We start from the raw sequence: 57671 nt of genomic DNA, 5'->3' as shown, positions 1-57671 counted from the left end.
AATATGGCTAGATGCATTGACAAGTTAAACCAATTATACTACAATTTTTACAAAAGTAAATATATATTTACAAATGTAAAAGGAGATGGTTGGTTTGTTAGTTAATTCTAAAGAGATACTTTTAAAAGCTAGAAAAGAGAACTACGCAATCCCCGCTACGAATTTTATTGATTTAGATTCCGCTCGGACGTTTGTTATGGTAGCAGAAAAATTAAATAAGCCTTTGATATTACCGTTTGCCCAGGCGCATAAAGAAATAATTTCATTGGAAGAGGCAGCATTAATCGGTAAATATTTAGCTGAAAAAGTTTCTGTTCCTGTTGTATTACATTTAGATCACGGAGAAGATTTCAATTTTATTAAACGAGCTATTGAGTTAGGCTTCACGTCTGTAATGATAGATGCTTCAAAAGAAAGTTTAGAAAATAATATTAAAATTACAAAAGAAGTCGTTGATTATGCGCATCAAAAAAATGTCACAGTAGAAGCTGAATTAGGGCATGTTGGTGCAGGTACTAATTACGAAAATCATGAGACGACTGATTCTGTTTATACAGAAGTAAAGGATGTTCAAACGTTCTTGAAGAATACAGATGTAGATTCTTTAGCGGTCTCAATTGGAACCGCTCACGGTGCTTATAAAGGAACCCCAATATTAAATTTTGAACGACTAGCGGAAATTCGAGAGATAACAGAAGTGCCATTAGTATTACATGGAGGTTCTTCATCAGGAAATACGAATTTAAATCGATGTGCAGTAAGTGGAATTGCTAAAATCAATATTTTTACTGATTTTTTAAATGCGGCATATAAAAAAAATATAGAGGGAAATCCAAGGGACTATTTAGAAATGAAATTTCTTGCTAATGAAGCGATGTCCGAAACTTTAGAAGGTTGTTATAAAGTTTTTGCAACTAAAAGTATAAATTAAAAAGGAGTAAGAAATGACTAATAGAATTAAATACCCATTTTTTGTATTCAATCCTAAGTCTTATCTGTATGGAGAAGAGTTATTGATTTTGGCCAAAAGAGCAGATGAATTAGCTTTAAAATATCCGGAATGCTCTATATTGGTAACGGTTCCATACGCTGATATTTCTGCAGTAAAAGATGCGACAAAAAATATTATCGTAACTGCACAACACATGGATGGTATTGAACCAGGAAGAGGAATGGGACATGTGTTACCAGAATCTATCTATCATGCAGGAGCACGTGCAGTTTTTTTAAATCATGCTGAAAAACCATTAACACTGGCCGCCTTAGCACAGTCAATGAAAAAAGCGAAAGCAATGGGAATTAAGACTATTGTTTGCGCAGACTCGATAGATGAGGCCAGAGCAATAGCTGTTATGGGAGCAGATGTAATTTTATGTGAGCCAACAGAACTGATTGGTACTGGTAAAACTAGTGATGATAGTTACGTCCAGCAAACAAATCAGGCGATTAAAGCGATTGACAAAACTATTTTAGTTATGCAGGCGGCAGGAATTAGTACAGCAGCTGATGTATACCATACAATTAAATTAGGAGCCGATGGGACTGGATGCACAAGTGGGATAACTAATGCTGATTCTCCGATAGATATGCTAACTGACATGGTCGAAGCACTAATGAAAGCATTCAAGGAAAGAGGCCAGAAAAAATGAACGTAAAGCATGAACAACTCGCACTTGATACACAAGCAGGAAAAATTACTTATTTAGATATTACACATCAATTGAGGAATGCTGTCAAAAATTCTGGAATCAAAGATGGGTTCTGTGCAATAACTACACCACATACAACATGTTCAGTAATTTTTGAAGAATACGTACATGATAAAGACTGGAAAGGAGATGAATTTTTACAAGTTGATCAAAATCGGATTTTAGAAAGATTAATTCCAAAACAGCAGACTGAATCCGATTATTTGTATCCTGGACCTGCACACGTAGAGTTTTTAAAAGATTTGGCGGCAAAAGATCCAAACTATTTACCTGATCCAGTATCAATTTTAAATGCAGATGCTCATATCAAAGGTTCACTATTTGGAGCTAGTGAAACGGTAATTATTAAAGATGGGGAACCTTTAATCGGCTCAGTTGGTTATATCTATTTTATCGATTGGGATCAAAATAGAGAACGTACTCGCACTTGTAACTTGATGATTATGGGGCAATAGAGGAAACTAAGGAGCAACTACGATATGCGATATGATCGTATATTGTAGTTGCTTTTTAATCTGGATTAAAAAGTACAGTAGAAAATAGTTTGAAAGCTTATAAAGCAGTGAGGAGATACTGGAACTTCATATGAAAAAAGTGCTGATTTTCCTGTAAAACATGAGTGTTTTAAATTTAACAATGACTAAAAAAATAAAAACAGTTTTGAAATGAAATCTCAAGTAATTTAGCATTTTTTTCCTTCGTCCTCTATTATGAAAATCACACCCTTAAATTTGACTGGCTAAGTGTTTTTTAGGATTGGATATTTCACTTTAGGGTGTTTAAGCAGTATACTTCGGGTATAATTTTGGACTCTTTTATGGAGGTATTTGAGATGGAGAAGTATAAAAATATTATTATTGGTTTCGGCAAGGGCGGCAAGACATTAGCTAAAGTATTAGCAAGCAGAGGAGAATCTGTCTTAGTCATTGAAAAAGCAAAGCGTATGTATGGCGGGACTTGTATCAATGTCGGATGCATCCCCTCGAAATCGTTAATTGTAAATGGAGAAAAAGGAGTGCCGTTTACAAAAGGAATAATGAAAAAAGAAGCATTGACTGCTAAATTGCGTAATAAAAATTATCATATGATTGCGGATGAAGCTACGGGGACTGTGATGGATGGGACTGCGCATTTTATTTCAAATCATATTTTGGAAGTTGACAATGAAGGGCTCACACGTGTAGAAGGGGACCGGATTTTTATTAATACTGGGGCGACTCCGATTGTTTTGCCAATCAAAGGATTAAAAGAAAGTAAATACGTTGTCGATTCGCTTGCGGCGATGGATTTAGAAGTGTTACCGGAAACGTTAGTGATTATCGGTGCTGGTTATATTGGCTTGGAATTTGCCTCAATGTTTGCTAATTACGGTTCCAAAGTTATTGTTTTGGATGCAAAGGAAAAATTCTTGGCACGTGAAGATGATGATGTTGCGGACCTGATTTTTAAAGATTTAACAGCACAAGGAATCGAGTTTCATTTAGGCGTTTCACTAGATGAAGTGAGTGATCGGACAGATCATGCCAAGATCATTTATACTGAAAATGGTCAAACAGCTACGATTAATGCAGATAAAATTTTGGCAGCAACTGGACGCAAACCCAATATAGCAGGATTAGGTCTAGAAAACACAGATGTGAAAATAACGGATCGTGGAGAAATCGTGGTGGATGATCTGTTACGGACAGATGCACCGAACGTTTGGGCGATCGGGGATGTTAAAGGTGGACCGCAATTTACGTATGTTTCTTTGGATGATTATCGGATTATTTTGGATCAATTGGATGGGAATAATACTCGTTCATTAAAAGATCGAACGATCGTGCCATCTAGTGTTTTTATTACACCGCCTTTATCAACCGTTGGCTTAACTGAAAAAGCGGCCAAAGCAATGGGGCTTGATTACAAATTATTCAAATTTATGACTGCCGGTGTACCTAAAGCAAATATCTTAGAAGATCCTAAAGGAATGTTCAAAGTACTTGTAGATCCAAAAACAGAGAGAATCCTTGGAGCAAGTATTTATGCCGAAGAATCACATGAAGTCATCAACCTGATCACATTGGCAATGAAAGGTGATTTGCCTTATATACTGTTGAGGGATCAGATTTATACCCATCCAACAATGAGTGAAGCATTGAATGATGTGTTGAAATAAACAATATTGAAAAATAGAGGAAAAAATCAACAATTATTGATTTTTTCCTCTATTTTTTTGATGTTTTTTCTAAAAGGTATACATGAGAAAAGTTCTTCAACTTTTTTGGTAATAAGTTGGTGGCGGATAGTCAGCGTTTGAAAGTTGGTTTGATTGTTTGTCATAGACTGAATCATTTGGGGAAACCGAGGGAGTTCAGTTTAGTTAGTGTGTCCTGATATTTCATTTTTATCTAGTAGGAGCAAAGGCCAAATTCTGATAGCTGGGTGGACTGTTTCTGTTACAAGATAAAGTATAGAAGGTGAAATTAAATAACTAATGATTTTTATAGCGGAGAATTAAAATGAGAACGAAATGAAGTTAAAGGGCTTTAATTATTCATTTAAACCTAAAATATTTTAATTTTTATCTAACAATCGATGTTTTTGTTATAAACGTCAAATAATCTTTAAAATAAAAAAACGATTATTCTTATGAAAAAAGTGTTGTAAGTAAAGCGTTTGTGCGCTCTCTTTTTTTTATTTTTTTAAATACTAAAAAAGATAAAAAAGAAATAGAAAAATCTTCGTATTATACTTCTTGTCGTGAGGAAGGGAGGAGCAAAATGAAGAATACATTGCTGGCCATGTTCAGTGTTGTTTCATTATTTTTGGGACAGGCAGCAACCATTGAAGGGGTTTTCGCAGATGAGAATAGTGGAGAAACAAATATTGCTAAAAGTATGGATTCTACGATCTCTTCGGAAAATGGTCCAATTGATCCAGTCAATCCAAGCCTTGAAAATTCTCAAGAAGTTACTCAGGAAACAACAGAAAATTCAACAACAGAAACTACTGACACTAGTCAAGAGACAGAAGGAGCAAACTCAAGTACAGAAGAACCAATTGAGAAAGCTAACCAAGATGTTTCACCAAAAGCGGCAACAATCGTTACCAGTTGGGAGGAATTATCTGCTGCGCTAGGAGATACCACTGTTAGTCAGATAACGGTGTCGAAAGATCTGCAAGCAACCAAAGATATATTGGTCAACCGTGCAGTTTCAATTGATTTTGGGAAGCACGTAGTTAATTTTTCTACTTACTCGATTATCGTGGACGACAAAGCAGATCTGAAAGTATCTGACTTGACTTTTACGGGCAGCAAGACGGCATTTAGAGGAAATAAAACGTACAGTACCACCTTAGGGACAATCCAATTCAATGGAACGATCACTGCCCAGGCAACAAATACGGGGGCGTTTCTAACGATGCCGGGTGGAACGGCGCTATTTTCTGCCGCTGAATTCACTTACAGCAATTCTTCAGCGATTGGAGTAATGAAACCTGGAATCGATGTTAAAAATTTGACGATTACCAATGGAACGATCGTCAAATCAACTGCTGCAAAATTTGTTGCAACTACAGACGCTGCAGATGTAGGCGGCAACTACATAATTGATGGCGGTTCTATTGTAAGTACCAATGACACACTAGGATCCTTAAATACCTCTGGCCAAGTTTGGAAGTTAGGTTATACCGTAACTTTTAGCGTTACAGGACCAGGGACTAAGCTGTTGATTGAAACAAATTATGCAAACAGTAGAGTAGAAGGCAACGGTGCTTTTGTTATCGGCTCGAGTAGTGTCTCAGCCACAAATGCCAATTCGAAATTGATCGTGACAAATAGTGCTGAATTTACGATCAACAGCGAAACATCGACAGCGATGTATTTGAATGGGGAAGGCAGTAGCATTGAAGTTAGTCAAAAAGGCGCATTAGCGCTCACACAAAAAAACGAGATAATCAAAAGTACCAATGAGACGTTGCGCTTAGGCAGTAATACGAACAATAAAAAAATCTCCGTTAGTGACCAAGGTGTTTTCAAAGTAACCAAAGAAAAAGGTTTAAACGCTGCACTTTACATAAGTGGAGACAATAATGAAGTTTCTGTAACTAGTGGAGCAGATTTTATCGTCAAACAACTAGAACCTACACCGCAAGCCACTTCTGATGACGCAAAAGCGCAGGCGATTATTTTTAGGAGCAATTTAGCAAATCCTAAAAACACATTTACATCCAGTGGAACAAATACGAATATTGAATTGATTTCCAGCGGTGGCGGTGTCATTCAGCAGAGTACCAACAATGGTCCAAAAGGAACGTTGGGTATCACTGTGGGCCCAGGTGTTTATTTTGTCGCCAGGGGAAAAGTTTCCAATCATGTCATTAAGCGAACTGAAGGACTTTTTGAGGCGAACGTTCTTAATTTCAATCTCGATCAGCCCAAATACTATGATATTCGTAACAATAATGGGGAACTCGGAGCAATGTTCATCGGTGAGACGCAATCGACTTTCAATACGAAGAACTCCACGATTTCTTTTTGGAAAGATACTGAGAATTTAGATGGGAATGCATCACATTTTTGGAAAAATGCTACGTTTGCTTTTAGCGGGAAGGATTTGGGAACGTTGAGTAGCGCATCGATTGCTGAAATGAATACGGTATTTACAACAAGCAACACGCTGACAAATTATGCACGGATCAGTGCCAATAATCAGTTAGGCCAAATCGACGCGTTGCGAAAACCAACGGATGCGGATCGTTACATTTATGCGCATGCTAGTTTTCCAGAAGGCAAATACGACGAGCCGCGAGATGCGATGGCTGATGAAGTGAAGCTAACACTGGGAGTTTATGATTCAGAAAATAATGAAATCAAAAAAATAGCGGGGAATACGCAGGGAGAGTTTTCCATTTATGGAGAAGCAACGACTGCTGGCTGGACAAAGATTCCTTATGAAGGGCTGTTAACAGCAGGAACTCAAATTAAAGTACTGCAAGCACAACTATTAGACGAAGCGAATCAACCGACCATCACGCTGCCTGCAGAAGATTTGTTGGCAGAGCCTCAGACAGTTGTTGATGTCACACCACCAGAACCGATAAAAGCCGCGACCAGCGTGCTTGCACCGAATGCGCGAACCATTTCCGGAACTGGAGAACCAGGGGCGCTGATTTCACTAGAAGTAAATGGAGCGGCAGTTGTAAGTACAACAAGTGTCAAAGCGGATGGGACATTCGAACTGGCATTGCCTGAAACAGTAAATTTAAAAATCGGCGATGTGATTCAAGTTTTTGCCAAAGATCATGCGGGGAAAGCGGATATAACCAATCCTCCAACTACAAATGATGCGATCGGAAATATTGAACCTAAAACAGAGGTTGATTTTCATGATACAAGTTTTAAAGCCGCGACGATTTTGCCAGTCGATGGTGTGTTGTCCTTTATTTCAGCTCCGAATATTCTTTTTGGTACGCAAAGTGTGACGACGAAAGAACAAACGTATCGACCAGAACAAATTGAAGGCCAACTAGCGATCTCGGATACTCGAGGAACGGATAAAAGTGCTGTTCGTCTGTACTTAAAAGAATCGGAGCCATTAAAAAATGCTGATTTACAATTGACGGACGGATTGCGCTACACCAATCAAGCGGGAGAAACACAAATCGTATCTTCGCAAGGCATTTTGGTGGAAGAGTATTCAGCAATTAAAACGGTCATTGTTTCAGATTGTTGGAATAAAGAAAACGGAACACAAGCAAAAGGATTTTCATTGACCGTTCCGGTAGAAAAACAAAAAGCCGGTGCGTTTCATGGAGAATTAGAGTGGTCATTGCAGACAGTGCCTGCAAACAACTAGCAGATTGGAAGATGAACAATGAAGAAAATAATCTCACTCATTATCATTGCTGGTTTTGTTTTTTTAGGGACAAGTCAGGTATCTGCTGAAACGAGCGGTTATCACTCGACAGGTGAGGTCGGTTTTTTTGGAAGTTATGAAACAGGCTCGCCTGGAACAACAGATACTAGCAATGACTTCACTCAGACACAAAATAATCAGCAAAAAAATCAATCGATTCAATCAGTAGGAGCCAAATTATTACCTAAGATATCAGATGAAAAAAATTCATTTGCGATTTTGGGACTACTATTACTCATCATTTTTTTATGGCTTCTATTGATGAAAAAAAGGAGAAAAGAAGAATGAAAATAAAATCAACTTACGCAACCGCCGCTTTATTAAGTATCAGTTTATTAGGGAGTTTGCCGCTGACTAGTTTTGCGGCAGAAGGAGATGCGGCAAGCACCGTTACGTCAAAAGGCGAGATCAACTTTAAAGCAGACAGCACGCCGACTGATCCGGTCGATCCAACGAACCCAGAAGATCCTAAACCGCCAGTTGATCCTAATCCCGGCACACCTGGACCGTTAGCAATCGACTTTGCTTCAAGTTTCAAATTTGGTGAACAAATCATCAGTACAAAGAATGAAACTTATTACGCCGCTGCTCAAACTTTTGCGGATGGAGATACGGGTCCCAATTATGTTCAAGTTACTGACAAACGCGGAACCTTTGAAGGGTGGACGTTAAGTGTTGCACAGAGCGGACAATTTGCAACAGCTGACACAGACGGCAGCAAAGAATTGACTGGAGCGGCATTAACTTTAGGAAATGGGGAAGTTGATTCAGTAACAGATCTAGCTTATAAACCTGGAACAGTTGCGGCAGAAACAACGCTTGTGCCTGACCAAAAAGTTGAGTTAGTGGCAGCCAACACTGATCAAGGAATGGGGACATGGGTATATCGCTTTGGCAATATAGAAAATACAAACGCAGATGCATCGGTTGCTCTAAGTGTACCGGGTAAAACACCAAAATTGGCAAAGCAATACAGCACGACATTGAATTGGTCCTTAGAAACAATCCCTGCCAACTTAAATAGTTAAATGTGAAAGGAAGTAGCGGGGATGAAAAGAATCCTACTCGTGACTGGCTTATTGGTCACTTTGATCGCAGCGCCCGCTGTCAGTACTGCAGCGATGTATCCTTCCGATGGGCGTGTTCAATTTGTGCCGAACAATGATCAAACACCGCCAGTCGATCCAACTGATCCGCAAGAGCCGGTCAATCCGGAGACACCTGGCGGACAACCGCCAGAAGCAGGACAGGCTGGTCCATTATCCATTGATTTTGCGTCATCATTTTCATTTGGTGTTAACCGTATTTCTAATAAAGATCAGATTTATTATGCAGACGCGCAGACTTATCGCGATACGGCACACTTGACGCCTAATTATGTTCAGGTAACAGATAATCGCGGAACTGCTTCCGGCTGGGTGCTGACTGTGAAACAGCTACAACAATTTCAAGCAGATAATGCAGCGCTTGAAGGTGCCTTTGTTTCTTTCGGTAATCCTCATGTAAATAGCAATTCGACGGACAGTTTGGCACCGGCTGCATTAGCGGTGAAGGCTTTATTGCCTAATAGTTCAGAGACTCAGGTGATGACGGCTGACAAAACAGAAGGTGCGGGAACTTGGGAAGATTACTGGGGTGAGGTAACAGATTTAGCTCAAGAAAAACCAGATGGTCATTTTTATACTCGGAAAATGACCAAAGCAATCCAACTTCATGTTCCAGGAAAAACAGTGAAGTTGCCTAAAACTTATCGAACAACCTTTGTTTGGAGCTTAAAAGAAATTCCAAGCAATTGATTATTTTAATGAAAGAAGGAAAAAAATATGAAAAAAATTACGCTTTTCTCAACACTTGCTATCTTAGGAACACTCGCTTTATCAACGACCAATGTTTTCGCAGCAGACGGCGGTGTTTATAAATCAAATGGACAGATCAGTTTTGTACCTAATGAGGATCCAACTGATCCAGTTGACCCGACTGATCCAGAAAATCCAGTTGATCCGGTTGATCCAACTGATCCAGAAGGTCCAGGCGAAGGAACGGCGGGACCATTATCTATCGATTTTGCTTCAAGTTTTAATTTTGGAGAACAGAAGATTACTTCTAGCAATCAAGTCTATAAAGCCGCGGCTCAAGAATATAAAAATAGTTCAGGTGAAATCAAAAAAGGTCCAAACTATGTCCAAGTAACCGACAATCGCGGAACAGAAGCTGGTTGGAAATTGATGGTAAAACAAGATGCCCAATTTAAATCAAGTAGTGAAAAAGAATTGACTGGTGCTTCGCTTCAATTAACCAATGGGAATATTGTTACGGCATCTACATCCGCAGAACCAGCAAGTGAAGCCGCAGTTACACTCGTGCCTGGAGAAGAAAGCAAGTTAATGAATGCTGCAGCTGGCCAAGGTGCTGGAACATTTCTACTAGATTGGGGAACGGATGAAACAACTGGTGGACAAAGTGTCTCATTATCTGTTCCTGGATCGACTACAAAATATGCAGAAAAATATGCAACAACGCTAACCTGGACGTTGACGGATACACCGGACAACGCGTAGGACTAATAGAAACGGGTAGAAAGGTTCTTTTCGGGACCTTTCTCTTCCTATTTATTGAGGTGAAGAAAGTGAAGAAAATTTTTGTCTTATTGCTAGCATTGATCAGCGGGTTAGTGATCTATCCTTCTGTGAACCAAGCAGGAGAATTTAATTTTGCAGTAAATCCGGTTATTCCGGAAAATCAAGTCGATAAAAGTGTTAGTTATTTTGATTTGCTATTAGGAGAAAATCAAAAACAAGAATTGCAAGTTGCTCTGAGAAATGATACGGAGCAAGCTGTAGTTGTCGATGTCGATCTGGCAAATGCGACTACAAATACGAATGGTGTAGTTGAGTACAGTCCAAATAAAATTCCGATAGATCCTAGTTTGAAGCATCAGTTGAGTGATATTGCTGAAGCGCCAAAATCAATTACGGTACCTGCAAATGGACAAACAGAGTTGAAAATCAACTTAACGATGCCTGATGAAAGTTTTTCCGGTGTTATTGCTGGCGGAATCACTCTGAGTCAGCACAAAGAAGCGGAAAAAGAAGAGAGTCAAGCGGCTGGTGTATCCATTAAAAATGAATTTTCTTATGTCATCGGGTTGGTAGTAAGAGAAAATGAACAGACGGTTGAACCGAATCTGTTGTTAAACGATGTGAGGCCCGATCAACTCAATGCTCGAAATGTGATCGTATCTTCGCTTCAAAATGATCAGCCAACGTATATCAATCAAGTGGCAATCGATGGTATTGTAACGAAACAAGGCAATTCGAAAGCCTTGTATAAAGTCAATCAATCAGGGATGCAGATCGCGCCAAATTCAAGTTTTGCTTTTCCACTACCTTTAAACGGCGAAAAATTAGAAGCTGGGCGTTACCATATGAAATTGACAGTTTATGGAAATAAAAATGAAAAAGGCAAGTATGAACAAAAAGTAGGCGAAAAATTTGATCATCGCTGGGTTTTGGAAAAAGATTTTGTTGTCTCTGAAAAAACCGCAGATAAATTGAATAAACAAGATGTCACTATCAAAGAAGAGAATAATTGGTGGATCTATCTACTAATCGGTATTATTTTATTGCTGCTTGTTTTGATCGTCTTATTGCTGATATTTTTACGAAAGAAAAAGGAAGAGGATAATGAAAAAGAAAAAAATAGTTAGTGCACTCTTTCTTTCTAGCAGTTTTGCTTTGCTGCTCAATGTCAATGAAGTTCATGGGGAAGTCCCTATTTATAATCCGATGGATCCGACAGAGGAAGTAACACCGATTGAAGGGACTAGTACGACCACAGAACCACCGAAGACAAGTTCCTCTGCAGAAGAAACCACAGAAACTGCAGAGATGCAACCAAAGAAAGCAGAAAAAAAGCAATCAGAAAAAAAAGTTGATAAAACAGCGGCTCACAAATCGCAGAAAAAAAATGAACGGGTTTGGTTGGATGATCTTTTAGCGGATGACCAATTTGCGACGCTGCCAACAACTGGTGGAGGCGGTACTCCTGTTTTAGAAACAAATGTTTTGGCAAAAGTAGCAGCGAAACTTTCCGGTAAAGTACTCATGGGCAGCAGTTCTCAAAAAAGTATTCGTTTCATCTTGTAGTAAGAGAACATTCGTTGTAAATTGGGGGTAGAGATAGAAAATTTTAAAAGTTCATTTATTAGGTGGAAGATTATGAATTGGGAGTTTTTATTAGAAAAAGAAGATCGACAAAAATTGCAGCTGTTAAGGCTTTTAGATCGGCAGCCAAATCAAAAAGTACGTATTAAAGAGATCCAAGAGATGCTGGGTTATTCTTATTACTTGGTGAAAAATACTATCTTAGAGATCGAAAAAGATATTTTGGAACTGGATTTATCGAATTATTTTGCAATTGAGATCACGGAAACTTACGTGAACCTCTACGAAAAGATGAATGCAAATACGACCCTGTTCCTGCACCATTATTTACGAGGATCGATCCAAGTAAAAATTTTAACAGAATTATTTTTTAAGGAACATTTTTCTATTTCCCAGTTTGCGGAAGAACATTTTTCCAGTTATGCTTTTGTTTATAAACGCTTTTTGCAATTAAAACAAAGTTTAAAGGATGAGGGAATCAAAATTGATCGAAGAAATCGTATCGTGGGCGAGGAACATACGATTTGGTTATTTTTTGGTCATTTGTTCCAAACAATCTATTCTATTGAAGAGATTTGACCACCTGAACAGTTTCGACTGATAGAACAGACAGTGAACCGGATCCAGCCGCTTTTAGCAAAAACACTTACGGAAACAGTCAAAGCAAATTTTTATCAACTATTGTTAGTCTTCTTGACCCGCTACAATCAAGGACGTAATTTGAGATTTGCTAAAAAAGAAAGACAGCTGTTAGAGCGGCTCAAACCCGCAAATCAAGCACTATTTGATGGAATCAAACAAGAAATCACCAGGGCTTTTGATCTGCCGGATGAGACAATCGAAGAGGAAGGATTATTTTTATTGAATCTTCTTTATACCGAATCTTTGACAGAACCAATCGGGCAGCTGTTTCCAGAGGCGGAAACACTAGTGATTACTAACTTCATCACCGAATTTGAACAAGTTTTTCAGATGAAACTTGCTGAAGCTGAAGAGCGAAATCTGCGTTCTGCGTTGGAGTTGCTGGTGTGGGATGTTTTTTGTTTTCCCGCAAGAAGCCGCTTTTTCGTTGATACGATCGAGATTACCTATTTTAAGAATAGTTATCCCGAATATTTTGATTTTTGCCAACGGGTGATGTCGCAAACCAAGCTAGTAGACAATAAAGTTCAAGGCCGCTTTTTATTTTATTACGGGTTACTGACGTTGATCCGTTTTATTCCGATTACGCGAGTTTCAGAATCAATCGAAGTTTGTATTGATTTTTCGATTGGCGAAAGCTACAACGACTTGATCAAAAGGGACCTGCTTTATTTTTCTTCATTAAATATCGAAGTCGTTACTATCCAGTCTGAGAAAACGCGGTTGATTTTGACGGATGCAATCAATTTGGTCAATAACTATCCGAGTAAAAAAATTGTCTGGTTGACACCGCCTCGGCCAGAAGACTGGGAACAAGTAGTCGATGAATTGATCGGAATGCGCCAAGAAAACTCGGCAAAATATTTGGATCAAAGTGATTTTCAATAAAAAAATTTCGTCTGTCTTGGATCCTAGAATCAAGTCTATCAAGTCATCCGAAACATGAACAACCCTCTCAAGTTTTTCTTGAGAGGGTTGTTTTAAGTTTTTGAATAGTCATGGGTTTCTTGGAGATGCCCGTCTTGTTTATAGATTTTTAAGGAAACGGCTTTGTTTTTCGCGATCTCTTTTGCGCGAGCAACCGCTTCTTCTTTTGTAGCGCACAAGTCGCTTGCTTGGCTGGCGCCTTCAGAAATGACTTGCCAGTTGGGTTCTTCGTACTGGACTTTTACGGTAGCAGCCAGTAATTTTTCAGCATTTTTATTTTGGGTATGGAGATCGTCTTTTTGGGGAGCGGCGGCTTTTCGAAAGTCTTTCTTTTCTTCGGCAGAAGCCTCATTGAACCATTTTTCAGCTTGGCTAATTGCGATAGGGATCGCTCGTTCATCTGGATAGCCATCATGAAGCAAAGCATTTCCAATATCGATGGCTTTTTTTCGAATCAAAGGGTCTAAATTTTTCATTGAAGCCGGATAGTCATTCATATTCCATGGCATAAACAATTCCTCCCTCAAATAGGTATGACTCTACCTTACTATGGAAAAAACTGTTTTGAAATTGATTTGCTTAGCGTATAGTAGCAACTAACATTTTTTTCAGGCTTGGATTAAAAGCTGAAAGGATTCTTGCTGAGTGTGGTAAGTTGGTATTAATGATAGAGCGGAATAACCGATTAGCAAAAAAGGAGAAGAGCGATGAAAAAAACAGTTGTCTTAGCGCCGGATTCTTTTAAAGAAAGTATGAGTGCACAAAAAGCCTGTGCAGCAATGGAGCGGGGGATTCGCAAAGTTTTGCTTGATGCAGAGGTGATTCAAGTACCGATGGCTGATGGTGGAGAAGGGACCATCGATGCATTAGTCGCCAGCACTGGCGGGACGCGGATCGAAGTCGAAGTTTCAGGACCGATCCCAACAGAGAAAATCACAACTTATTACGGATTATTAGCTGATAAGAAAACAGCGGTAATAGAAATGGCTAAGGCTAATGGTCTCGAATGTTTAAAGATAGAAAAACGAAATCCATTGCTTACTTCGACGTACGGTACCGGTGAAATAATCAAGGCCGCACTGGATCAAGGAGTTGAAAAAATCATTATCGGTCTTGGCGGCAGCGCAACGAATGATGGTGGAGCCGGTATGGCACAAGCATTGGGCGTTCATTTATTAGACGCAACGGGCAAAGAACTGTCTGTAGGCGGCGGGGCATTGAAAAATTTAGCAAAAATTGATGGATCGACTATCGATCCGCGGATCAAAACGACTGAGATCCTGATCGCAAGTGATGTAGACAATCCATTGACGGGTCCAAATGGTGCTTCGGTTATTTTTGGTCCGCAAAAAGGTGCTACACCTGCAATGGTCAAAGAATTAGATCAAAATCTCGCTCATTATGCAGCGATTATTAAAAGAGATCTCGCTAACGATATCCAAATGATTCCCGGTGCTGGTGCGGCTGGCGGATTAGGTGCGGGTCTGCTCGCTTTTACCAGTGCAACGATTCGTTCCGGAGTCGAACTAGTCATCGAGTATACTCAATTAGCAGAAAAAATTGCGAAAGCTGATTATGTTTTCACTGGTGAAGGCGGGATGGATTTCCAAACAAAATTCGGTAAAACTCCTTATGGCGTAGCGCAAGTTGCAAAAAAATATAACAAACCAGTTTTTGCCTGTGCGGGTTTTATCGGGAATCAAGTCGAAACCTTGTACGCGGAAGGAATAACGGCGATTTTTGGGATCTTAGCGAAAGCCAGTTCATTAGAAGAAGCACTGCAAGAGGGGGAAGAAAATTTGGAACGGACGGTTGAAAATATTGTTCGCGTCTTAACTATTAAGTGAAGTAAAGTTAATAATTATGCTTACAGCACGTTGGAAAAAGGCATGTAAAAAAATACCCGCTAGTTGGCGGGTATTTTCATGATCGGCAGTGGCCAAATCTAAATTTTTTTCATTAAATGTATCACCGTGTTCTAAGTCACCATATTTATAGCCGCGTTTGAACCAGCTGATTCGCTGTTGACTCGTTCCGTGAGTAAAACTATCAGGTACGGCATAACCTTGTGCTTCTTTTTGCAACGTGTCATCGCCGATCGCATTCGCTGCAGTTATCGCTTCATCGATATCGCCTGCTTCTAAAATCGGCTGTCCTTGATACGTTTGTTCAGCTAAATATTTAGAGAAACAACCGGCTAAATAGTCCGCTTGCAATTCTAATCGAACACTGTATCTATTGTATTCAGTTTCAGAAACTTGATTCCGCAGTTTATTTAATTGATCTGTTATTCCCAGCTGATTTTGAACATGGTGACCAACTTCATGAGCGATTACGTAAGCCATCGCATAGTCACCGGTTGCCCCATAATTATTAGCCAGCTCACTAGCAAAACTTAAATCTAAATACACATTTTGATCGGCAGGACAATAAAAGGGTCCCACTTGTGAGCTTGCTTGTCCGCAAGCCGAATCGACACTGTCTGTAAATAAAACGAGCGTAGGATTTTGATAAGATTGACCGCGCTTTTCAAATTCTTCATTCCAATAATCTTCCAAATGCGCAAAGACTACTGATGCAAATTCTTTTTCCTCGGTGTATTCTTTTGAAGCAACATTTTCTGTTTCATAAGTTGCCGGCGTGATACCGCCGCCTAATGTATCGGTAACTGTACTCAAATCACCGCCAGATATAAAGAAAACAATGATAGCGATCAAAAAAATACCAATACCGCCGCCGGAGGCTATTTTTCCAACTGATCGCCCACGTTCTTCTACATTGGAACTTTGCCGATCTCCGCGCCACCGCATAACATCTCCTCCTTTTTTCCCTTTTCTTTTATTTTAATTGAAAAACCAGGCGGATCCAAAGAATACAGCTTGATGGATTCATCACTCCGTGCAGTAAGGAAAGGATTGTTTAAAAATAACGTTCGTTTTAAATATTATGCTGACTGTTTCGGTAATTAAGGATTATAAAAATAAAGGATTTTAAAGTTAGCAAAACTGTTTTGAAATATATTTGTAACATTTCTTTTATCTGCGTGATATATACCTATGTTAAACTTACTTCTGACGTTATGAGATCTATCATTTTAAATCAGCATAATAGCCGGAGGAATTATTTAGTGAAAAAAAGTATTATATCAGCGTTGTTGGTGTGCACATTTGCTGTATCAGCAGTACCAAGTATCGCGTTAGCAGATAATTATGATCAACAAATTCAAGAAAAAGATCAAAAAATCAGTGACCTGCAAGGGAAGCAATCTGATGTTCAAATCCAAATCGATGAATTAACAAATGAAATTGCAGCAGTTAGCGGAAAAGTTAAAGACTTAGAAGCAAAGCAAGATCAATTAAATAAAGATACAATGAAATTGCAAGATAAAATTGCCGTTTTAAAAGTACGTATCGCAAAACGTAATGAAACAATCAAAAATCAAGCACGTGATACACAAGTTAAAGGACAAGCAACGAACTATGTTTCAGCTGTGTTAGAAGCAGATTCATTATCAGATGTGATCGGTCGTGTACAAGCGATGTCAACGATTGTAAAAGCTAATAAATCTTTGATGGAACAGCAAAAAGCGGATGAAGCAGCAGTAGAAGCAAAAGTTAAAGATAATGAAACAAAAGTTGCTGAAATCCAAGCCAACCAAAAAGAATTAGAAGCACAAAAAAATACGATTGCTAACAAACAAGCTGAATTGAATGTTGTGAAAGCAAATTACGCAGCAGAACAAGCAACAGCTGAACAAGATAAAGCTAAATTGAAGAAACAACAAGAAGCGGCAAAAGCAGAACAAGCGCGTATCTTAAAACAACAACAAGCTGCTGAAAAAGCGCGTAAAGCTGAAGAAGCACGTCAAGCTAAAGAAGCGGCAAAAGCTCAAAAAGCCTTTGAAGAATCGCAAGCAAAAGCTGAGAAAGAACAAGCACAAGCAGCTGCAGAAAGTTCGACATCTGAAGAAACTTCAGCAAGTGAAGCAAGTTCAACGTCGTCTTCAACTGAAAGCAGTTCAACCGGAAGCAGTTCAACAGAAAAAATCAGCACACCTACGCCAACACCAACTCCAAGTACTGGTGGAAAAGTAGATCATACTGGTTCAGGTAACATGTATGCAGTCGGTCAATGTACTTGGTACGTTAAAACTGTTGCACCATGGGCTGGAACATATTGGGGTAACGGCTGTCAATGGGGTGCATCAGCAGCAGCTGACGGTTTCCAAGTAGACGGAACGCCTGCTGCCGGTTCGATCGTTGTCTTTGCACAAGGACAATCGGTAGGTACATGGAACGCGGATCCTTCCTATGGACACGTTGCGTATGTTCAATCATACAATGCTTCAAACAACACGATTACGATCACTCAAGGCGGTATGGGATTCCCAACGCCGAATGGTCCAAATACTGCAACATTAAGTGCATCAGGACTACAATATATTCATCCTTAAGCAAATCAGCGAAGAGTTCTCGAGAAATCGAGGACTCTTTTTTACTGCAAAAAAATTGTGTGAGTACTTATGTTTGAGTGGTTGTTGGAAAAGTGCTAGCATATAACACGTGATCAGGTCAAAGTGTTTTTATTTTTGAAAGAAGGAATCACTTATGAAACAAGTATTGGTTTTAGGAGCCCATGGAAAAATCGCTCAGCTTGTAACAAAAAATCTGTTGGCTCACGACATTCAGCAAAAACTTTTTTTACGAAACTCAGCACGATTGCAGATCGAGGATCCTGCAAAAGAATGGTTAATCGAAGGAAATGCGACCAGCTTATTTGATTTACAACAAGCGATGACCGGTAGTGAGATCGTTTATGCAAATCTGGCAGGAGAGATCGTTGAAGAAGCACGAAATGTAGTTGCTGCGATGAAGACTAAAGGGGTCAAGCGTTTGATCTGGATCTCGACTTTAGGAATTTATGACGAAGTTCCTGGCAATTATGGTAAATGGAATCATGAACAGTTAGACGGTGGTTATTTAGAAACTTATGCTGAAGCTGCTAGTGTAATTGAAGATTCGGGATTAGACTATACGATTATTCGCCCGGCGTGGCTAGATGATCAGACCGAAGTTGCCTACGAACTGACTTATAAAGGTCAGGCCTTTAAAGGAACAGAAGTTTCACGAGCAAGCATCGCTGATTTAGTTACTAAGATCATCCTCGATCCAGAGCTTTATCTCGGTGAATCTCTCGGTGTTAATAAACCAAATACGGATGGTGACAAGCCCGCTTGGTACAATTAATTCAAAAAAGACACGGTGAAAATTTCCCGTGTCTTTATTTTGGTTGAATTTGTTTTAGCTGAGCGAGACAACAAAATAAATTTGTGCTTCTAGTATCCAGGGCTATCAAAAAAGAAGGATTCCGTTATAATGAACAAGTATGATTTTTTGTGTAGAAGGGAACTTGTTTAAAGATGTTTACTAAGCAACAATCTATAGAATCTGATTTGCTTGAGACCGTGCCAAATCTAGCCGATCGTACGACGTTGCAACAATTGATCGCAAAAAATGGCGGGAATTCTTTTAGTGAAGAACAACTAGCCGCGATTCGCTTTCCAATGAATACCCATTTACGGATCATTGCTGGTGCCGGTAGTGGAAAGACACAAACGATTTGTGCAAAGGCAGCTTATCTGGTTTTAGAACGGCAAGTCGATCCGAAGACAATCATGATGTGTACTTTTTCGCGTAAGGCAAAATTAGAAATGGAAGCTCGGATCAATCAATACCTAGGTGGGCATACGAAAATCGCTGTTCAGACATTCCATGGCTGGTTCAATGCAGAATACAATGAGCTGACGAGCCAAATGCCTCACTTGAAGCAGTGGGGAATCGAAGGAGTCATTGATGAAGAACAGTATTATCAAGGAATCAATCAACTAATCAAAAAATATCGGCTATATAATTTTGATAAATTTGAAGAACGGACAATCGCTTCTAGAATCAGTTATTGGCGTAATATGGGCTATTCAGATCAAGCAATGGTCGAGTTTGTCGCTAAATATTTTGATGCCAAAGAATTGATTCCAAATCAAAAATTAAGTGACATTTTCCAGCAATTTTTGGCCGAATTGGCTATGTTGAAAAAGGCCCAACGATTTATTACCTTTGACGATATGTTATTTAATTTAAAACTGATTTTAGAAAATGATGCAACAGCACGGCAATCTTTGCAAAAAAAATATCGCTATATTTTTATCGATGAATTTCAAGACATTAATCCGCTGCAAAAACAAATCGTTGCTTTGATTTGTCCGCCTGATAAAGCGACTTCGAAAAAAATTTCAAGTAAGCTGATCATTGTCGGGGATGACGATCAAAGTATCTACTATTTTCGTGGCGCTGAGCCAAATTATATCAAAGAATTTGAACAAGAATATCAGCAGACTTCGTTACAGCTGATGACTAATTACCGTTCAGACGCACCGATTGTAGCTGCTGGCAATCGCTTGATTCAACAGAATGCACACGATCGTTTAGCTAAAAGGATGACAGCTAAAGAATCGGCAAGTCAGCATGATTGTTATGGACTGAGTTTTTCCGATGATGAACAAGAAGCAAGTTGGATCGGAGAAAAGATTCAAGAATTAGCACAACAAACACCGTTAAGTGACGGCAGTCCAGATTATCGCGATACAATGGTACTGTATCCAACGCGTATCCAATTACGGTCGTTGTTAAAGCAGCTGACAAAACAAAAGATTCCTTTTGTTACACCAACGAACGACGATTTATTAGGGATTTTTGGTCTGCCGCTATTCAAAACACTATTCCAACAATTAACCTTGTTGGATTCAGCGACATCTATGCAGCAAAAAAATGAAGCACTAAAGACGATCATTCAGCAGTATGCGTTTTATCACTATATCAAATTCGGGGAAAGTGCCCAATTCAGTGAAGCATTATTCCGTAAAAATAAATTTAAGATCAATGATTTAGTCGCTTTTTTAGTTAGCGAAAGAAAACTTTCGCAAGCCTCACAAGATCAAGCCAAAGAATTTTTTAAGCAAATCTATTTGTTCTATCAACGCAAGTACTTGAATCTAGGAGCGTTGGCAGAAGCGCTGTTAGCTACTCCGAAATTCAAAAAAGATTTGAGTGAAGAAGAAGTTGATTGGTTGCGCCACGAATTATCTTCAGCGGGTGATTGGCCGGGTCTGCTGTCAGCGTTTCAACAAGCCAGTCAGCAAAATAAAGGAATGAAAAAACGACTGAACGACTATGATCAAGAAAAATTAAATGCAGTTTATTTATTGTCAATCCATGCTAGCAAAGGTCTAGGCAAGAAAAATATTTTTATTAAAGGTGTTTACCAAGACGCCTTGCCAAATCATCATGCCGTTAAAAAAGCGGATTGTGATCTGCAAAAGGCTAAAGAAGAGGCGGCTCCGCCTACGACGATTGAAGAACAACGCAGATTGATGTATGTCGCGATCACGCGGGCAAAAGAGAATTTGTATATTACCTTTCCTAAGACGATCAATAATAAATCGATCACCCCCTCTCCTTTTTTAAAAGAAGCGGGGTTGTCCATAAAAGATTATTCGAAAGCAGCGAGTATTGTAGACAGTTGATTAAAAAAGCTTAAAAGGAGTTTGTAAAGCGTTGAGACTAGAAGTAGGAACGGCAGCTTATTTACGAGCAGCCAGCAGTTATATCCGGATGGAAGTTTTTGTTTTAGAAAAGGGCATCGCTTTGACGGATGAATTTGATCAAAATGATGCGAATGCTAGTTACAGTGTAATTTTTGAAGGAACACAGCCGCTTGCGACCGCTCGATTTTTAAAGGAGAGCGATAAAATTGCTCGTATCGGACGGGTAGCGGTTTTGAAAGAACATCGGCGAAAACAATTAGGACGCCAAGTGGTAAACGCATTGGAAGACTTGGCAATCAACGAGCACTTTGAACAACTTTTGATCCACGCAGAATTAACGGCGGCAGAATTTTATGAATCATTGGGGTATCACCGCGTTGGTAAACCGTACGATGAAGACGGCATCCCTTGCATCACTTTAAGTAAAAAAATCTAACCCGATTCCTTGAAAGATCAGGTGTTGGATGGTTGCAACAGCTAAACATTACGTTGCATTTCATCACCAGCAGGCAACTGATAGCACGCGTGTTATCAGTTTTTTGTTGTTCAAAAATCTAAAAACCAAACCGTTTTCAAATAAAGCTATTCCTAGAGAAAGATTCTTTGCCGGGCTTTTGAAAAAATAGTATTATCAAGGAAGAATACCGGTCGCAAGGTTTACTTTTGTTGTAAAGTTGGCGACTTGATCAAGTGTTTAAAAATTGAGTTTTTTAGCTGAAAAAGGAGAGGGTAGTATGAAATTTGTTGTTATTGGTGGAGTAGCGGGGGGCCCCTCATTTGCCACGCGTTTGCGTCGGTTGAATGAAGAACACGAGATCGTGATCTATGAACGAGGAGAAGATATTTCTTATGCTAGTTGTGCGTTGCCTTATTATTTGGGCGGTGTGATCGATGATTTAGACTCGCTGATTGAACGTACACCAGAAATATTAAAAGTAAAAAATAATATCGATGTGTTTCCAAAACATGAAGTCCAATCAATTGATCCAGACAAAAAACAGTTAGTTGTTAAGAATCTGCAGACAGGAGCAGAGACGACGACGAATTATGACAAATTAGTCATCTCTTCAGGTGCGCGTCCAACATTGCCACCAATTGAGGGAGCGAATGAAGCAACGAACGGATTTATTTTGCGAAGTGTCACAGACGCAGCTGAGATCAAAACATATATCGATAAACATGATCCGAAAAGTGTATTGGTTTTAGGTGCCGGTGTGATGGGGTTAGAATTAGCAGAAAACTTCAAGCATCGCGGCTTAGATGTCACTTTAGTCGATCAATTACCGCAAGTCGCTTTTCCTTATGATGAAGAAATCGCTGATTTGATTTATGATAAATTGATTGAAAATGGACTGAAGATCCATTTGAGTACTCGGGTAGAAAAAATCAATCACGCAGGAAAAGAAGTCGTCTTATCTGATGGATCGATTCTGAATCCTGACTTGATTTTATTTGCGACCGGCGTGGCCCCAAACAATGAAATGACAAAAAATGCAGGGATCAAGCTAGCTGAGGATGGACAAATCATTGTCAATGATCAGCTGGAAACAAATGTGCCGGACATTTATGCGATCGGCGATATTATCAAAACGACCAGTTTAGTAACAGGCCTCGCAACCTCCAGCATGCTGTCTAGCGCCGCAAACCGCCAAGGCCACATGCTGGCAGACATAGTCAATGGGACGCCGATGCGTTATCGCGGATACATCGGTGCCGGTGTGGCGAAAATTTTTGATTACACTGCTAGCTATGCCGGAATGACGGAACATGCACTAAAAGCCGCGGGAATCACAAATTATAAATCAATTTTTGTGACACCTTTTGATCATGCTTATTTCTATCCAGAAGCAAAACGATTGAATTTAAAAATTATTTTTGATGCAACGAGCGGAAAAATTTTAGGTGGACAAGCGGTCGGCGAAAAAGGTGTGGATAAGCGGATGGGCGAACTATCTGTAGCAATCACTGGAAATTTAACAGTATTTGATTTACCTGATTTGGAATTGCCCTATTCACCGCCTTATTCTACAACACGAGATCCACTGAATATTGCCGGTTATGTAGCAATCAACCAAATGACAAATGTAGTGGAGACAATCAAAGCTGCTGATATTCCCGCAGAAGATTTGGCAACGGCCTTTTTCTTAGATATTCGTGAAACAGATAAAGCTAAATCAGGCAGCATCGAAGCTAGCAAAAATATCCCGATGAATGAATTGCGGGAACGAATCAATGAGATCCCTAGAGATCGCAAAGTCTATATCACGTTTAGAAAGGGATTAAATACGTATACTTCAGCACGAATCTTAGCTGGTTTTGGTATCCCTGCAATTTTGATCGAAGAATAAGCTGTTAGGAGTTGCGACGCAATGTCACAACTGATTCAAAAATGCCAAGCGAACAGAATAAATTTTGACGTTAACTTTTTGAAGGACAAAACAAGTCGAAAATCTTTTTCTACGATAACAGAATCGATTTGAAAGTGAAAAGTTGCTGTAGTAGAGTGAAAGTAGCGACTTAGGAGGGATCATGATGAAAGACTTGCAATTAACAACAGAAATGCTGGATCGTGCACAGGAACGTTTTGAAGAGACCTTTGAGCAAATGACGATCGATGAAGCGAATAAAATGCCCGCTCCTTTGATCAAATCAGTGACTTGGCTGATGTGGCACACAGCGCGAGAGTTAGACATCCAAATTTCTGGCTTAAATGAAACGGAACCGTTGTGGACGAGCGACGGTTGGTCAGAAAAATTTGGCTTAGACTTGCCTGATGACACGGAAGATTGGCGCCATACACCAGCAGAAGCCGCAAAAGTCATCGTGACTGATCGACAATTAGTATTGGATTATTTGGCTGTCAGCATTGAATTTACTAAACACTATTTGAAAAAAATTGATGAGGCAAGTTTTTCTGATGTGATTGACACAAACTGGGATCCACCCGTCACGCGACAAGTCCGGATCGTTTCAGCAATCGATGATGCCGTGATGCATTCAGGTCAAGCCGTCTATACTAGACGCTTAGTGATTGGAAAATGATTTTTTAAAAGCAAGTTGATCAAAAAGCTGAAGCACTGTTACTTTGTGTTTCAGTTTTCTTTTTGTCCTACTAGAGCATCTTCAGCTTATGTGGTACAGTGAGTCAGTGTGAAATTTTAGAGGAGGATAAAATCCTATGCGAAATATCAAGTTAACGATCGAATATGACGGCAAACGCTACCTTGGCTGGCAGCGCTTGGGTGATTCAGAAAAAACGATCCAAGGAAAAATTGAAAGTGTGATCGCCCAGATGACTGGTGAGAAAATTGAGATCATTGGTTCTGGCCGAACGGATGCTGGGACTCATGCTAGGGGACAAGTGGCAAATTTCAAAACAAATTCTGAAATGGCCCGCAATGAGATGCTGGAATTTTTTAATCGTTATTTACCAAGCGACATCGTAGTGGTAAAAGTAGAAGAGGTGCCGGAGCGTTTCCACGCACGGTATAATGTCAAAGGCAAACAATACAGTTATTACGTTTGGAATGATCCAGTTCCAACAGCTTTTGAGCGGTATCACAGCTTCTATTTCCCGCAAGCATTAGATATGGATAAAATGAACGAAGCTTGCGAAAAATTGATCGGTAAACATGATTTTCTTGGTTTTTCTGCGCTGAAAAAAACAAAAAAATCAACGACTCGAACGATTGAAAATATTTTGATCGAACGTGAAGGCAGCATGCTGCACTTCACATTTATCGGTGATGGCTTCTTGCACAAAATGGTCCGAATCTTAATGGGGACCATTTTAGAAATCGGTGCAGGAAAACTACCAGTAACAATTATCGATGAGGTATTAGAAAATAAAGTCAGAGAAGCCGCTGGTGAGACAGCACCTGCCCAAGGCCTTTTCTTAGACCAAGTCTATTATTAAATTAAAAAAACTGATTTTGAGTATTTACTCAAAATCAGTTTTTTTTTAACTTCTTAATCCGCGTCCGCGATCAATCAAATACCAGCAAATGCTGTAAAGAACGACGATAAATAATACTAAGACAGACATCGACACGATAATTGAGACATCCATAACACCGAGGAAACCATAACGGAAACCAGAGATCATATAAACAATCGGATTGATTTTTGAAACAGCTTGCCAGAATGGCGGCAGCATCGAAATCGCATAGAAGACACCGCCTAAATAAGTCAGCGGCTGTAAAACAAACGTTGGTACGATCGAAACGTCATCAAAAGATTGGGCAAAAATACCATTTAATAACCCTGCCAATGAAAATAAAATGGACGTCATCAATAAAGTGATGATGATGATCAGCCATGAATAAACATGAAGCGGGACAAAAAATAGTGAAATGATCGTAACTAATGCTCCGACTAATACACTTCGTCCGATTCCGCCGATCACAAATCCCCAAATAATGATATGAGTGGGTACCGGGGCGACTAAGATCTCTTCGATATTTTTTTGGAATTTTTGTGAGAAAAATGAAGAAGAGACATTAGCATAAGAACTGGTGATCACAGACATCATGATCAAGCCGGGGACGATAAATTCCATATAAGAAAATCCAGCCATATCACCGATGCGTCCGCCGATCAAATTTCCAAAAATGACAAAATATAAAGAAGTAGTAATGACTGGCGGAACTAAAGTCTGCACCCAGATCCGCAAATAGCGGTTGGTTTCTTTGACTGCCAGACTTTTAAGAGCAGTGAAATATAAATTAGACATGTTTTTCCTCCGTGATTTTTAGGAATAGTTCTTCTAAGCGGTTGGATTTGTTTCGCATAGAAAGGACTTTAATTCCTTGGTTTGATAATTGTTCGAAAACACCATTGATCCCTTGATCGCGAATGACTTCTACTTCGAGGGTCTGTTCGTCTTCAAAAGTATGTTTGAAACCATGGATCTCAGGCTTTTTGTCGTAAGGAGCCAGATCAAAAATAAATGTTTCAAATTGTAGTTTAGCTAATAATGATTTCATGCTAGTGTTTTCAATCAATTCACCAGATTGAATGATTCCGATGTTGCGGCAAAGCATCTCCGCTTCTTCTAAGTAATGAGTCGTTAAAATGATCGTAGTCCCATTTTCATTCAGCTCTTTAAGAAACGCCCACATTTCCCGACGCAATTCGATATCAACACCAGCAGTCGGTTCATCTAAAATCAGCAGACGTGGTTCATGCATCAATGCTCGAGCGATCATCAAACGACGTTTCATCCCACCAGAAAGCATTCGTGCCCGCACATTACGTTTTTCCCATAAGTCGGATTGCTTCAAATATTTTTCACTGCGAATCAAGGCCTCTTTGCGGGGCACACCGTAGTATCCGGCTTGATTGACAACGATTTGTTGGACTGTTTCAAAAGGATTGAAATTAAATTCCTGCGGTACCAAACCAATTTGCTGTTTGGCCATCACTAAGTCTGTGTCTAAATCGTAATCAAAAACTTTGACATTACCGGCAGTTTTATTGACTAAGGAAGTGATGATCCCAATCGTCGTGGATTTTCCGGCGCCATTAGGACCCAATAACGCGTAGAAATCACCTGCTTCAACAGTCAAATCAATTCCTTTTAAAGCTTCAACTCCAGTTGCGTATACTTTCTTTAAATCTTTTATTTCAAGTGCATTGCTCATTAACTGTACTCCTTATGTATTTTTTACTAATCCTGACGACGTAAATAGTCAATTGAAAAATCTATTTTCTAAAATGCTAAAACATGATCAGAGCAGTCGGCACATCCATTTTAAGCAACAAAATCAAAATGAGTGAGACCATTAGTTTAGTGTGACTCTTTATTTTATCATTCCTTTTGAGCATCGCAAGCGTAACGACTTCATTTGATTGTTCAGAAAATAAAAAAGTTGAAAAATAAGCTGTTATTGCAAAAAATATAATGAGAACCGTTAAAAAAGTTAGAAAAAGTACTGGTGGAAAGGTGAGCGGTTTTTGTATGATTAGACGGAGGTGAAGTTCATGAAGAAATCACAATGGTATAGGGATCAATGGGGAAAACCCACACATGACGATCGGATGTTGTTTTTATTGCTGACAGTCGGCGTTTTTCAGGCGGGACTGAGCTGGCAAATAGCTGCCGGCAAGCGGGAAATTTTTGAAAGAAATTTTTGTGACATGGATTTCCATCAAGTCGCAGCCTTTTTTCCAGAAGATCTTGAACAAATTGTCAACGATCCCGAAATGATCCGCAATCCGCGGAAAATTCGGGCAATAGTAGCAAATGCCCGTGCAATCGTTACACTGTTAAAGGAATATGATAGTTTTGCTGAATACCTATGGGATTTTACAGGCGGTGTGCCAATCATCCATGAGTACGAGCTAAAAGATGAAGTACCCAACACGTTGTCAGAAGCCACTGTAATCGCTAAAGATATGAAAAAACGCGGTTTCGTCTATGTTGGACCAATCGTTACCTGTATGTTTCTTAAAGCCGCTGGGATCATTCAAGATCAGATAGTAGAATAGAGTGAAGAAACCGTAGGTACTAAGATTTCTTTACTCTATTCACAGTCATTTTTTGCTAAATAGTTTCAATTCGTTTGATTCCATTTTTATACATCTCATCAATTAGCTTTTTATCTGTTTGATTGTCAGTAATCAGTAAGTCAATCTGATCAATAGGAAGAAAAGTATACAGAGCTCGTCGGCCAATTTTTGTATGATCAGTAACAACGATTTTTTTTGCTGAAGCTTCGATCATATTTTTTTTTGTCGTAATTAATAACTCATTAAAATGAGTTAGTCCTTTTTCTACGTTAAGGGCAGGAGTAGCAACGAAAATTTTATCTACACTGAGCTTCTGTAAGGTCTCGTTAGCGATTTGACCATTCAACATGTAGCTATCATGAAAGAGCGTTCCCCCGGTAACAATGGTAGTAATATTTCGATTAGATCGAAGGACAGAAGCGATATTTACATCATTAGTAATAATTGTGATGTCTTGTAGATGCGGCATTTCATTTAACGTTTTAGCAATTTGCAATGTTGTCGTTCCAGAATCTAAAATAATAGCTTCACCACTTTTTATATACTTAGTAGCGTATTTTCCAATATTTGTTTTCTCAAGCATATTTTCAGTTGCACGATCTTCAAACACTGGTTCATCATGTTTGATACTTGCTGGAACAACACCACCATGAATTCGTATAACAAGACCCTGTGATTCTAATTCATCAAGATCTCTTCGAATAGTAGTCTCATGAACCTGAAATATTTCAGATAATTGTATTACAGAAATAAATTGTTTTTTTTCAATTTCTTCTAACAATCTTACTCTCCGCTCGCCTGTGAGCATTTCATTCACCCTCTTATAAGATTTGTAAATATTTTAGAAAGTCATTTCTACTCTTTAAACTTAGTTTATGTAAAACAATAGAAAGTGTCAATGGAAAAGAGATATATCGTGTGATAACGAGTTATTTTGAGTGCTGTTGTAATAAATATTATTTTTATCAAATTAATGGACAAAGGAGAAGTAGTATCCTATAAAATCCTTGTGTTCATAGAAATACAGCATTTAATACTATAAATGGACTGTGCAAAAATATTTAGTATTTTTCATTTAAAGCGTTTACAAAAATGTATTAGGATGATATACTCATTAACGAGCCAAGAAGAGTGCAAATGAGCGCTTGGTAATGAGGAGGAAATGTAATGGTAAATTCGGTTGAATCAAGAGTATTTAGTCTAGTTGAGCCAGGAGTAATTAAAGAAGTCAATAAAACAAGGGAAATTCCTGAGAATTGGGTAGTAGTAGAGCCGACATATGCCAGTATTTGTCATGCAGATTTAAGATATTTTGCAGGATTGCGGCGACCGGAGGCTCTAGCTAAAAAATTGCCTATGGCCTTATTACATGAGGGAATAGGAGTCGTTAAAGAGACTCGCTCGGATAAATTCACTGTAGGTGATCGTGTAGTAGTTGTGCCAAATATACCAGGACAAATTTTACATCCAGAAATTCAGCAAAAGCCTAGTGTTCCTGTGAACTATTCAAAAGGAAATGCATTTTTAGGTAGTGGATATGATGGGATGGCACAGAGTCGCTTAGTTCATCCTGAAGAATGCTTGGTACGGATTCCAGATGAAGTTCCTAATGAAATTGCTGTTTTATCTGAGTTATCTTCTGTTTCTCACCATGCGATTAGCCATGTAGAAGACAAATTGAAAAAATCAGATACTCGAGTTGCTCTTTTTGGGGATGGACCTGTAGGCTACTTTACTGCAGTCATGTTGAAATATTTATATGGAATTGATGCAGATCGTTTTGTCGTTTTTGGTGCAGCAGATGATAAACTAGTACATTTTGATTTTGCTAGAACTGAGAATGTATTGACTTATGATTTTAAAAATTCAAAAGAAAAATTTGATGTTCTGATTGAATGTACGGGCGGTAAATTTAGTGAGAGTGCTCTTAATCAAGCAATTGAGCTTGCAGACTCATTGGCAGATATTATTTTTATGGGTGTTACAGAAGAATTAGTACCTCTTGATACAAGAGATATATTGGAAAAAGGAATTACTGCTCATGGTAGTAGCCGTTCATCGACAATTGATTTTGAAGCTGTGATTAAAGGGATGATGAACCCGGACTATCGTAATGCATTAAGCAAAATTTTACCTAAACAACTTTCTGAAATTTCAAGTGGCGAAGATTTTAGACAGGTCATGGAGAAATTCGTTAAAAATCCTGGTTGGAATAAGACAGTTATGCATTTCGATTGGTAAGTTTCAAATCAAAGAAAAAATGAGGTGGAAAGTATGACAGGAATATTAATCGTTACTCATGGAGAAATGGCTACAGGAATAATGGACGGCTTAAGTCTCATCATGGGTGAACAGGAAGAGTATCAAACATTAGGATTGAAACATGGTGATGATATTGTTGAATTTGGAGAAAAAATTCAAACGGGAATTCGTCAGTTAGATAAAGGAGATGGGGTTTTAGTTTTAGCTGATCTATTTTCTGCGAGTCCATACAATCAAACAGCTTTATCTTTTAATAAATTGAAGGATCATAGTTATCGCTTGATCTCAGGAGTGAATTTACCACTAATTATTGAGGCTTTTAATCAACGAATGATTGGTGCAGATTTAGAAACAATGTATCAAGCAGCCATGACTGCGGGAAAAGAAGGCATCAAGGAATTTTTGGAAGAAATGGAAAAACTAGAAAAAAATTCAAACAGGTGAAAATAAAAATTAGGAGTGTATAGAAATGGGAGAAATCGTATTAGCAAGAATCGATGATCGTTTGATTCACGGGCAAGTAATGACTGCGTGGCTACAATTTACAGGAGGAAATCATATCGTCATCGTGGATGACGCAACAGCAGCCGATGAGTTTACCAAATCAATTATGTCAATGGCTGTACCTAATGGAATCAAGTTATCTATTTTAGATGTCACAGCCGGTGCAGAGTTGCTTGCTAATGTTCCAGATGGGCATAAGATTATTGTTTTAGCTAAAGAACCGCAAACATATTGGAAATTGATTGAAAACGGCGTGAAATTTGATGAGATTATTATCGGTGGAATGGGCGCACGAAAAGACCGCAAAACATTTTATAAAAATATCTCCGCATCAGAAGAAGAAAAAGAAACCTTTAGAAAAATTGTTGGTCAGAATGTAAAAATGAAGATTCATGTAATTCCTGATCAGGGTTCACAAGCAATTGAAGGATTGCTATAAAAAAATTTAATAAAAGGAGTAGAGAAATGAAAATAAGTCTAATCCAAGCAATTTTAATCGGTGTCGTTTATTATCTTGGAATCAATGGAACACCTTGGCTTTCATTGGTTGGAACTCATGGCTGGATGCGCCCATTAGTGAATGGGACTGTTGTAGGATTAATTTTGGGTGACCCGGTTCAAGGATGTATCATTGGAGCTGCGATCAACTTGCCTTATTTAGCTTTTATCTCAGCCGGAGGAACTGTTGCGATGGATCCTGCACTTGCAGGAACTCTTGGAACCGCTTTAGCTATGGCTGCGAAAGTTGAACCAGCAGTTGCCGTAACATTGGCTGTACCAATTGGATTATTAGGAACGTTGATCTGGGTTGCTCATATGACGGTAGATATTACATTTGTTCATATGGCTGATAAAGCAGCTGAAGAAGGAAAGATTGATCGCATTAACTGGCTTCATATTGTTCCACCGCAATTATTTTTACTTTTAATTACTGTTGTACCTGTTGCATTAGCTGCTTATTTAGGAGCGGATGCAGTAGAAGGAATCGTTGATGCTTTAAGTGGTCGACCACTTGATGTTCTATCTGCTATCGGTGGTATTTTACCAGCGCTGGGGATTGCTATGAACCTACGTGCGATGAATGGTAAAGGGACATTATTATTCTTTACTTTTGGATTTATGTTAGCAATCTATTCTGGATTGCCATCTGTGCCAATTGCTGTTTTTGCAGTTATTATCGGCTACGTCTTCACCGAATTGTATTTGAAAGATAAGAATGGAGGTTTGGCATAATGGAGCAAGCTGTAGAGCCCAAAAAAGAGAAATTATTGACGAAAAAAGACGTTGTTAAAGCTTTCTGGCGTTGGACCTTCTTTTCTCATGCAAACTATAATTATGAACGACTCCAAGCTACTGGGGTAGTTCATGCCTTTAGTCCAATCTTAAAAAAGTTATATGGAAAAGATGAAGATGAAATGAAGGCTGCTTTGGAACGACATATGCAATTTTTCAATACAGAACCCTCCTTTGGAGGACCAATTTTATCAATGACCATTGCTATGGAAGAAGAAAAAGCATTGGGAGCAGATATTAATGATCAAACAATAAATGGATTAAAAACCGGATTAATGGGACCATTAGCTGGTATTGGCGATACTTTATGGCAAGGGACTTTAATCCCAATCTTACTATCATTCACACTACCATTTGGGGCCGAGGGAAATATTTTTATGGGACCAGTTTTATTCTTTGCTCTACATTGGATTATTATGACAGTAATTGCCTACTTCTTATGGATTCAAGGGTACGAACAAGGGAAAGAAGGAATCCAGAAGATGATGGCTGGCGGCCGTCTATCTTATATCATGACCTTTTCACAAACTTTGGGAGCAATCGTTATTGGATCTTTAGCTGCAAATTTTGTTAAGATTGCAACACCGTTGAGTATTCATCTAAGTGGGAAAGAAAATTTGTCAATTCAAACAGACGTGTTAGATGCATTGGTAAAAGGTATTCTACCACTAGGAGTAACTTTAATAACATACTATCTTTTGAAACAAAAAAAATATACACCAACCAAGGTATTGGTTATCCAAATTGTTGGTGGAGCGATTTTAGCCGCTATAGGCCTAATTGTTAACTCAATATAAGCTGAAAACGACGTTAGGGAAGATACTCCATTTATCTGACGTCGTTTTTTAATTTATTAAAAATGAAAGGATGAATTTTTTTGAAAACAGCTGTATTTTATGATGTGAAAAATTTAGTAGTTGAAGAGACACCAATGCCAGAAGTGCCAAAAGAAAAAATTTTGATGAAAATCGATACATGTGCAATCTGTACTTGGGAGCAGCGAGTATATACAGGAGTGAAAAAAGTTTCCTACCCGTTTATTGGCGGTCATGAAATCGCAGGTGAAATCGTTAAGATTGGTGAAGCGGTTGAAGGAGATTGGAAGCAAGGAGATAAGATTGTTTTTGGCACAAATCTAGCTTGTGGTCATTGTTATTATTGTAGAATTGGTGAAGAACAAAATTGTCTAAATTTTGATCATAGTAAACAGCAGCCAGGATTACCTTATAGAGGAATGGGTGGGCTATCCGAATATCTAATAGTTGATCCATCAGATATTTTTAGTTATCAAAATGTTGCTCCAGAAGAAGCATCTTTAACTGAACCATTATCTTGCGTATTGCATAGTGTTGAGACTGCAAAAGTAGATTTTGGAGATTATGTTTTAATTATTGGTGCTGGAATCATGGGAATGCTCCACCTTCAATTAGCTCAAAAAAGAGGGGCTATTGTAATTGTTTCAGATCCAAATGAAAAACGGCTTGAACTAGCCAAAAGTCTAGGCGCAACTCACGTTATAAATCCAGTGAAAGAAGACTTGACCGAGAAAATTTTAGCATATACAGAAAATTTAGGAGCACAGATTATATTTAATACTACTCCAATTTCTGGTCTGATTCCTGGGTTGTTAGAAAGTTTATCTAATACGGGTACAATGATTTTGTATTCTTCTTATTATCCAGATGAACCAGTCGGTCTAAAATTTGATCATATTCATAAAACTGGTCAGCAAATCAAGGGAACTGCAAACTCTAACAAACGTGATTTTATTCGAGCTTCTCGTTTGATTAGTCAGGGAATCGTTGATGTAAAACCATTTATTACAAAAATTTACCCGTTGAGTCAAATTGAGCCTGCTTTTGAGGAAGCAGTAAATACTGAATCGTTTCGAATTGTGATTGATTTTGAGCAAGAAAGAAGTGAAGAATCATGTTAGCAACAGTTAGAGAACTACTAATAGAAGCTGAAAAAAAACAATGTGCAGTCGGCGCGTTTAATGTACCGAATTTAGAGTCACTAAGAGGGGTGATTCAAGCGGCTGAGATGTTGGAAGTACCAGTAATCATTCAACATGCTGAAGTTCATGAAAATCTGATTTCGATAGAAGAAATTGGACCTTTGATGGTCGACTATGCTAAACGAGCTAGAGTTCCTGTTGCAGTACATTTAGATCACGGTTCTAGTTTAGTTGAGTGCATAAAGGCTATTCGGCTGGGATTTACTTCAATCATGTATGATGCTTCTTTAAAAAATTATGAGACAAATGTCAAGGAAACTTCGGAGCTCGTTAAGATCGCACATAGTGTAGGTGTTTCTGTTGAAGCAGAATTAGGTGAGATGACTAACTCAACAATCGGTGGTGGAGAAGGTCGTACATCTAAGATAAGTGATTTTGGAAATATCGACCTATTTACGAATCCACAACAAGCAAAAGATTTTATTCAATCTACTCAAGTTGACAGTTTAGCAATCTCTTTTGGGACTGTTCATGGAAAATATTTAACAGAACCAAACTTAGATTTTGATCGTATTGCAAGTATTCGATTGGCCACTGACGGTGTTCCTCTAGTCATGCATGGAGGATCAGGTGTTTCAAAAGGCGATTATCGGCGAGCTATTGAAGCGGGTATTCGTAAAATAAATTACTATACGTATATGAATCTGGCGGCTGGGAAATCAGTGAAAGATACTATTGAACATTCCCAAAATGAAGAATTCTTTTTTGATATATTGTCATTAACAGCTACTACAGCTATTAAAGAAAATATTGTTCAAGCATTAAAGATATTCAATCTTAAATAAAGTCGACTTATCATTATTGAAAATAGAATATAAGTATCAATGGAACACACAGAATTTCTGTTTGATTAAAAAAATAATTGATAAATCCGACTAGTTTTTTACTAGTCGGATTTATTTTATCTTACATATTGTAATAGAGAAGAAAATTAAGATAGGGATTCCTATTTATGATGAAAAAGATATCGGATTTAGTTATTTAACAAATGAACTTCAATCATCTGTAAGGATATCTCAATTAATATTTTTGATTAGTTACAGAAAATAACGAGTATTTGTTCTGAAAAGATGGCTAACCATAAAAGTCAGGATTTTATAGATAGTGTGTTAAATATTGTTAGAACTATATTTAACACACAGGAAGCTGATATTTACTAAAATTAAGCTTGCAAAATGTTTTAATGACAAAAAAAGTTTTCCGGCTTTCTTTCAAAAATGTTTCGTGTTATAACTAGCAAAGAATCAGTGAAGGAGTAATGAAATGGTTACATTAAAATCAACAAGAGAAATTGAACAAATGAAAGAATCAGGAGCAATCTTGGCTGGGATACATGAACAGTTGCGAGAAATCATCGTTCCGGGCATAACGACAAAAGAGATTGATCAATTTGTACAGAAAAAAATTGAAGCGGCTGGAGCAACGGCTGCTCAAATTGGGTTTGAAGGGTATGAGTTTGCGACTTGTACGAGTGTAAATGATGAGATTTGTCATGGTTTCCCATCAAATTATCGCTTGAAGACCGGAGATGTTTTGAAGGTCGATTTTTGTGTAGATTATCATGGAGCGATTTCAGATAGTTGCTGGACATATGCAGTCGGTAAAATCACACCGGAACATCAAGCGTTGATGGATGTTACGAAAGAGGCATTGATGTTAGGAATCGCGCAAGCACAAGTTGGCAAGCGTGTCGGCGACATTGGTCATGCGATTCAAACGTATGCGGAAGGTAAAGGTTATGGTGTTGTGCAAGATTTTCTTGCGCATGGAATTGGACCAACGATCCATGAAGAACCTTTCTTCCCGCATTTTGGAACTGCCGGAAAAGGTGCACGATTAAAAGAAGGGATGACCATCACAATCGAACCGATGATTACGACAGGAACGTGGGAAGCAGGAATCGATGGCAATGGTTGGACTGCTCGTACGTTAGATGGAAGTTTTTGTGCACAATATGAACATTCGATCGCTATTACAAAAGACGGTCCCGTTATTATGACAGAACAAAGAAACTAATTTCAAAAGGGATGTGACAGAAAGTCTGTCACATCTTTTTTTGAATAACTGATGAAAAATGGTTTCTTAGAAAGAGAACCAAGATTTTGCAAAAATTTGAGCAACGTTTCTTGAAACCTACTTTCTATTTTTAAATTGTCTACTTCTGTTATACCCACTTTTTTGACAAATCAGCAAAAGAGTCTAACTTTTCAACAAGTCGAAGTCATTTGATTTTCAATTAATTTTTCTCACTGGTAAGCTGAAGTTAATCAATTGAAGGGGGAAACATCATGAGATATACGAATGGAAATTATGAAGCTTTTGCTAGACCAAGAAAACCAGCGGGTGTTGATGAGAAAAGTGCTTATATTGTCGGCGCGGGATTAGCTGGATTAGCGGCAGCAGTTTTTCTAATCAGAGATGGCCAAATGAGTGGTGAACGTATCCATATTTTTGAGGAACTTTCCTTATCCGGCGGTTCATTAGATGGAAAATTCATTCCTCATGATGGTTTCGTGACGCGCGGCGGTCGTGAAATGGAAAATCATTTTGAATGTTTATGGGATCTGTTTCGCTCCGTTCCTTCACTGGAAGTAGAAGATGCCTCAGTTTTAGATGAGTTTTATTGGTTAGATCATGATGATCCTAATTCATCAAATTGCCGGATTATCCATAATCGGGGGGAACGTGCGGAAGATGATGGCGATTTTACCTTATCAAAAACGGCACAAAAAGAATTAGTCGAATTATTTATGACCTCAGAAAATCAATTGATCGGTAAAAAAATTGAAGATGTTTTTGGGGAAGAGTTCTTCGCTTCAAACTTTTGGTTGTATTGGTGTTCGATGTTTGCTTTTGAAAAATGGCATTCAGCAATTGAAATGCGCCGCTATGTCATGCGTTTTATCCATCATATCAATGGCTTACCAGATTTTACCGCTTTGAAATTCACACGGTACAATCAATACGAATCATTAGTAAAACCGCTCTTAGCGTTTTTGAATGATCATGGTGTGGATTTCCAGTATGAAACGAAAATCAATAATATCGAAGTCGAAGTGACACCAGATAAAAAGGTGGCGCAAAAAATCTTACTGACACGTTCAGGCCAAGCAACAGAGATTCCTTTGACAGAAAATGATTTGGTCTTTGTGACGAATGGTTCGATTACGGAAAGCTCAACTGAAGGAAATCATCATACACCAGCACCGATTACTCATGAATTGGGCGGCAGCTGGAATTTATGGAAAAATTTAGCGAAACAATCGGATGAATTTGGTCATCCCGCTGTTTTTTGCGAAAATCTGCCGGCAGAAAGCTGGTTCGTTTCAGCGACAGTTACTTGGGAAAATTTTGATATAGAACCATATATTTCACGGTTGACGAAACGTAAATTACGTTCTGGAAAAGTTGTTACTGGCGGGATTATTACGATCAAAGATTCCAATTGGCTGATGAGTTTTGCGACCCATCGCCAACCACATTTCAAAGAACAAAACGATCAACAAACAGTGACTTGGGTCTACGGATTATTGTCCAATACACCAGGAAATTATATCAAGAAACCAATTGAAAAATGCAGCGGGCAAGAAATCGTGCAAGAATTGATGTATCATCTAGGCGTGCCGGAAGAAGACATTAAGAAATTTTCTGAAGAATCTTGTGTTGTGACCCCTGTGTACATGCCGTTTATTACGTCATATTTTATGCTGCGGGAACCTGGGGATCGCCCATTAGTCATTCCAAATGGCTCTAAGAACTTAGCCTTCATCGGAAACTTTGCTGAAACAAAACGCGACACAGTCTTCACAACAGAATATTCGGTTCGAACGGCGATGGAAGCTGTGTACTCATTTTTAGATCTTGAACGCGGCGTACCAGAAGTTTTTGCATCGGCGTATGATCTGCGGACGTTAGCCAATTCGGTTTATTATTTAAGCGATCGTAAAAAACTTTCTGAAATGGAATTGCCTTTTGTAGAGAAAAAAGTATTGCATCATTTTGCTAAGAAAATCGAACATACGTATATTGAAGATGTGTTGAAAGACAACCATCTGTTGTAAGAAAAGTGAGGGTGTGACAAGAGTCGCCCCTCATTTTTTTCTGATTTTAAGTAAAATAATCGATCAAAGTTCTTGGGATAGACTATTGCTTAGGGGTTAAAGTAAGAAAAAAGGGCTAGAGGTCTTCAAGCTGATAGATAAAGTATTAGCAACAGGCGCTTCAGCCAGTTGTCTAATCATGAGATTTTTTCTAATCTTTTTATTCGTTTTATAGTATACTTCTAATAAACATTGTTAGGAGGACAAGTAATGATCAAAGTAGCGATTATTGGATATGGAAATTTAGGACGCGGTGTTGAACAAGCGTTGAAACAAAATCCAGATTTGGAATTAGTCGGCGTTTTCTCAAGAAGAAATCCAGAAACGGTTCAGACAGAGGGGGCACCCGTTTATGAACTCGATGAATTAGAAGCAAAAAAAGAAACGATCGATGTATGTATTTTGTGTGGCGGCTCAGCAACTGATTTACCCGTCCAAACACCAGCAATCACAAAGAATTTTAATACGATCGATAGTTTTGACACGCATGCGAAAGTTCCTGAACACTTTGCGAACGTTGATCAAGCAGCAAAAGAAAATCAAACAGTTTCGATTATTTCAACGGGCTGGGATCCAGGCTTGTTCAGTTTGAATCGTTTATATGCTCAAAGTATTTTACCAGAAGGCGAAACGTATACTTTTTGGGGCAAAGGCGTAAGCCAAGGACATTCAGATGCGTTGAGAAGAATCGATGGCATTGCTGATGCGATCCAATATACAATCCCCAAAAATGACGTGATCGAAAGATTAAAAGCCGGCGAAAAAATGGAATTGACGACTCGCGACAAACATCTGCGGGAATGTTTCGTTGTTTTAGAAGCGGGTGCTGATCCTGATGCGATCAAAGTAGCAATTGTGACAATGCCAAACTACTTTGATGAGTACGACACGATCGTTCATTTCATTTCAGCCGAAGAATTGCGACGGGATCATCATACGATGCCTCACGGCGGAACGGTATTGCGGACAGGCACAACGAACGAAACTACGAAGCAAGTGATCGAGTACAATTTACAATTAGAAAGCAATCCAGAGTTCACGGCCAGTGTGCTTGTTGCTTATGCTAGAGCTTGTGCTCGCTTAGCAAAAGAAAAGCAATTTGGTGCGTTCACAGTATTAGACATTGCACCGAAATATTTATCACCGCTTGATGATGCAACTTTGAGAAAAGAATTGCTATAAAATTATGAAAAAGGATCGTGTTCATGAATCGATTGATGCGATTCAGGTCACGTTAAGAGCGAGAAGACTTATCCGAGAGGATGAGTCTTTTTTTTCGATTCAACAATTCGATTATTCGATAAAATTATGGTAAATTCAGATAAAATCCAAGTAATGACCGCAGAGGTGAACAACATGGAAGCGACCGAAGATGAAATCGTCGAGCAACTCTACAATTTGATCGTAAATCCCAATACGCGGGAATGGGAGCGCTATTTATTAACTGCGACAAAAAATGCGCTGACCGATCGAATAAATTTCAAAGAACAGCTGGCGAAGCTGGAAGCAGAGCTACGGCCATTAGCACTACGAAATAATTTGACTCCAGATGTCGCTGACTTTTATCAAATGATCACTGGAAAAAAAGCGGTAGAGCATGTTGTAAAAGAAAAACATTTTATCAGCGACTCTGTCTATCAAGAACGGGCAATTTTTGCTGGTGGCTGTTTCTGGTGCATGGTGGAACCGTTTGAAAATCAGCCAGGAATTGTTTCTGTTTTGTCTGGTTATACTGGCGGAACGACGGAAGATCCTAGTTATGATCAAGTCAGCGGCGGCCATACGGGTCATGTCGAAGCAGTAGAGATTATTTTTGACACGCGCGTTGTCAGCTATCGAGACTTGCTCGCTCTTTATTGGCAGATTACAGACCCAACGGATGCCTTAGGGCAATTTCAAGATCGCGGCATGCAGTATCGGCCAATTATTTTTCCCACAACTAACGAGCAAAAAGTACTTGCTGAAAAAACAAAACAAGCAGTGATCAATTCAGGCAGATATAAGCGACCAATCGTTACAGAAATCCAGGCGGCAGGAAAATTTTGGCCGGCTGAAAATTACCACCAAGCATTTTATAAAAAACAGCCGAAACGCTATCGTGCGATCAAACGGGAACGGCGACAATTTTTAGCTTATCAGCATTTGATGGGAAATATTCGGCAAAAAATGGCTCAAATCAAGCGGAATCCTAGCTAAAGGGATCTGATTGACCAAGCGACATTTTTATTGGAAAATGAACGGTCTGGAAAGATAAACAAGCCAGTTTTTTTGATAAATAATTGTATTCATGTTTCAAGACCGATATGATGGAGAAAAGATTATTTTTAAGGAGAATAAAAATGAAAAAGTTAAAAGTGGTTATGGTGGCGGTATTGGCAGTAATCCTGTTTGCTGGCTGTAAAAAAGAGACTCAAAAAGAATTTACAGCAGAGTTAGCGGAACAAAATAAAATGAATGCCGGAGAATATTCGGTCGCACTTAATAATGTAGCAATCAAAGCAAAAGATGCTGATGAACCAATGCGCGCTTCAATGGAGATGGCTGCAAAGATGATTAGTGGCACAAAAATCTCAGGCGACTATCTAAAAGATAGTAAGAAGGAACAACTTGAAATGACGATGGATTTTGATCTTTTAGGCCAGAAAATCCCAGTTGAGTTTTTTATGGATGAAAAGAAGCAAGACGTGTATATGAATACGGTGATTTTGACAGAAATCATGGATATTGCAAAAGAATTTGATGCGGAAATTCCAATTGAGGCGAAGGATTTGGAACGCTTGGAAGGAAAATATATCCATATAACTGAAAAAGATATGGAAGAAAGTGACGTGGGAGATACGACGGCTGACTCGATCAGCGGGAACTTGGATACAGAAATCTTCAGTGAGTACCTTGATACTTTAGCACCGGAATCATTTGAGAAAAAAGAAGAGACTATCAAACGGACATTCACTAAAAAAGACATCCGAGGATTTATCAAATACGTCGAAGAAAACGGCAATAAAGATGAAAAGAAAACAGCAAAAGAACTTGAAAAAAACTTAGGTCAATTGACTAAGTATGAACAAACAACCACTTTGAACACGAAAAAAAATACTCAAAAAACAACACTAAAACTTGCAGCTAAAAATGAAGGTGTCACGATCTCTGCTGATTTGACACTTAACAATCAAGCCAAGGAATCAAAGAAAAAAATTACGCTACCAAAAGCGGCTGAGACAGTTTCAGTCAAAGAACTTGAAGAGATCTTTGCTTCTGCCCAAGAACAAAGCGAACTTGTTTCAGAAGAAGATTTCAACGACTTGCTAGATGTGATCAGAAGCGGGCAAGCGCAATTGACCCAATCTGAAATTGATCAAATCAAAGAAACCTACAAACCCTATCTGACTGATGAACAATACAAACAACTTGAAGAAGCATTAGAACAATCTGGGCAACTATCAGCCTAATCCAAAGACCGATCATTTAATATGGTCGGTCTTTTTTGTGCGGGCCATTTTTTTCGGTGCATCAGATAGTTAAGTCCTTTATTTGACTATTTTACTTCATTGAATTATTGTAATGCAAAATCCTATGTGATTCAGTGAGAATGATTTTGTTTAGTATAGGAGGGAAAGATAATGGCTAAGACGTATACAATTAAAGAAGTAGCAGAAAAATTTGGTTTGACGATCTCTGCACTCCGCTTTTATGATAAGAAAGGACTATTACCTTTTGTTGCAAAAAATGATTCAGGTTACCGTGAATTTACTGAATCAGACTTGAATCTGATCCATACAGTTTGTTGTTTAAAAAATACCGGGATGCCAATCCATGAGATTAGACAATATATTGACTATTGTATGGACGGTTCTAAGACGATTCCGCAACGAAAAGCCTTGTTGCAAGCGCACAAAGCAGAAGTTTTACGTCAGCAAGCACAGCTGACAGAGAATTTAAAAGAGATCGATACTAAGATCGATCGTTATAATTCTCCTATAGCAAAAGAGTTGATTGATGCCCAAGTCGCTTTTGTAAAAAAAGAGAAAGCTGAATTGCAATTAGCAAATGGCTTTCGTGTTTGATCAAGTATAGTGGAAATAGAGTACCTATTGAAACTAGCAAACTAATACAAATAAAAAAACACTGTACTTGAAAATCAAGGTACAGTGTTTTTTATTTACGCTAGCGCAGTTTTTCGTGATTTTAGAATGTATTGAACTCCCGTATAGAAAATAATAACAATAACTAAATAAGTGACCATTGAAATATCTAAGTTCATCAAAAATTGAGAAGCAATGATCACACCAGGGATCCCGCCAATCGTGATTGCTAAAGCAATTTTTCTAGAGTAAGCTTTTTCGCGAATAAAGTTGATACTTGCGACTGGTTGAAGACCAGCACACGAACACATCATAATCGGAAACGCCGCCAGCGGTGTCATCCCTAACATATAGACCATCGCCATGCATGGCGCATACAAACCAACACCGACCGTCATCAAGGCGCCGAAGAAAAAGTTGCCGATGATTCCGATAATTAATTTTCCGCCAGTTAAGCCCATTGCGGTGTTGCCTTTTCCTAATAAAGCGATGACCTCCGTTTGGCGTAACAACATCAAAACAGCGGTGATCAGCAGTGCCCAACCGATCCATTTTTGGACTGCGGTCTCGGATAATTTTGTCACAAATTTAGAACCGAACCAAGAACCGACAATCGCTGCAAAAATTAAGGAAATCAAAGTCACGGCATCGACTTTGATAACTGTGACAAAAATCACAGCTTCAGTCAAGACTGGGAGCGCATGTCCGACATTTAAAATTCCCGGTAATTTTCGATCGTCTTTATTTTGCTTGGAGATATTCAACATCATAGTAGTAAGTGCAAAACTTCCGATTCCAATCGTGTCTGCAAAATCAGCAATAAAGCCAATAATCCCGCTGATTAGCCAACTACCTGGCCCTAAATCCTCACGATGGGTCACAACATCGCGCACAAGCATGATTGCTTGGAAGATCATCAGACCAATCAAAATATAAAAAATAATCTGTGCCATAAGTCCTCCCGTAAATCTTTTTTTCTAATTATACCAGTAAATAAAGTAGAAAGAACTATAAAATTGATTTTTTTGTGATTTATTGAACTATTTAAAATAAATAAGTTTATTTAATTTGGAGATCAAAAAAAGATCGTAGAAATTTTTTACTAGCTAAGGAAAGCAGCGCCTCATTGCGATAAAGGATTCCGATTTTACGAAAGACTGGGTCGGCTAAGGGTCGAATTTCAACGTGATAGGCGATCCGCTGTAAAATTAATTTCGGCAGCAAACTGAGCCCTAAATTTTTCTCTACCATTGCTAAAATCGAATAATCATCCCATGTTCGAAATTTGATTTGTGGTTGAACGTGAGCGTCTTTCAATAGCTCCGCAACATCTGAATTACTTTCGCGTTCCAGTAAAATGAAAGGCTGGTCTTGCAAATCAGAGAGGAAGATTTTTTCTTTAGCTAAAAATGGATGTTCTTTCGGTAAAACGACCAGCTGTTCATCCGCATGGAGAAATCTTTGTTCCAAATTATGTGTTGCAGGTAACCGAGAAAAACCAAAATCAACGCGGCCAGCTAAAATCCACTGCTCAACTTCATCGTAGTCACCTAGTAATAACTCAAAATCAATTTTAGGATAAGCTATTTGGAATTTTTTGATTGCTTCTGGTAGCCAGTGAGTGGCAACGCTGGAGAAGGTTCCTATACGAATCAAGCCCGTATCTAAGTGACTAAGTTCCGCTAATTGGTTTTGTAACGTTTGATAGTTGTCTGCCAATTCTTTCGCGTAAGGCAAGACATTCATGCCGTCTGAAGTTAATCTGAGTCCTGCACGATTCCGTTCTAGTAAGACGATTCCCCATTCTTGTTCAAGGTCATTGATCATTCGGCTGATCCCTGATTGAGAATAATTTAAAATTTTGGCGGCTTTTGTGAAGCTGCCTAATTCTACGGTTTTGACAAAGGCGATGTATTTTTGAATGTTCATATCCATAGCCATTCCTCCTCCATCTGTTTTTATCATATTAAGTATGAAAAAAAATCGTTTTTGTAATCTTTGACTTTATGATAAATTACTGCTAATAACTAATCAATACAGAAAGTAGGAATGACTAATTTCCTTCGTTGGAAAAAGTTAGTAGGAGAAGCTCCAATTGATTTTCATAATAAAGAATGCAAAAAAGGATGAGTAGAATGGTTTTTGTAAGTGAAATAGTTACATCTGTACCAACAGTTTACAGCACGCCTTTGCAAGAAAAAGTTTATCAAGTCTTGCAAGAATTAGAAATAGCATTTCAACGAGTGGCGACTGATGAAGTCATCACAATGGAAGATTGTCAGCAAATCAATGAGCGATTGGAAATGGAGATGGTGAAGACACTGTTTTTGTGCAACCGCCAAAAAACAAATTTTTATCTTTTTGTAACTCGCGGGGATAAAGCCTTCAAATCAAAAGATTTCAGTCAAGCATTAGAAATATCTCGCGTTTCATTTGCATCTCTCGAGCAGATGACCGAGATGTTAGGTACAAAAATCGGAGCAGCGACTATTTTCAGTACCTTGCTAAAAGAAGCGAGCAATGTTCAACTTGTACTTGATCAAGATGTCTGCGAGCAAGACTATTATGGTTGCAGTGATGGAACGACTACAGGCTATTTAAAATTAAGAACTGCAGATATTTTGCAAAAATTTTTACCTTATACAAAATGTCGGCCTAAAATTATTGAACTATAAAAAGACAAAAAGACGAGTGTGAGCTCGTCTTTTTGTCTACTCATTTAATTAGTGATCACTTCGATCAAGCAACAATTGATTGAATCCACAGAAGTTGTTTTGACCTTTAGAAATCTGATTCGATATAGACTTCTTCGCCAGCGATTTCGTCATCAATGACATCTTTCCATTTTTCTGGATCGATTTCTTTGAAAGAAACGGAAACGACATTTGGTTCGCACCCTAATTCTTTGACAACGAAGTCTTGTAGTTTGTCAGCGAAAGCTTGTTTTACGGCTTCCGAACGACCAGGATATAATTTTACTGATAAATGTGGCATGAGTGGTTCCTCCATAGTTTATTTGATTGTATTAAAGAAAATGAAACGCTACTTTTTAGGACCATTCTGTCCCGATTTTTTCTGCGAGCGCCCGTTCATAAATTTTTTGAGCGGTAACTAAATCTTGGGCACCGATTCCAACAGTTTTGAAGACGATGATCTCTTCATCATTTTCTCGTCCGCTGATTTTTCCTAATAAAACCTCGCCAATGTCGCCAGTGAAGTCAGCTTTTGTGATAGTCCCGGCTGCTAGCGGAATCAAAATATCACCTGATTCGGAGAGCACGGCTTCTTCTGAATCAAAATAAATCTTACTTGCGCGCTCTAAAATCACAGGATCCATTTCTTGCATCTGCGGCTGATAAGAGCCGACACAGCTGACTGTGGCACCGGCTTTGATTTTGCTGCCGTCAAAAACAGGTGAGGTGGCGGGAGTGACCGTAATGATCAAATCAGCCTCGCGGATGGCTTCATCGGAAGTCGCTGCCGGTAAAATCTGCGTACCGTAATCTTTTAATTCTTCATTCATTTGAGCGGAGAATTCTTTCGTTCGTGTTTGATTTTGATCAAAAACATAAACGGTCTCCAAGTTACGAGCGCAGATCATGGCTTCTAATTGTGTTGCGGCTTGTCCGCCGGTGCCAATCAATGCGCCTTTTTTTGCATCTTTTCGGCCTAAAAGATCAAAAGCGACTCCTGATGCAGCGCCGGTTCGAAGTTGAGTGACCGTTACGCCATCTAACAAGGAATTGACATAACCAGTCTTGCCGTCGACTAACAACACCTGGGCTGGCGCAGATGCTAAACCTTGATCAATATTGTCAGGAAAAATATTGATAATTTTCAGTGCTGCCGCGTCTAAATCTGGCGCATAAGAAGGCATGAATAAAAACGTTCCATTTTGTTTTTCTGAAACGATCTGTGTCCGCAATGGCACCTCGGTTTTGCCTTCACTGAATAAACGGAAGGCGACCTTGTCCGCCTCGATAGCATCTTTCATAGTAAAAACTTGTTTGATATTCGCACGAGATAAAAGTAGCATAGAATCCTCCTCTATATTTATACTTCCACACTTAGAAGTATAAGCGATTACATGACTGGTTTCAAAATAAATTCAGAAATAGTTCTTTTGTTCTATTAGATAATCTATTAAGCTAGAAAGAGAGCAAGAAAGGGACGTAGAAATGAGCGAGAAAACAGTGCATTTAATGGGGACTACCATCAAACTTTGGGTCGATCATCCGCAAGCAGAAAAAATGTTGGACGATGCGGAAGTCCGCTTGCGGAATTTTGAGCAGCGGTTCAGCGCTAACGCGGCTGATTCAGAACTGATGGCAGTCAATCATCAGGCTGGGATTGCTCCAGTCAAAGTAGATGAAGAACTTTTTGAGTTGATCCAGATTGGCAAAAAGCAGAGCTTAGTTTCAGACAGTTCATTGAATATCGCTATTGGTCCATTGATTCAAGAGTGGCGGGTAGGGTTTGCTGATGCAAAGTTTCCTTCGCCAGAAAAGATCCAAGAAAAACTGACTATGATCGACCCAGCGGCTATCCAGCTGGATGAATTGAATCAAACCGTTTTTTTGTCGCGACCTGGAATGTTACTGGATCTTGGCGCGTTGGCGAAAGGTTATTTTGCGGATAAGATTATCGCTGATTTTAAAGCTAGTGGAGCAAAAGCGGCGTTTATCGATCTAGGTGGCAACGTACTGACTTATGGACCAGCACCGCAGCGAGCAGATGGTCGTTGGCGGATCGGGATTCAGAATCCGTTTTTGCCGCGCGGAAACTATGTTGCTGTTGTCAAAACACAAGATGAATCGGTAGTGACTTCCGGAATTTATGAACGTAAATTTGAATGGCAAGGGCAGAGCTATCACCATATTTTTGACAGCAAGACAGGTTATCCGATTCAAACAGATCTGGCAAGTTTAACGATTGTTTCGAAAGAATCATTGACCGGAGAAATTTGGACGACGCGCTTATTTGCTAAATCAGCGCAGGAAGTTTTAGCAGAATTGAACCAGCGAGAAATTGACGGAATCATTGTCACCACTGACCAACGCTTAGCCTATAGTGACGGTTTGAAAGACAGAATCGACATCTGATCGGTGATCGATCTAGACAAGAAAAAAACAATCTATAGGCTAATTGAACGACCATGATAAATAACTATCATGGTTTTTTTATAGATATTATTTTATTGATTATTTCAACTGGTAATTGAACTATCATAAGAATCAAATGGAACATTAATTGTTATTGAAAAAGTCTATTTCTTTCTATATACTTTATTTTAAGAAAACCTTTACAAAGGGTATGGAGGTGAAAGAAGTGTCAAAACGACTATGACTATGAGGTGAAATTTTGCTTAGAGTCTCTAAGCGAGTTCCGGCGACATTCTTTCCCTCAAAGTACGAAGAATAAAGTTAAAATTTTTGAATGACACCTGAAAAAGCTGTCTATTTTTTTGTGCGGAAAAATGTGGATAGAAGAAAGCAAGAACTTATTTAGCCAGCGTTCCAACTAAAAATCAACGAAAGAAGGATTTAGTAATGAAAAGAATGAGCGGACTATTAGTGATTGTTTTAGCAATGTTTGCGGTAGTATTAACCGGCTGTCAAAAAAACGAAGCCAAAGAAGATCGAGCGGAAGCAGATATCGCTTGGCAAATGATCGCACCTGAGAAGATGAAAACTGTTTTGGAAAATGATGATCCAGCTGACTATCAAATCATTGATATTCAACCAGAAGCAGATTATGCCAAAGGTCATTTACCAAACTCGATCAGTGTACCAGCTTATCCGGTTGATACTGAAAAATTAGAAAAACTAGTTGTTGATAATGCCGATCAATTTAAAGACGGCGATAATCCAATCTATGTTGTCTGCCCTGGCGGCGGCGGTGGTGCTAAACGGACAGTTTCACTGCTGATTGATGAAGGTATTGATGAATCACGGCTATTTATCGTTGAAAATGGTGCGAAGAAATGGCCTTATAAAGACGATCAAAAACTTTGGGTAACCGAGTAATCCATTTTGGGTGTGACAAAAAGTCACGCCTTTTTTTATTAGCAACTATACATTTTTTTATTAGCAACTATACATTTTTTTAGAGCAAACTGTAAAATTTTAAAAGTCTTTTTTGAGTTGGGAGGAAGTCTTGCGCTCTTCGTTTGCCGACTAAGTAAAATCTTCCAAAATTTAAGGGATAAGCGAATGAAAACAGTTGCATTTTACATGGATTTTAGGTTTAATAAGACACCACTAAAAAAATCTAAAGGAGTGAATGCACATGGAAACACGGTTATTTCCTTCCATCGCATACGACAATGCGAAAGAAGCGCTAGCGTATTATGAAGAGGTTTTTGGAGCAACAGCTATTCATCGCTTATCACCGACTGCAGAGCAAGCAGTTCAAATGGGGATTCCTGAAAGTACTGACTTAGACACAGTTACGGTCCATGCAACTTTCAATATTTTAGGTGTAGAGATCCAAGCAGGGGATTCATTTGGGGCAGATACAAGCGCAACAGATAAAATTTCTTTGATGATCAGTGTAAACAGCGAAGATCCTGAAAGTATGACAGCGGCAGATGCTTTCTATGAACGATTGACAGAATCAAATGAAGTTACCATTGTTTTGCCTTATGAAGATCAATTCTGGGGTGGAAAGCTTGGACAATTCAAAGATAAATATGGAATCAACTGGATGTTACATGCCAACCATGGTCACAATTTTAGAAAAATGATCTCACATTGCGTGAAGTGATGTGGGATTTTTTTGCCTGGAAATTGTGAATCAGCTTCTTTGAAAAAGCGGGGCATGGAAAATCAGCCTTAGAAATCTTTTAAAGACTGCCTGCGATTCTTGAACCAGTTTTTTTAAGAGACGATTGCGACGAGTCATCGTTTTCGTATTTACTATCGGGTATAATAGAGAAAGAATATGTTTAGAGGAGGGTGTATGGAAAAAACGAATCAAATCAAGTTGAATCTGCAATACATCAGCATGCAAGTTCCTTATTGGATGGGTTATTCCGTGTTGGGGACGTTCACGTCAGTTTTTTTACTGTCACGAGGTTTTACGAATGGACAAATTGGACTGATCCTATCACTAGCAAACGTGTTGGCAGCAATCTTACAACCCTTTTTAGCATCATTTGCTGATCGGATGGTGCGGATTCATTTGTCGCAGTTGACAGCAGGGATGGCAATACTGTTGATAGTGTTTTCAAGTATTTTACTGGTAGTTCCCAAAGTTTTATTAGTCGTAGCATTTATTTATGTTTTATTGTACGCTTGCCTTGTTCTTTTGCAGCCGATGACGATTGCTATTGGAACTTTTTTTATCAGTCGCGGCTATGGATTGAATTTTGGCGTAGCACGTGGGCTGGGCTCATTGGCGTTTGCTGCTGCAACGGCAGTGACTGGAGTGTTGATCGAACGTTTTTCATCAACGATTATTTTGTATTTATTGATCGGTATTTTTTTGTTTTTCACAATCATGACATTAATGATCGATACTCGGCGACACGCAGGGAAATATTCAGCCTCGTTAGCGTCAAAACATCTTCAGGCAACGCAGGAAGAACCAATCGGGTTATTCGCGTTTTCTAAGCAATACAAGCGTTTTATGTTTTTGTTAGTTGGCGTTTCTTTATTGTTTGTTTTCCACACGATCATCAACAGCTACATGTTCCAAATCGTACAGCCATTAGGCGGAACAGAAGTCAATGTGGGCTCTTCTTTATCGATCGCGGCATTGTGTGAGTTGCCAACGATGTTTTTCTTTTCTTGGTTACTGCGCCGTTTCAGGATCCATTCATTGCTGAGGATCGCTGCATTCTTTTTCTCAGTCAAAGCAGTATTGATCTTGTTTGCTAGCAATATCTTTTTGATCAATGCGGCACAGAGCTTGCAAATGGTAGGATTTGCACTCCATACGATGGCATCGGTCTACTATACAAATCAAATCATTCCGCAAAAGGATTTAGTCAAGGGACAAACATTGATGGCGACAGCCAATACTTTTGGCGGCATTGTTGGATCTTTTGTCGGTGGTCAGATGCTGAGCTTTTTATCTGTTTCTGCAATGCTCTTGATCGGAACGGTGATCTCGATTGCTGGGACATTGATCGTCTGGATGTCAGTAGAAAAAACAAACGGATCAATTGTGCAGTGAAGTTTTTTTAAGGCTGTCTTTGGCTTTCTAGTCAGTGATCAGGTAAAATACAAAAAAGAAGTCGTATAGTTTCTGATTGTGGGGGACAAAATTGTATTATAAAAATAATCAATTGAAGGAGTGGGATAAATGACAAATCACAATGAAAAAGATCGCCGTTTGCGCGGCTCAATGGCACCTAAAACAGAAGAAGATGTCGCGTTAGCTGGTACAAATTCCAGTGAAACAGAAGACAAATCGGAAGCATTAGCCGGTAGTAATTCCGGTGAACCTAAAGAAGTCGCTCGCTCCGGCTCAAATTCGGTGGAAAAAGAAGAGGAGCATCCTTCACTGAAAGAGGAAGCGAAAAAAATTATCCAAGAGCTTGAAGATAAATTTGATCCAAAGAGATAAGAAACGAGTTAATGTATGAAGAATAGTTTAGAGATTTATGAACATTGGTATCCGCGAAGTTACGGACTAGATGATTACCCAACGGAATGTCATGTGACGTATTCAGGCGCAGAACGCAAAGTTTTGTTTGAAGAATTAACGGCCGCGCAACAACAGCTAGTCAATCAGCAAAGAAAATATGAAGTCCGCTCTTTATTTTTACAAAAACAATATTTGCAGGCGTCTGATTGGGAATTTGTAGCGTTGAATATTGATGACGAATTCGAGCGAGGCGTTCACAGTCAATTGAAATGTGCCTGCGGGCGTCCGCTAAAATATCAATTTGTGATCGAATCAAAAATCAAACGACAAGAAATTCGTTTAGGCATCCAACACTTCAAAGATCATTTAGGGATCTCCCAGCAAGTAGCTGAAGAAATCAAAAAAGGCGTCGCGCATGTAGATTTGGCGTTAGACGAACTACTTTGGTTGAGCAAAAAGGGCTTTTCGTTTCCAGAAGATTTATGGCAGCGCTACGTGTTTGCTTATTATCGAAATAATATGTTGCGTCGACCGCTTTCTTTGAATCACAAATTAGCGGAACGAGCCGTTCATTTCCGTGCGGCTCAGATGCCGTTATTTATCGGAGACTATTTGAGCATCATGACAGAGATCAATCAAGTTGACCGCGAAGTTTTTGAGGGAAATGAAAAGAACTTTTTAGCAGATAAAAAAGTTTTTGAAGCTTATCTGGATGACTTTCAGCAAGATATCCAAGCTCCAATCTATGTGGAGCAAAAGTTTTGGGAACGCAAATTGACTGATCTTATTCAGTTGGAACGCTACGGGCCTGAAACGTACCAAGCGGCTAAGCAGCGCTACTTTGATGACCTGCTCTCTTTTTTGTTAGTGTTGAAAAAAACAAAAGTGGAACGCAAGATCCACAGTTTTAAACTTTTTCACCAGAAAAAGTATGGCAACGAAGAATTAGCAGCATTTATCATCGAGAAATATCAACAATATCAGTTTACGCAAAATTTTTTCCTAGCGATTCCTAAGGTGTATCGGGTAGGAATCAAAAAAGCGATCCAGCGCAAACAGAAAAAATAAAAATACCGACTGCCATCAATTTCTGGCAATCGGTATTTTTTATTTGAGTTTATAACGCAAAACCGTTTTCTGCTTAGCCGGCTCGATTTTTCGCGGATCTGAAAGATAGATCTCTCGGTGAATGTACTGACCCATTGTAGTAGTTGAGTGCAACTGCTCTTTTTCCATAAATTCATGCATTTTAGCAAAAGTTGCCGCTTCATCGTCGTAAGGACCGAGGTGGGTTGTTTGGATGATACGACCTTCTTCATACTCGATAAATTTGGCATCTTTGATATAAGGATTTTGCTTTTTTTTGAACGTCGGTTCAACCACCGCCAAGAAGTCTTCTTCCGTGAGACGATCCGGCTGGCGGATCATGATCTGATAAATCAATTCATCTTTGTTAAGGGGGCCATCACCAGGATCTTTTTCAGAAGTCCAAACACCTTCTAATGGATAAACCGTGTATTCGAACGGCTCGCCTAGTTCACCTTTTTTGAGTTTCATCCGCAAAGCATAGGATAAAATATAAAGTGCGCTGATTTGTTCGCTAAAGTGTGCACTATTTGGATTGCCATGACCAGACAATGAAATAAATTTATAATTTGGGATTGTTTGGCTCTCGATTTTTTTGGGTAAATAGATTTGTTTTTCGGCTTTGCGCCATTCATATTTCATGTGTCCGCTCCTAATTGAAACTAAATTTTTGAACAATGTTTTGTTTGTAGTGTTTATGGTTTGATATAAGCATAACCTGCAGCTTGCAGTTCGATCAAGTCTAGGACGCCAGAAGGCACGACGATAACATTTTTAGGTAATTGGGCTTGCGGAATCTGGTTTGCCCGCAGTGCATTGTTGCAAGCATGGAAGGTTACCCGCTTCATTGCGATAAAAGCTTGATTTTCAGGCGCTAAATAACCATTGATTGCTTTTCCATTAACTAAAACAATAATAGTTATTTCGTAAGGTTCTTTCAATAGATTTTTGACATTATTGGCCGTCTCAGACCATTTTTCTAATTCATCAATATGAAAAACAACATTCATTTCTGCACCTTATTTCTTAATGATCATGTTGATTGCTTGTTCTAATTTTTTTGCCTGTTCCGCAGGATTTTCCTCAGGATGTTCAAAACAGTTTTTTAAATTGTCTGCCACGATCATTCCCATTACTCGATCAATACTGGAACGGACCGCACTTAATTGGGTGATGACATCGATACATTCTTTTTCGTCTTCAATCATTTTTTGGACTCCGCGAATTTGTCCTTCAGTTCGTTTCAAACGATTAAGAATTTTTTTTTCTTCAATAACCATTGATAGTTACTCCTTTAAATCAATTTATGAAGAATATACCTAGTCAGGGTATGTTTCGTCAAGTGGTGTGCTTTTTGTTATAATCAGTTGCAAACAGAACAATTGACAGAGATTTATTTTTTATGATAAAAATACCCTGATAGGTATTTTAAATAGTTCAAAGGAGTGTCACGCATGTTCAATTTATTTCAAAAGATCCCGTCTATTTCTACCAAAGAGTTAGCTGGAAAACTAAATGATCCAATTACTTTGTTAGATGTTCGAAACCCTGAAGAATACCGTAAAGGGCATATTGCCAAAGCGATAAATCGGCCGTTTAATAAAATTACTGATTATCAAGGCAAAGAAAAAGAACTTTATGTAATTTGTACTGCAGGAGTAAACAGTAAAAAAGCCGCGAAGATTTTAAAAGAAAAAGGCTATGATGTGATCAATGTACGTGGCGGGATGAATCAATGGCATGGTCCGGTCAAGGGAGGAAAATAAAATGAAAATCGTTATTGTAGGCGGTGTTGCAGGCGGAATGTCGGCAGCTACACGATTGCGGCGTTTGATGGAAGATGCTGAGATCATTGTGTTGGAAAAAGGACCTTTTGTTTCTTTTGCTAATTGCGGCTTGCCCTATTATGTTTCTGGCGAGATCGCTGAGCGAGAAGCGTTGTTAGTCCAAACACCGGCTTCGTTGAAAACACGCTTTGCACTTGACGTCCGTCCTTTTCACGAAGTTATAGCTATTTCGCCAGAAAAGAAAAGTGTAACAATCAAAAATGAACAAGGAATTTTTGAGGAAAGTTATGACAAGTTGATTTTATCCCCGGGAGCAAAACCATTGATCCCAGAAATGACAGGCTTAACCGAGGCAGAGAATGTTTACAGTTTGCGGAATGTTCCAGATTTAGATCAGATCATGCAAGCTTTAGAAAATAAACCTGCCAAGGCAACGGTGATCGGTGCAGGATTTATCGGTCTTGAGATGGCTGAAAATTTAAAATCTCGCGGTTTAGAAGTAACAGTGATTGAAAAAGCGCCGCATGTTTTGCCGCCGCTAGATGAAGAAATGGCCGCCTTTGTTCAAAATGAATTGATCAAAAAAGGGATTCGAGTAATCACCGGTGAATCTGCTCAAAGTTTCAGCGAACAAGGCAAATGCATTAAATTGACGAATGGGGAAGAAGTACGCTCTGATTTGACTCTTCTTTCTGTCGGTGTTCGTCCGGAGAATACCCTTGCTAAACGAGCTGGATTAGCAACTGGTTTAGGTGGCGGAATCGTAGTAGACGAACAATACCAAACGAGTGAACCGGATATTTTTGCAGTAGGCGATGCAATCATCGTTAAACAGCAAGTTAGTGGTGAAGATGCCTTGATCGCATTAGCTTCACCGGCGAATCGCCAAGGTCGACAAGTTGCTGATGTCATCGCTGGATTGAAGCGAACAAATCGGGGAAGTATCGGGACAGCAATCGTACGTGTTTTTGATTTAGCCGCAGCGGCGACTGGATTGAGTGAACGTGCAGTCAAACAATTGGGATTAACTTATCAAGTTGTTCATATTGCTGGAAAAAGTCATGCTGGTTATTATCCTGGAGCAAGCGAGCTGACCTTGAAATTGATTTTTGATCCGGAACAAGGAACAATTTTTGGTGCCCAAGGTGTCGGGGCAGCAGGGGTGGATAAACGAATCGATATTTTAGCGACAGCGATCAAAGGTGGATTGACGATTTTTGATTTGCCTGAATTGGAATTCACTTATGCACCGCCATTTGGTTCAGCTAAAGATCCAGTCAATATGTTAGGATATGCGGCAATCAATCTAGCAGAAGGCATTAGTGAATCAATCCAGTGGTATCAATTAAAAGAAGAACAGCGAAAGGGCAGCCAATTATTAGATGTTCGTAATCTTGGTGAGTTAGCTCAGGGACGTTTTCCAGATGCAATCAATCTGCCGCTCAATCAATTACGTGAAAGACTTGCTGAGCTCGATCCGAATCAAGAGTATGTGGTCAGTTGTCATAGCGGGTTGAGAAGTTATGTTGCTGAACGAATCTTAAAACAAAACGGTTTTCGTGTAAAAAATTTAGATGGCGCCTTTGCTTTATACAAAACCGTCAGACCGGAGGAATTGATTTATGACTAATTCGATCACAATGGCTGATTTCTATCAGTTAACTAAACAAAAAAAGGTAGAAATCATCGATGTGCGCGAAGATTTTGAATACCAACTGGGGCATATCCCTCATGCAAAAAATCTGCCTTTGAGTCGTTTAGGTGTGGATCAGCTTGAAGGAGATGTCGAAAAAGAGTTCTATCTAGTCTGTCAATCAGGTGCTCGTTCAGAAAATGCTTGCACCTTTTTAGCAAATCAAGGGTATAATGTCGTCAATGTTTTAGGTGGAACCGCTGTTTGGCCAGGAGAATTAAGCCGTTAATTAACTAGGAGGTTGTGACAAGATTTTTGTCACAACCTCCTTTTTGCTTGATATAGATAGCACGAATCAATTTTTTGTTTAAGCAGTAAAAAATTAAAAAGTGTTACTATAAAGATATCAACAAAGATATCAACAAAAAGGATGTGGGGACATGATCGAATTAAAAAAATTAGCAAATATGGTGGATCACACATTATTAAAAGCCGATGCAACAACTGCGGGATTTGAACGTCTTTGCAACGAAGCTGATACGTATGGTTTTAAAATGGTCGCGATCAATTCTTTTCCAGTCGCACGGTGTCGAGAATTTTTGAAAGACAGTCCAGTTCACGTAGGTGCCGCCATTGGATTTCCATTAGGACAAACGACGATTGCAACAAAAGTGTTTGAAGCAATGGAGGCTATCGAAAATGGCGCAGATGAAATCGACTATGTCATTAATATCGGTAAATTGAAAGACGGTGAGCATAACTATATTCGTGAAGAGATGAAAGCAATCGTTGATATTTCGCGGAAAAATGGAATCATCAGCAAAGTCATTTTAGAAAATTGCTATTTAACGGATGAAGAGAAGATTGCTGTTTGCAAAATCGCCAAAGAAGTGAAGCCTGATTTTGTCAAAACGTCAACCGGTTTTGGGACAGGCGGTGCCACAGTTGAAGATGTTGCGTTAATGAAAAAAATCGTAGGCGCCGAAGTAAAAGTGAAAGCAGCCGGTGGCATTCGCGATTTGGCTACAGCATTGAAGATGATTGAAGCAGGTGCGGAACGCTTAGGAACTAGTTCAGGAATCAAAATAATAGAAGAATATAAGAAGCGACTCCAGTAAACGATGAGCGTTTTCTTTCATTCAGCAGAATAAAAGAAAAGATCCTTTAGCAAGTTTAAACAAGCAGAAGGGATTCAAGAAGCTCGAGGACAGGTTTTTTAGTTAATGTTCGTGTTTCACTAATTTTGTATATTATTGTTTACTTATTATCATGTTTATTATATGATTATCCTCGTTGTTTGAAAAAAATGCTATTATTTTACGAACATTTTAGATTATAGGGGGAGTATCATGAAAGGGAAAATAAATTCCTATTTTGAACTTGATAAATTAAACACAACAGTAAAAAGAGAAATTTTGGCAGGCTTTACTACATTTATATCAATGGCGTATATTCTTTTTGTAAATCCTAGTGTATTAGGCGCTTCAGGAATGGATGAAGGAGCTGTCTTTACTGCTACAGCATTAGCTAGTGCGTTAGGCTGTGTCTTGATGGGCGTGTTGGCGCGCTATCCGATCGCGACAGCACCTGCATTAGGGATCAATGCCTTTTTTGCCTATTCGGTTTGTATCGGAATGGGGATTCGTTGGGAGACTGCTTTAGCTGGAGTATTTGTGGCATCGCTGATTTTTATTGTGATTACTATTTTTAAATTGCGCGAAATGATCATCGATGCGATCCCCGCAGATTTGAAATATGCGATATCTGGCGGAATCGGATTATTCATTGCATTTTTAGGATTGAGTGAAGGTGGCATCATCGTCGCTGATAAATCGACTTTAGTCGGTTTAGGTTCAATGACTGGGACAACTTGGCTGACTGTCTTTGGGTTGATCGTGACTGCGATCTTGCTAGTGCGGCGAGTACCAGGTGGAATTTTTATCGGGATGGTCGCTACGACGTTAGTAGGTTTAGTTACTGGATTGATTCAAGCGCCAACACAAATCATTTCTGCCGCACCCAGTTTGAAACCGACTTTCTTAGTTGCGTTAAAACATGTGAAAGATATCAACACATTGCAATTATGGGTTGTTGTACTGACCTTTTTATTAGTGACTTTCTTTGATACTGCTGGGACATTAGTTGGATTAGCCAATCAAGCCGGCTTCATGAAAGACAATAAAATGCCGCGAGTTGGAAAAGCGTTAGCTTCTGATTCGACAGCGATGTTGGCTGGATCATTATTTGGGACATCCCCAGTTGGTGCTTACGTAGAATCTTCAGCAGGGATCGCAGTTGGCGGTCGGTCCGGTTTGACCGCGATTACAACAGGAGTATTCTTTATCTTCGGTTTGTTCTTCTCGCCATTGCTGTCAGTCGTTACTTCGCAAGTTACGGCGCCTGCATTGATCGTAGTCGGTGTATTAATGGCACAATCATTGCGTCAAATTAAATGGGATCAATTAGAAATCGCGATTCCTTCATTTTTGATTTTGATCGGTATGCCGCTGACTTATAGTATTTCAGACGGAATCGCGTTAGGCTTTATCTTTTATCCGATTACGATGGTGGCCGCTAAACGCGGGAAAGAAGTTTCACCAATCATGTATGGATTGTTCTTCGTCTTTATCGGATTTATGTGGATCTTGAATGTATAATAATGGTTGATTGATCAGCTGCTCATTTTCAATTGAAGATGAGCAGCTTTTTTTCTATAACAATAAAATGATTTTTATGATAATTGTTTATGATTTTAAAGAATTTATCATGTTCTTTTAAGATTTCAGAGATAGCGTAAAATATCTTGTGTAAATAGATATTTAGGGTAGAAAAAAAGAAAGTCCATTCTGTAAAATTAAAGTTAC

At 38.9% G+C, this 57671-nt stretch carries 58 protein-coding genes and 1 pseudogene; 47 read left to right on the top strand and 12 right to left on the bottom strand.

What is annotated here, in order from left to right:
* Nucleotides 1–94 precede the first annotated feature (94 nt).
* The 13 genes from FFM68_RS09445 (at nucleotide 95) to FFM68_RS09385 (ending at nucleotide 13302) form a co-directional block, all read left to right on the top strand.
* On the top strand, nucleotides 95–931 hold the full coding sequence (locus tag FFM68_RS09445; protein WP_137619095.1) for a class II fructose-bisphosphate aldolase: 837 nt from the start codon (nucleotides 95–97) through the stop codon (nucleotides 929–931).
* 13 nt (nucleotides 932–944) lie between these two features.
* Nucleotides 945–1649, top strand: coding sequence for a triose-phosphate isomerase (locus tag FFM68_RS09440; protein ID WP_137619094.1), 705 nt, complete (start codon nucleotides 945–947; stop codon nucleotides 1647–1649).
* Nucleotides 1646–2164: a YjbQ family protein gene (locus FFM68_RS09435; RefSeq protein ID WP_137619093.1), complete on the top strand. Its 519-nt coding sequence runs from the start codon at nucleotides 1646–1648 to the stop codon at nucleotides 2162–2164. Before FFM68_RS09440 ends, FFM68_RS09435 begins: the two co-directional genes overlap by 4 nt.
* 377 nt (nucleotides 2165–2541) lie before the next feature.
* Nucleotides 2542–3867 carry an FAD-dependent oxidoreductase gene (locus FFM68_RS09430; RefSeq protein ID WP_137619092.1) on the top strand — a complete coding sequence of 442 codons (1326 nt, stop codon included), beginning with the start codon at nucleotides 2542–2544 and terminating at the stop codon, nucleotides 3865–3867.
* A gap of 604 nt (nucleotides 3868–4471) precedes the next feature.
* A complete protein-coding gene (locus FFM68_RS09425) occupies nucleotides 4472–7549 on the top strand; it encodes an Ig-like domain-containing protein (protein WP_137619091.1) in 3078 nt (1025 codons plus the stop codon).
* A gap of 18 nt (nucleotides 7550–7567) precedes the next feature.
* Nucleotides 7568–7897 (top strand): EF2685/EF0750 family sortase-dependent surface protein, encoded by a 330-nt coding sequence (locus tag FFM68_RS09420; RefSeq protein WP_137619090.1) that lies wholly within the window; start codon nucleotides 7568–7570, stop codon nucleotides 7895–7897.
* Nucleotides 7898–7899: 2 nt separating this feature from the next.
* Nucleotides 7900–8637, top strand: a complete 738-nt coding sequence (locus FFM68_RS09415; RefSeq protein ID WP_244925816.1) for a WxL domain-containing protein — start codon at nucleotides 7900–7902, stop codon at nucleotides 8635–8637.
* A 21-nt stretch (nucleotides 8638–8658) separates the two neighbouring features.
* Nucleotides 8659–9405, top strand: a complete 747-nt coding sequence (locus FFM68_RS09410) for a WxL domain-containing protein (protein WP_137619088.1) — start codon at nucleotides 8659–8661, stop codon at nucleotides 9403–9405.
* Nucleotides 9406–9432: 27 nt separating this feature from the next.
* On the top strand, nucleotides 9433–10167 hold the full coding sequence (locus FFM68_RS09405) for a WxL domain-containing protein (protein WP_137619087.1): 735 nt from the start codon (nucleotides 9433–9435) through the stop codon (nucleotides 10165–10167).
* Between the two features lie 68 nt (nucleotides 10168–10235).
* A complete protein-coding gene (locus tag FFM68_RS09400; protein ID WP_244925815.1) occupies nucleotides 10236–11315 on the top strand; it encodes a WxLIP family cell surface protein in 1080 nt (359 codons plus the stop codon).
* Nucleotides 11293–11754, top strand: coding sequence for a hypothetical protein (locus FFM68_RS09395; protein WP_137619085.1), 462 nt, complete (start codon nucleotides 11293–11295; stop codon nucleotides 11752–11754). Before FFM68_RS09400 ends, FFM68_RS09395 begins: the two co-directional genes overlap by 23 nt.
* Before the next feature lie 72 nt (nucleotides 11755–11826).
* A complete protein-coding gene (locus FFM68_RS09390) occupies nucleotides 11827–12351 on the top strand; it encodes a helix-turn-helix domain-containing protein (RefSeq protein WP_137619084.1) in 525 nt (174 codons plus the stop codon).
* Between the two features lie 33 nt (nucleotides 12352–12384).
* Nucleotides 12385–13302: a hypothetical protein gene (locus FFM68_RS09385; protein WP_137619083.1), complete on the top strand. Its 918-nt coding sequence runs from the start codon at nucleotides 12385–12387 to the stop codon at nucleotides 13300–13302.
* A gap of 92 nt (nucleotides 13303–13394) precedes the next feature.
* Here the strand turns inward: FFM68_RS09385 and FFM68_RS09380 are convergent, their stop codons facing one another.
* Nucleotides 13395–13850: a DUF2188 domain-containing protein gene (locus FFM68_RS09380; protein WP_137619082.1), complete on the bottom strand. Its 456-nt coding sequence runs from the start codon at nucleotides 13848–13850 to the stop codon at nucleotides 13395–13397.
* Nucleotides 13851–14048: 198 nt separating this feature from the next.
* Here FFM68_RS09380 and FFM68_RS09375 point away from each other — a divergent pair, with 198 nt between their 5' ends.
* Nucleotides 14049–15188 carry a glycerate kinase family protein gene (locus tag FFM68_RS09375; protein WP_137619081.1) on the top strand — a complete coding sequence of 380 codons (1140 nt, stop codon included), beginning with the start codon at nucleotides 14049–14051 and terminating at the stop codon, nucleotides 15186–15188.
* Nucleotides 15189–15278: 90 nt separating this feature from the next.
* On the opposite strand, the pseudogene ypfJ reads toward FFM68_RS09375, so the two are convergent.
* Nucleotides 15279–16151 (bottom strand): annotated as a pseudogene (gene ypfJ / locus FFM68_RS09370) (KPN_02809 family neutral zinc metallopeptidase); the annotation flags it as partial.
* A gap of 317 nt (nucleotides 16152–16468) precedes the next feature.
* On the opposite strand from ypfJ, the gene FFM68_RS09365 reads away from it, so the two are divergent.
* The 7 genes from FFM68_RS09365 to truA all read left to right on the top strand — a co-directional run bounded on the left by FFM68_RS09365 (nucleotide 16469) and on the right by truA (nucleotide 24857).
* The gene (locus FFM68_RS09365; RefSeq protein WP_137619079.1) at nucleotides 16469–17794 is read left to right on the top strand and encodes a CHAP domain-containing protein; all 1326 of its coding nucleotides are present in this window, start codon (nucleotides 16469–16471) and stop codon (nucleotides 17792–17794) included.
* A 154-nt stretch (nucleotides 17795–17948) separates the two neighbouring features.
* Nucleotides 17949–18587, top strand: a complete 639-nt coding sequence (locus FFM68_RS09360) for an NAD(P)H-binding protein (protein WP_137619078.1) — start codon at nucleotides 17949–17951, stop codon at nucleotides 18585–18587.
* A gap of 173 nt (nucleotides 18588–18760) precedes the next feature.
* Nucleotides 18761–20920, top strand: a complete 2160-nt coding sequence (locus tag FFM68_RS09355; RefSeq protein ID WP_137619077.1) for an ATP-dependent helicase — start codon at nucleotides 18761–18763, stop codon at nucleotides 20918–20920.
* Between the two features lie 31 nt (nucleotides 20921–20951).
* On the top strand, nucleotides 20952–21377 hold the full coding sequence (locus tag FFM68_RS09350) for a GNAT family N-acetyltransferase (protein ID WP_239585148.1): 426 nt from the start codon (nucleotides 20952–20954) through the stop codon (nucleotides 21375–21377).
* Nucleotides 21378–21675: 298 nt separating this feature from the next.
* On the top strand, nucleotides 21676–23289 hold the full coding sequence (locus FFM68_RS09345; protein WP_137619076.1) for an FAD-dependent oxidoreductase: 1614 nt from the start codon (nucleotides 21676–21678) through the stop codon (nucleotides 23287–23289).
* Between the two features lie 184 nt (nucleotides 23290–23473).
* Nucleotides 23474–23983, top strand: a complete 510-nt coding sequence (locus FFM68_RS09340) for a DinB family protein (protein WP_137619075.1) — start codon at nucleotides 23474–23476, stop codon at nucleotides 23981–23983.
* A 136-nt stretch (nucleotides 23984–24119) separates the two neighbouring features.
* On the top strand, nucleotides 24120–24857 hold the full coding sequence (gene truA, locus FFM68_RS09335; RefSeq protein WP_137619074.1) for a tRNA pseudouridine(38-40) synthase TruA: 738 nt from the start codon (nucleotides 24120–24122) through the stop codon (nucleotides 24855–24857).
* A 45-nt stretch (nucleotides 24858–24902) separates the two neighbouring features.
* On the opposite strand, the gene FFM68_RS09330 is transcribed toward truA, so the two are convergent.
* Both FFM68_RS09330 and FFM68_RS09325 read right to left on the bottom strand, forming a co-directional pair.
* Complete coding sequence (locus FFM68_RS09330) at nucleotides 24903–25673, bottom strand: ABC transporter permease (protein ID WP_137619073.1); 771 nt, start codon at nucleotides 25671–25673, stop codon at nucleotides 24903–24905.
* Nucleotides 25666–26583 carry an ABC transporter ATP-binding protein gene (locus tag FFM68_RS09325; protein WP_137619072.1) on the bottom strand — a complete coding sequence of 306 codons (918 nt, stop codon included), beginning with the start codon at nucleotides 26581–26583 and terminating at the stop codon, nucleotides 25666–25668. Before FFM68_RS09325 ends, FFM68_RS09330 begins: the two co-directional genes overlap by 8 nt.
* Before the next feature lie 340 nt (nucleotides 26584–26923).
* On the opposite strand from FFM68_RS09325, the gene FFM68_RS09320 reads away from it, so the two are divergent.
* A complete protein-coding gene (locus tag FFM68_RS09320; RefSeq protein WP_137619071.1) occupies nucleotides 26924–27430 on the top strand; it encodes a DNA-3-methyladenine glycosylase I in 507 nt (168 codons plus the stop codon).
* Nucleotides 27431–27485: 55 nt separating this feature from the next.
* Here FFM68_RS09320 and FFM68_RS09315 read toward each other — a convergent pair whose 3' ends face one another.
* Nucleotides 27486–28232, bottom strand: a complete 747-nt coding sequence (locus FFM68_RS09315) for a DeoR/GlpR family DNA-binding transcription regulator (protein WP_239585147.1) — start codon at nucleotides 28230–28232, stop codon at nucleotides 27486–27488.
* A gap of 386 nt (nucleotides 28233–28618) precedes the next feature.
* On the opposite strand from FFM68_RS09315, the gene FFM68_RS09310 reads away from it, so the two are divergent.
* The 13 genes from FFM68_RS09310 to FFM68_RS09250 all read left to right on the top strand — a co-directional run bounded on the left by FFM68_RS09310 (nucleotide 28619) and on the right by FFM68_RS09250 (nucleotide 41691).
* Entirely contained in the window at nucleotides 28619–29692 is a 1074-nt protein-coding gene (locus tag FFM68_RS09310) for an alcohol dehydrogenase catalytic domain-containing protein (protein ID WP_137619069.1), read from the top strand.
* 33 nt (nucleotides 29693–29725) lie between these two features.
* Nucleotides 29726–30157, top strand: coding sequence for a PTS sugar transporter subunit IIA (locus FFM68_RS09305; RefSeq protein WP_137619068.1), 432 nt, complete (start codon nucleotides 29726–29728; stop codon nucleotides 30155–30157).
* A 25-nt stretch (nucleotides 30158–30182) separates the two neighbouring features.
* Nucleotides 30183–30656 carry a PTS sugar transporter subunit IIB gene (locus FFM68_RS09300; RefSeq protein ID WP_137609771.1) on the top strand — a complete coding sequence of 158 codons (474 nt, stop codon included), beginning with the start codon at nucleotides 30183–30185 and terminating at the stop codon, nucleotides 30654–30656.
* Nucleotides 30657–30682: 26 nt separating this feature from the next.
* Nucleotides 30683–31450, top strand: a complete 768-nt coding sequence (locus FFM68_RS09295; RefSeq protein ID WP_137609770.1) for a PTS mannose/fructose/sorbose/N-acetylgalactosamine transporter subunit IIC — start codon at nucleotides 30683–30685, stop codon at nucleotides 31448–31450.
* Nucleotides 31450–32307, top strand: coding sequence for a PTS system mannose/fructose/sorbose family transporter subunit IID (locus tag FFM68_RS09290; RefSeq protein ID WP_137619067.1), 858 nt, complete (start codon nucleotides 31450–31452; stop codon nucleotides 32305–32307). The genes FFM68_RS09295 and FFM68_RS09290 overlap by 1 nt, the downstream gene beginning before the upstream one ends.
* A gap of 80 nt (nucleotides 32308–32387) precedes the next feature.
* Nucleotides 32388–33446 carry a zinc-dependent alcohol dehydrogenase gene (locus FFM68_RS09285; RefSeq protein ID WP_137619066.1) on the top strand — a complete coding sequence of 353 codons (1059 nt, stop codon included), beginning with the start codon at nucleotides 32388–32390 and terminating at the stop codon, nucleotides 33444–33446.
* Nucleotides 33440–34312 (top strand): class II fructose-bisphosphate aldolase, encoded by an 873-nt coding sequence (locus FFM68_RS09280; RefSeq protein ID WP_137619065.1) that lies wholly within the window; start codon nucleotides 33440–33442, stop codon nucleotides 34310–34312. Before FFM68_RS09285 ends, FFM68_RS09280 begins: the two co-directional genes overlap by 7 nt.
* 478 nt (nucleotides 34313–34790) lie before the next feature.
* Nucleotides 34791–35543, top strand: coding sequence for a type I methionyl aminopeptidase (gene map, locus FFM68_RS09275; RefSeq protein ID WP_137619064.1), 753 nt, complete (start codon nucleotides 34791–34793; stop codon nucleotides 35541–35543).
* Between the two features lie 272 nt (nucleotides 35544–35815).
* A complete protein-coding gene (locus tag FFM68_RS09270) occupies nucleotides 35816–37588 on the top strand; it encodes an oleate hydratase (protein ID WP_137619063.1) in 1773 nt (590 codons plus the stop codon).
* Nucleotides 37589–37837: 249 nt separating this feature from the next.
* Complete coding sequence (locus FFM68_RS09265) at nucleotides 37838–38809, top strand: diaminopimelate dehydrogenase (protein WP_137619062.1); 972 nt, start codon at nucleotides 37838–37840, stop codon at nucleotides 38807–38809.
* A gap of 174 nt (nucleotides 38810–38983) precedes the next feature.
* Nucleotides 38984–39823 carry a peptide-methionine (S)-S-oxide reductase MsrA gene (gene msrA / locus FFM68_RS09260; protein ID WP_137619182.1) on the top strand — a complete coding sequence of 280 codons (840 nt, stop codon included), beginning with the start codon at nucleotides 38984–38986 and terminating at the stop codon, nucleotides 39821–39823.
* Nucleotides 39824–39966: 143 nt separating this feature from the next.
* On the top strand, nucleotides 39967–41076 hold the full coding sequence (locus FFM68_RS09255; RefSeq protein WP_137619061.1) for a hypothetical protein: 1110 nt from the start codon (nucleotides 39967–39969) through the stop codon (nucleotides 41074–41076).
* A gap of 171 nt (nucleotides 41077–41247) precedes the next feature.
* Entirely contained in the window at nucleotides 41248–41691 is a 444-nt protein-coding gene (locus FFM68_RS09250; RefSeq protein ID WP_137619060.1) for a MerR family transcriptional regulator, read from the top strand.
* A gap of 95 nt (nucleotides 41692–41786) precedes the next feature.
* Here the strand turns inward: FFM68_RS09250 and FFM68_RS09245 are convergent, their stop codons facing one another.
* A complete protein-coding gene (locus tag FFM68_RS09245) occupies nucleotides 41787–42662 on the bottom strand; it encodes a sulfite exporter TauE/SafE family protein (protein WP_137619059.1) in 876 nt (291 codons plus the stop codon).
* A gap of 106 nt (nucleotides 42663–42768) precedes the next feature.
* A complete protein-coding gene (locus tag FFM68_RS09240) occupies nucleotides 42769–43644 on the bottom strand; it encodes a LysR family transcriptional regulator (protein WP_137619058.1) in 876 nt (291 codons plus the stop codon).
* A 200-nt stretch (nucleotides 43645–43844) separates the two neighbouring features.
* Between FFM68_RS09240 and FFM68_RS09235 the strand changes: the two genes are divergently transcribed.
* Nucleotides 43845–44384, top strand: a complete 540-nt coding sequence (locus FFM68_RS09235; RefSeq protein ID WP_137619057.1) for a prolyl-tRNA synthetase associated domain-containing protein — start codon at nucleotides 43845–43847, stop codon at nucleotides 44382–44384.
* Nucleotides 44385–44490: 106 nt separating this feature from the next.
* On the opposite strand, the gene FFM68_RS09230 is transcribed toward FFM68_RS09235, so the two are convergent.
* Complete coding sequence (locus FFM68_RS09230; RefSeq protein ID WP_137619056.1) at nucleotides 44491–44703, bottom strand: tautomerase family protein; 213 nt, start codon at nucleotides 44701–44703, stop codon at nucleotides 44491–44493.
* A gap of 55 nt (nucleotides 44704–44758) precedes the next feature.
* Nucleotides 44759–45745 (bottom strand): ornithine cyclodeaminase family protein, encoded by a 987-nt coding sequence (locus tag FFM68_RS09225; RefSeq protein WP_137619055.1) that lies wholly within the window; start codon nucleotides 45743–45745, stop codon nucleotides 44759–44761.
* Between the two features lie 142 nt (nucleotides 45746–45887).
* Between FFM68_RS09225 and FFM68_RS09220 the strand changes: the two genes are divergently transcribed.
* From FFM68_RS09220 to FFM68_RS09195, 6 genes are all read left to right on the top strand, one after another.
* Nucleotides 45888–46811 (top strand): FAD:protein FMN transferase, encoded by a 924-nt coding sequence (locus FFM68_RS09220; RefSeq protein ID WP_137619054.1) that lies wholly within the window; start codon nucleotides 45888–45890, stop codon nucleotides 46809–46811.
* A gap of 447 nt (nucleotides 46812–47258) precedes the next feature.
* Nucleotides 47259–47735 carry a rhodanese-like domain-containing protein gene (locus FFM68_RS09215; protein WP_137619053.1) on the top strand — a complete coding sequence of 159 codons (477 nt, stop codon included), beginning with the start codon at nucleotides 47259–47261 and terminating at the stop codon, nucleotides 47733–47735.
* A gap of 262 nt (nucleotides 47736–47997) precedes the next feature.
* Nucleotides 47998–48474 carry a VOC family protein gene (locus tag FFM68_RS09210; RefSeq protein ID WP_137619052.1) on the top strand — a complete coding sequence of 159 codons (477 nt, stop codon included), beginning with the start codon at nucleotides 47998–48000 and terminating at the stop codon, nucleotides 48472–48474.
* Nucleotides 48475–48669: 195 nt separating this feature from the next.
* Nucleotides 48670–49887 (top strand): MFS transporter, encoded by a 1218-nt coding sequence (locus FFM68_RS09205; RefSeq protein WP_137619051.1) that lies wholly within the window; start codon nucleotides 48670–48672, stop codon nucleotides 49885–49887.
* Between the two features lie 129 nt (nucleotides 49888–50016).
* Nucleotides 50017–50280, top strand: coding sequence for an rRNA processing protein (locus tag FFM68_RS09200; RefSeq protein WP_137619050.1), 264 nt, complete (start codon nucleotides 50017–50019; stop codon nucleotides 50278–50280).
* Nucleotides 50281–50295: 15 nt separating this feature from the next.
* Complete coding sequence (locus FFM68_RS09195) at nucleotides 50296–51369, top strand: hypothetical protein (RefSeq protein ID WP_137619049.1); 1074 nt, start codon at nucleotides 50296–50298, stop codon at nucleotides 51367–51369.
* Nucleotides 51370–51408: 39 nt separating this feature from the next.
* On the opposite strand, the gene FFM68_RS09190 is transcribed toward FFM68_RS09195, so the two are convergent.
* From FFM68_RS09190 to FFM68_RS09180, 3 genes are read right to left on the bottom strand one after another with little or no spacing between them, the layout of a single operon-like run.
* Nucleotides 51409–52029, bottom strand: coding sequence for a GyrI-like domain-containing protein (locus tag FFM68_RS09190; protein ID WP_137619048.1), 621 nt, complete (start codon nucleotides 52027–52029; stop codon nucleotides 51409–51411).
* A 53-nt stretch (nucleotides 52030–52082) separates the two neighbouring features.
* The gene (locus tag FFM68_RS09185; protein ID WP_137619047.1) at nucleotides 52083–52397 is read right to left on the bottom strand and encodes a DsrE family protein; all 315 of its coding nucleotides are present in this window, start codon (nucleotides 52395–52397) and stop codon (nucleotides 52083–52085) included.
* Between the two features lie 9 nt (nucleotides 52398–52406).
* Nucleotides 52407–52667, bottom strand: coding sequence for a metal-sensitive transcriptional regulator (locus FFM68_RS09180; RefSeq protein WP_137619046.1), 261 nt, complete (start codon nucleotides 52665–52667; stop codon nucleotides 52407–52409).
* Between the two features lie 174 nt (nucleotides 52668–52841).
* Between FFM68_RS09180 and FFM68_RS09175 the strand changes: the two genes are divergently transcribed.
* From FFM68_RS09175 to FFM68_RS09155, 5 genes are all read left to right on the top strand, one after another.
* The gene (locus FFM68_RS09175) at nucleotides 52842–53153 is read left to right on the top strand and encodes a rhodanese-like domain-containing protein (RefSeq protein WP_137619045.1); all 312 of its coding nucleotides are present in this window, start codon (nucleotides 52842–52844) and stop codon (nucleotides 53151–53153) included.
* Nucleotide 53154: 1 nt separating this feature from the next.
* Entirely contained in the window at nucleotides 53155–54804 is a 1650-nt protein-coding gene (locus tag FFM68_RS09170) for an FAD-dependent oxidoreductase (protein WP_137619044.1), read from the top strand.
* Complete coding sequence (locus tag FFM68_RS09165; RefSeq protein WP_137619043.1) at nucleotides 54797–55096, top strand: rhodanese-like domain-containing protein; 300 nt, start codon at nucleotides 54797–54799, stop codon at nucleotides 55094–55096. The genes FFM68_RS09170 and FFM68_RS09165 overlap by 8 nt, the downstream gene beginning before the upstream one ends.
* A 151-nt stretch (nucleotides 55097–55247) precedes the next feature.
* Nucleotides 55248–55925, top strand: a complete 678-nt coding sequence (gene deoC, locus FFM68_RS09160; RefSeq protein WP_137619042.1) for a deoxyribose-phosphate aldolase — start codon at nucleotides 55248–55250, stop codon at nucleotides 55923–55925.
* A 231-nt stretch (nucleotides 55926–56156) separates the two neighbouring features.
* Nucleotides 56157–57464, top strand: a complete 1308-nt coding sequence (locus FFM68_RS09155; protein ID WP_137619041.1) for an NCS2 family permease — start codon at nucleotides 56157–56159, stop codon at nucleotides 57462–57464.
* Nucleotides 57465–57671: the final 207 nt, after the last annotated feature.

The sequence above is a fragment of the Enterococcus xiangfangensis genome, assembly GCF_005405365.1.
GTDB lineage: Bacteria > Bacillota > Bacilli > Lactobacillales > Enterococcaceae > Enterococcus_A > Enterococcus_A xiangfangensis.
The sequence above is the reverse complement of the archived record's forward strand: the minus strand, read 5'-3'. Positions and strand labels throughout refer to the sequence as shown.

Coding starts and splice junctions, on each gene's coding strand:
- FFM68_RS09210 (WP_137619052.1), top strand. CDS start 47,998: ATGGAAACACGGTTATTTCCTTCCATCGCATACGACAATGCGAAAGAA.
- FFM68_RS09155 (WP_137619041.1), top strand. CDS start 56,157: ATGAAAGGGAAAATAAATTCCTATTTTGAACTTGATAAATTAAACACA.
- FFM68_RS09410 (WP_137619088.1), top strand. CDS start 8,659: ATGAAAAGAATCCTACTCGTGACTGGCTTATTGGTCACTTTGATCGCA.
- FFM68_RS09420 (WP_137619090.1), top strand. CDS start 7,568: ATGAAGAAAATAATCTCACTCATTATCATTGCTGGTTTTGTTTTTTTA.
- FFM68_RS09170 (WP_137619044.1), top strand. CDS start 53,155: ATGAAAATCGTTATTGTAGGCGGTGTTGCAGGCGGAATGTCGGCAGCT.
- FFM68_RS09245 (WP_137619059.1), bottom strand. CDS start 42,662: ATGGCACAGATTATTTTTTATATTTTGATTGGTCTGATGATCTTCCAA.
- FFM68_RS09280 (WP_137619065.1), top strand. CDS start 33,440: ATGTTAGCAACAGTTAGAGAACTACTAATAGAAGCTGAAAAAAAACAA.
- FFM68_RS09345 (WP_137619076.1), top strand. CDS start 21,676: ATGAAATTTGTTGTTATTGGTGGAGTAGCGGGGGGCCCCTCATTTGCC.
- FFM68_RS09255 (WP_137619061.1), top strand. CDS start 39,967: ATGAAAAAGTTAAAAGTGGTTATGGTGGCGGTATTGGCAGTAATCCTG.
- FFM68_RS09290 (WP_137619067.1), top strand. CDS start 31,450: ATGGAGCAAGCTGTAGAGCCCAAAAAAGAGAAATTATTGACGAAAAAA.
- FFM68_RS09165 (WP_137619043.1), top strand. CDS start 54,797: ATGACTAATTCGATCACAATGGCTGATTTCTATCAGTTAACTAAACAA.
- FFM68_RS09310 (WP_137619069.1), top strand. CDS start 28,619: ATGGTAAATTCGGTTGAATCAAGAGTATTTAGTCTAGTTGAGCCAGGA.
- FFM68_RS09395 (WP_137619085.1), top strand. CDS start 11,293: ATGAAAAAGAAAAAAATAGTTAGTGCACTCTTTCTTTCTAGCAGTTTT.
- FFM68_RS09220 (WP_137619054.1), top strand. CDS start 45,888: ATGAGCGAGAAAACAGTGCATTTAATGGGGACTACCATCAAACTTTGG.
- FFM68_RS09355 (WP_137619077.1), top strand. CDS start 18,761: ATGTTTACTAAGCAACAATCTATAGAATCTGATTTGCTTGAGACCGTG.
- FFM68_RS09235 (WP_137619057.1), top strand. CDS start 43,845: ATGGTTTTTGTAAGTGAAATAGTTACATCTGTACCAACAGTTTACAGC.
- FFM68_RS09180 (WP_137619046.1), bottom strand. CDS start 52,667: ATGGTTATTGAAGAAAAAAAAATTCTTAATCGTTTGAAACGAACTGAA.
- FFM68_RS09240 (WP_137619058.1), bottom strand. CDS start 43,644: ATGGATATGAACATTCAAAAATACATCGCCTTTGTCAAAACCGTAGAA.
- FFM68_RS09390 (WP_137619084.1), top strand. CDS start 11,827: ATGAATTGGGAGTTTTTATTAGAAAAAGAAGATCGACAAAAATTGCAG.
- FFM68_RS09330 (WP_137619073.1), bottom strand. CDS start 25,673: ATGTCTAATTTATATTTCACTGCTCTTAAAAGTCTGGCAGTCAAAGAA.
- FFM68_RS09270 (WP_137619063.1), top strand. CDS start 35,816: ATGAGATATACGAATGGAAATTATGAAGCTTTTGCTAGACCAAGAAAA.
- deoC (WP_137619042.1), top strand. CDS start 55,248: ATGATCGAATTAAAAAAATTAGCAAATATGGTGGATCACACATTATTA.
- FFM68_RS09175 (WP_137619045.1), top strand. CDS start 52,842: ATGTTCAATTTATTTCAAAAGATCCCGTCTATTTCTACCAAAGAGTTA.
- FFM68_RS09360 (WP_137619078.1), top strand. CDS start 17,949: ATGAAACAAGTATTGGTTTTAGGAGCCCATGGAAAAATCGCTCAGCTT.
- FFM68_RS09295 (WP_137609770.1), top strand. CDS start 30,683: ATGAAAATAAGTCTAATCCAAGCAATTTTAATCGGTGTCGTTTATTAT.
- FFM68_RS09305 (WP_137619068.1), top strand. CDS start 29,726: ATGACAGGAATATTAATCGTTACTCATGGAGAAATGGCTACAGGAATA.
- FFM68_RS09440 (WP_137619094.1), top strand. CDS start 945: ATGACTAATAGAATTAAATACCCATTTTTTGTATTCAATCCTAAGTCT.
- truA (WP_137619074.1), top strand. CDS start 24,120: ATGCGAAATATCAAGTTAACGATCGAATATGACGGCAAACGCTACCTT.
- FFM68_RS09325 (WP_137619072.1), bottom strand. CDS start 26,583: ATGAGCAATGCACTTGAAATAAAAGATTTAAAGAAAGTATACGCAACT.
- msrA (WP_137619182.1), top strand. CDS start 38,984: ATGGAAGCGACCGAAGATGAAATCGTCGAGCAACTCTACAATTTGATC.
- FFM68_RS09425 (WP_137619091.1), top strand. CDS start 4,472: ATGAAGAATACATTGCTGGCCATGTTCAGTGTTGTTTCATTATTTTTG.
- FFM68_RS09375 (WP_137619081.1), top strand. CDS start 14,049: ATGAAAAAAACAGTTGTCTTAGCGCCGGATTCTTTTAAAGAAAGTATG.
- FFM68_RS09430 (WP_137619092.1), top strand. CDS start 2,542: ATGGAGAAGTATAAAAATATTATTATTGGTTTCGGCAAGGGCGGCAAG.
- FFM68_RS09230 (WP_137619056.1), bottom strand. CDS start 44,703: ATGCCACATTTATCAGTAAAATTATATCCTGGTCGTTCGGAAGCCGTA.
- FFM68_RS09195 (WP_137619049.1), top strand. CDS start 50,296: ATGAAGAATAGTTTAGAGATTTATGAACATTGGTATCCGCGAAGTTAC.
- FFM68_RS09435 (WP_137619093.1), top strand. CDS start 1,646: ATGAACGTAAAGCATGAACAACTCGCACTTGATACACAAGCAGGAAAA.
- FFM68_RS09200 (WP_137619050.1), top strand. CDS start 50,017: ATGACAAATCACAATGAAAAAGATCGCCGTTTGCGCGGCTCAATGGCA.
- FFM68_RS09320 (WP_137619071.1), top strand. CDS start 26,924: ATGAAGAAATCACAATGGTATAGGGATCAATGGGGAAAACCCACACAT.
- map (WP_137619064.1), top strand. CDS start 34,791: ATGGTTACATTAAAATCAACAAGAGAAATTGAACAAATGAAAGAATCA.
- FFM68_RS09215 (WP_137619053.1), top strand. CDS start 47,259: ATGAAAAGAATGAGCGGACTATTAGTGATTGTTTTAGCAATGTTTGCG.
- FFM68_RS09205 (WP_137619051.1), top strand. CDS start 48,670: ATGGAAAAAACGAATCAAATCAAGTTGAATCTGCAATACATCAGCATG.
- FFM68_RS09380 (WP_137619082.1), bottom strand. CDS start 13,850: ATGCCATGGAATATGAATGACTATCCGGCTTCAATGAAAAATTTAGAC.
- FFM68_RS09250 (WP_137619060.1), top strand. CDS start 41,248: ATGGCTAAGACGTATACAATTAAAGAAGTAGCAGAAAAATTTGGTTTG.
- FFM68_RS09300 (WP_137609771.1), top strand. CDS start 30,183: ATGGGAGAAATCGTATTAGCAAGAATCGATGATCGTTTGATTCACGGG.
- FFM68_RS09405 (WP_137619087.1), top strand. CDS start 9,433: ATGAAAAAAATTACGCTTTTCTCAACACTTGCTATCTTAGGAACACTC.
- FFM68_RS09185 (WP_137619047.1), bottom strand. CDS start 52,397: ATGAATGTTGTTTTTCATATTGATGAATTAGAAAAATGGTCTGAGACG.
- FFM68_RS09225 (WP_137619055.1), bottom strand. CDS start 45,745: ATGCTACTTTTATCTCGTGCGAATATCAAACAAGTTTTTACTATGAAA.
- FFM68_RS09265 (WP_137619062.1), top strand. CDS start 37,838: ATGATCAAAGTAGCGATTATTGGATATGGAAATTTAGGACGCGGTGTT.
- FFM68_RS09340 (WP_137619075.1), top strand. CDS start 23,474: ATGAAAGACTTGCAATTAACAACAGAAATGCTGGATCGTGCACAGGAA.
- FFM68_RS09190 (WP_137619048.1), bottom strand. CDS start 52,029: ATGAAATATGAATGGCGCAAAGCCGAAAAACAAATCTATTTACCCAAA.